Origin of the sequence: Paenibacillus sp. DMB5 (assembly GCF_001517085.1) — a bacterium.
In the GTDB taxonomy this organism is placed as follows: domain Bacteria; phylum Bacillota; class Bacilli; order Paenibacillales; family Paenibacillaceae; genus Paenibacillus_AQ.
Map to the genome: position 1 here is coordinate 1 of NZ_LRAC01000013.1, position 57,671 is coordinate 57,671.

Below are 57,671 nucleotides of genomic sequence, written 5' to 3' on the forward strand. Positions count from 1 at the left end.
GAACCGGGGGCGATCCGGATTGCTGTGCCGCAATAAAGCTGACCAGGGCAAAGCTCTATTGCAGTTCGTTTCAATAGATCAGCCTCAGGCTGGCCGAAATATCAGATCTGCTGCACTTTGTGCAATCGATTTAGCTGACAAGTACTCAATATGGGCAACATGCCTCAATTCTGCTGTATGAAATACAATAGAATGGATTTTGAGCATAGAATGCCGCCAAGCTATTGTATAGAATACAATCATCCTGATATTGTACCTGCAGCAACCATTTTATCTACCTTAAAGGAGGCAATTTAGTATGAGTAACCTTGGAGTATGGGAACCGGCGGAGCCGGGCGTAAAACGCTGTATTTTGAACGCGGCGGCAAGTCTGATGATGATGGAGGTTCATTTTGAAAAAGGAGCCGAGGGCTACGAGCACAGCCATCCGCATGAGCAGATGAGCTACTGCCTGCGCGGCAGCTTTATCTTCCGCATCGACGGCACGGAGCATACCGTATCGGCCGGCCAGAGTATTGCTATCCCGTCGGGCGCGAAGCATGGCGTTACCGCCCTTGAGGATGACTCGGCGCTGCTTGATGCCTTTACACCGATCCGTGAGGATCTGCTGAAGCGTTAAGCTGAGGTGAAGGAAGAAGTAAGGTGAGGAATGGGTGGCGGAATGAGCGGATTTTAGGCGCTGTCCTGCACAGAATCCGGGAAGCGAATATATAGTTAGATTATCGTTAGCCAACGTAGGCGAACCTCCGCTCAATTTGCTCAGCAAGCCCCCGTATAGATACGATAACGCGGCTGTCAACATAGCTATACTTATCTGCACTTATCTGCTCTTAGTTGCTCTTAACTGCTCTTAACTGCTCTTAACTGCTCTTAACTGCTCTTAACTGCTCTTAACTGCTCTTAACTGCTCTTAGTTGCTTTTAGCTATACTTAGCTGCACATTGTACAACTATTCCTAGATTATTTACCCGCACCAGCCGTATAACTGCATTCCGTACAACTAAATCATCCTAAAATGCTCAAAATCTGCTTCCAACGCCAGTATAGCTGCACAAAGTGCAGCTATACTGGAAAAGGATCAAAAAACAGACGTTTTAGTTGTACAAAGTGCAATTAAGTTAAAAAGTGCGGCATCCGCCCAACACAATCGGCACCAGCCATATAAACCAAACAACGCCTGCCCGGATAAACCGGACAGGCGTTGTTTCTATTCAAGGTTCGCATGCTTGCCGAACATCTGGGTCGTGGTCTGGCCGGTCCATTCCATCAGCCGCAGAATGACGGCATCGTAGAACACCAGCAGCGTCTGCTCAAAGAGCGAAGCCATCGGCTGGATGGTGGCCCGCTCCCCGCTGGCCTCCTTCGTTGCACCCGGCAGCTGCACAGTGTAATCGGCCAGCCGGCCAAGCGTGGACTCCGGCGCGATTGTGACCAGCGCGACTGCCGCGCCGATGGCCTTGGCCTTCTCGGCCATGGCGACCAAGCCCTTCGTCTCGCCGGAGCCGGAGCCGAGCACCAGCACATCGCCGGCTTCGATACCCGGAGTCACGGTCTCACCGACGACGTAGGCTGCCCGGCCGGCATGCATCAGCCGCATGGCGAAGGCCCGGCCCATCAGGCCGGAGCGGCCGGCTCCGGCCACAAAAATCTTGCCCGACCGCTGCAGCAGCTCAGCGAACGGCTCCGCTCCGCCGTCATCCAGCTGCGCCGCCGAGCGCTGCAGCTCTCCTATAATCTCCTGTGCGTAGCCCGCAGTATCCATTGGAGAATTAGGCCTGGCTGACGAGGCGCTTCATTTCAGCTGCCGCCGCCTTCTGGTCGCTTTCCCCGGTGATTCCGCCGCCAACGATAACAAGGTCAGGTCCGGCTGCAATGACTTCCGGCAGGGTGCTCAGCTTGATGCCGCCGGCAATGGCTGTTTTGGCCTGTTTAACCACGCCTTTGATCGCCTGCAGGTCAGCAAAGGAGTTCTTACCTTCAGCCTGGTGGTCATAACCGGAGTGAACGCAGACATAATCAACGCCAAGCGCATCTACTTCAGCAGCACGTCCGGCAATATCCTTAACGTTGATCAGGTCAACCAGGATCTCCCGTCCGCTCTTCTTGGCTTCTTCCACTGCGCCTTTAATCGTGGAGTCATCGGATACGCCAAGCACGGTCACGATGTCCGCGCCTGCTTCCGCCGCCTTCATCACTTCATAACCGCCAGCGTCCATAATTTTCAGGTCAGCAAGCACAGTCAGCGCCGGAAAAGCGTCCTTGATCGCTTTTACCGCATGCAGCCCCTCGTTAATAACAATCGGAGTTCCGATTTCAACGACATCAATAAACTCAGCAACCTCCGAGACGATTTCCTTGGCTCCGGCGATATCTACAAGATCAAGCGCTAATTGCAATTTCATATATTGTGGCTCCTTTTTCGATATATTTTTGTAAGTTCTGGACTTAGTGTAAGTTCATGCAGTCAAAAAAGGAAGTAGGCACTTTCCCGTGATGTAGTTACCCGGAGGATACTATTGGTCCCTTCGCGGCTTCAGCTAATCGTACTAATGAAAGAAATTCCACCAATCCTTTCATTATTTTCACGAAAAATACTGCAATTTCATAAAAGCTGTGCTAACATACATTAGATTTGAAAATAATCGACTCCCAGCAATGATCCGAAGAGGTGCATAGATGAAAACGAAAGACCAACAATTTAATCTCTTTAAGCTGACCTGGCCGATTTTCCTGGAATTATTCCTGTTCATGCTCATGGGCAGTGTGGATACCTTTATGATCAGCTCCGTATCCGATGATGCGGTATCCGGGGTCGGGGCGGCCAATCAGATTATTGCCATGGCTATCCTGATTCTCAGTGTGATTGGCAATGGTGCGGCTATCGTCGTCTCACAGTATCTGGGCTCCAAAAAGCCTCTGGAGGCGGCAAATGTCACCGGCAACGCTATTACGCTAAACCTGCTCGTGGGTATTGTTCTCAGTACAATACTGCTTCTATTTGGCGGTAATCTGCTGACTGCACTGAATGTGCAGGGCGATATTCTTGTTCATGCCAAGGTCTACATGAATATTGTCGGCGGCGGGATATTCCTGCAGGCCCTGCTGAATGCGCTGGCTACCACCATCCGTACCTACGGCTTCACCAAGCAGACGATGATGGTTTCGCTGCTGATGAACGTGATTCACGTAGCAGGTAACTATATACTCATCTACGGACATTTCGGACTGCCCGCACTTGGTGTGCAGGGAGCTGCCATCTCAACGGTAGCCAGCCGGCTGATCTGTCTTGTTCTGTTCTTCCTGCTGCTCTATCAGATCATGGAAGTGAAGGTTAAGTGGAGCTACTATATCTCCCTGTCCAGAAAATACGTGATGCAAATCCTCAAAATCGGCATCCCGGCTGCTTTTGAATCCATTACTTATCAGTCCTGCCAGCTTGTGTTCACGCTCTACATCACTTATCTGGGCGCTGAAGCCATGGCTACCCGCCAGTACGCGCTGAACATCTCTAACTACATCTACCTTTTCAGTGTAGCTGTATCAATGGGTACTTCGATTATTGTCGGTCATCTTGTAGGAGCAAAGCAGACACAGTCAGCCTACAGCCGGGTATTCACCAGTGTGAAATGGGCCCTGCTCGTCACCGTCGTGATCGATGTGATTGTCATCGCCTTCCGTGTTCCGCTGTTTGGGCTGTTCACCGATAATGAGACTATCGTGATGATGGGTGCGCAGGTTATTCTGCTCAGCTTCTTTCTGGAGACGGGCCGCACCTGCAATCTGGTCATCATCAACTCCCTGCGCGCTTCCGGCGACGCCAAGTTCCCCGTTTACATGGGCCTGATCTCCATGGTCTGCATGAGCCTGCCGCTCGGCTACGTGCTGGTGTTCCAGATGAATATGGGGCTGGCCGGAGTGTGGATTGCCACTGCTTTTGACGAGTGGGTCAGAGCCGTTATTATGTACTTCCGCTGGAAGAGCAGAGCCTGGGAAAAGCATGGCCTGATCCAGCATGACGCTAATGCACAGCCGGTGGCTCCTGCACCTGCCGCAGCTCACTGATCTGTAAATACAAGGCGGCCCGCCAAGGTATATGTACCTGACGGGCCGCCTTTTTGCGTATATAATAAATTCCATATTCATACATATCTAACGGTAAGGACGGATGATAACCATGCATTCCCATAAAGAAACCGCAGCAGAGCAGTTCGATTCACTCGCAGCAGACTGGAGCAACTCCGGCCTGGATATTGCTCTGGCACAAAAGGTAGTCCGTATGCTTGGCCTGGAATCCGGTAACAGTCTGCTCGATGTAGCCTCCGGCACCGGTGTTGTCCCGGCAGCGCTGCAGTCGCTTGATATCCTTCCGGGCCGTTATCTGGCCGTCGATATCTCCTCTGCGATGCTTGCGGTACTCCGCCGTAACTATCCGGAAGCAGAGACGAGGGTTGCCGATTTCGAGAAGCCTTTTGATGGGGGACAGCCCTTTGATTTTGTTTTGCTCTACAACAGCATCCCCCATTTTACAAGGCTGGATATGCTGTTTGCCAATGCAGCTTCCTGCCTGAAATCCGGAGGAACCTTTATGATTGCCCACTCACGTACAAGGCAAGGTCTGCGGGAGCATCATACCCGGATTGGCTATCGCCCTGCACATGACCCGATTCCTGCAGATTCCGAACTTGTAGAGCTGGCTGTCCGGTACGGTTTTCAGCAGATTATTATACAGGATGAGGAGCTGTTCCAGTTCTCATGCTCTCTCCCAGCCCTTTAACTGAAGGCATGCCAGAAAGCTTAAATAAACGTCAACGCCGTAATCCAGCCCTGGTCAATTGCCGCATACCACACAATCAGGAAGACAGTACCTGCCATATAGGTGAGTACTTTCTTCCTGGTAAAATCATGGTAAAGGTCCAGACAAGCAACCATTATTCCTACCACACAAGTAATGATAAACAGCAGCGGATTCTTATAGCTGAAATTGAAAGCATTTATAACGATCATGATTCCGAGCAGCACTCTAAGCGTAACTTTAATGAACACCAGCTTCGCCCCTTCCTTTTTTCACTTAAGAGAGTGTGCCTGCACACATTCTGAATTTGTATTATTTTCTATTAATGTATTTTTGGTACCATATCCTAATCATGATCTAACCGCCCTGTAATGTCAACGCTCCTAACAAAAAAAGCCCGCTCCTCTGCAGGAACAAGCCCGTACGCATACAGCTTAATTAATTGAAATGCCCTTTTTGATTGCTTTCATGTCATGATTCGTATTCACGAGCATAGGCAGGATCTTCATACTGCGGGACATCGGCGAATTGCACTGCCAGCAGGTCGGCACATATTGAAAAGCAAAGTTGTCACGCATCCAGCCGGTACAGCCCTCTTTCGTACATGACCAGATCGCTGTAGACTCCTGCGGCAAATCTTCCTGTGCTTTTTTGCGAAAATACATAAATAAACCCTCCTCAAGTTCAAATCTCTTATTTGTTAAGCTATACAGAAACTTAAGGCGAATGGCTTATAAAAAAAACTGCCCTCAACAGATGTTAAGGACAGCCTCTTTGCTTGTAGGCGTATTACAGTTTTACAACGTTTTCGGCTTGTGGTCCACGAGCGCCTTGAGTTACGTTGAACTCAACGCGTTGGCCTTCATCCAAAGTCTTGAAGCCTTCACCAGTGATTGCGGAGAAGTGAACGAATACGTCGCTTCCGCCTTCAACCTCGATAAAACCGAAACCTTTGTCTGCGTTGAACCATTTAACTGTACCTGTTTGCATTTGTATTACCTCCAATAGATTATTTAACACATGTCCTTTTATTCTTACGTATTGTACGAATAAATAAAAATTCACACATTGGAAAAGGTTCATACGCACAAATGATAACCTTTTCCAATATGTGAATTAGGGGTTAAATTTATGATTAATCACATCATAGCACACTTGGTTACCAAAAGCAAAATAAACTTTATAATAAATTCCAAAGATTTAAATATGCCATACAAAAGCAGCCAAAGAAAGCTGCTGCCGCTCCGCAATTGGCGTCTCTACAGCAGCCCCATGACCCGGGCAGTACCGCTTAGTCAATATAGCCGGCAAGCCCTTTGTCCATCAGATAATCCATTTCGGCATCAAGGATGGTTTCAACCGTCAGCTCGTCCAGCTTCACATCGCGCTGGGCGGTCACATAGTCCACCAGATCATCATTATCAATATCAACCTCGCCCTTGCTGTTGGCTTTGGCATTGTTGATAAAGGTCTGCTCATGCTTCAGCACCAGCTTGATCAGCTTAGGATCCACCTTGGTCTTGGCAGCCAGCACCTCCAGCAGCTCTTGTTCATTTACTTTATCGCTCATACTATTCAGTCACTCCTTAGCGTTACATCATCTAAAAAAAGCGCAGGCATGCGCCATGAATATCTATTGTAGCATAACGCCGTCCCCGCCGCTCTTGCCTCATCTCCACCAGGTCATGGAAGGGTACCGTTCCTCACCTACTTGAACGGGTTCGCCGATTCTCGGCGTAGCCAGCCGCAGCCCCTGCTGCTGCGCCGCGCGCAGCACCCGCTCTACAGGGTCGGTCCAGTCATGCAAGGCAAGCGTGAAGGCTCCCCAATGAATCGGGATCATCAGCCTGCCCCGCAGATCAAGCTGTGCCTGGACCGTCTGCTCGGGCAGCATATGAATATCCGCCCAGCGCCGGTCATACTGTCCGCATTCCATCAGCGTCAGATCAAACGGGCCGTACCGCTGCCCGATCTCCGCAAAATGCGGCCCGTAGCCGCTGTCTCCGCTGAAGAAAACCTTATCCTGCCCGCCCTGGATCACCCAGGAGCACCACAGTGTAGTATTGCGGTCCAGCAGGCTGCGCCCGGAGAAGTGCCTTGCCGGTGTGCTGGTCAGTGTCAGTCCGGCCAGAGAAGTCTCCTCCCACCAGTCCAGTTCGCGGATACGCTCCGCGCTTATTCCCCACCGTCTAAGATGGGCGCCTACACCTAGCGGCACAATGAACAATGCTGTTTTCTGCTGCAGCGCCCGGATTGTCCCGTAATCCAGATGGTCATAATGATCATGGGACAGTACAACGGCATCCAGCTGAGGCAGGTCGTTCAGCTCAACCGGCAGCTGACTGCTGTAGCGTTTGCCGCCGATGAACGGAAACGGAGACGGCGCGCGCCCCAGCATCGGATCAAGGAAGATGGCGGCCCCTGCAATCTCCAGCAGGACAGCCGAATGGCCGAACCAGGTGGCCCGGGTATCCCTGCTCTGCCGGATAGAGCCGGCCAACAGCGGCACGGGCTGAAGCGGCTGCTTCGGCCTCGAATTGGGGTTACCCTTAAGGAAATCCCTGAGAATCGAGAGGCCGCCCTCCGGCTTGCCCTCGGGCGCGGCCGTCTCAAAGGGATAAACAAACTTGCCCTGCCTGTATTGAAGCGAGCGGCTTGTCCGTTCCCGCTCGGCCTTTGAGGCACGGCCGCCAAAGGCCGGATAGAGGCTCATAACGATATATGCAGCGGCAATCAGTGCCAGAATTAACGCTGCAATGATAATAATAACGGTCATTCTTTTGTCCTTCTCTCCTGCTGGATTAAGATCATGGACATATTATACGGCGCTGCACCTGGCCGGGCAAATGTACAGCCCGCCCTACCCGTTCCAGCCGGGAATCTGCCGCAGATCACCGTTCAGGATCTGAACCGTGCTGTTAACCGGAACGCCGCGCGGCGAGGAGGCGGTCTCTATATAGCAGGAAGCAATGCCCACTGCGTTCGCTCCGGCAATATCGGTGCGGGGATCGTTGCCGATCATGATTGCCGAGCTCAGATCCGCACCGTAATTGTCGGTCAGATAACGGTAGAACAGCGGATCAGGCTTGCTGACCCCCGCCTCTGAGGAGATGGCAATCCCGTCGAACAGATGCAGGATGCCCAGCATCGTCAGCTCTGCTTCGATAAAGGTTTTCTGGCCGTTGGAGAGCAGGAAGACTTTTTTGCCGCTGCTTCTAAGCCGCCCGAGTATTTCCGCCACACCCTCATACAGAGAGATGTGAATCATGGATAAAGTCCGCATCCAGCGTACGGTTTCATGGAGCCAGGCCTGTCCGGGCTCACCGCCCAAATCCCGGGCTATCTCCCGGAAGACCTCCTCCATAACGAAATCAGGGTACTCACAGTGCCGGGCTGCAGCGGCAAGCTGCCGGTCCCGTTCTGCCAGAAACCGCTTATTCAGCTCGTCTCCATTAATATTCAGCCCGTGATAGCTGAAATGCAGCGATAACCGCTCCCATACCTCATTATGCTCCTCATCTGTCTCAATATCGATCAGAGTACCGTACAAATCAAAGATATATGTGTCGTACATACCTGCTCTCCCCTTTCCTTTTCCGCTCTAAATCATCCGGCCTGGTCTGCCGGCATTCCGGACATAAACATCCCTAGTGTACTACAAATAAACAGACAAGCTGAATATATATGCAACAAAATCCAGGCCGCTGCCGTTTAGTACATGACTAACACCTGATAAACATAACCAAACCAAAGGAGCTTACAACGATGAAAACTACCCTGAAAACAAGCGCAGTCCTTTTAACTCTATCCCTGGCCCTGTCTACCGGAGCTGTTTCGGCCGCTCCTGTGGTTACTTCCCTGAATACAGGCAAAACGCCGCAGGCTGCAGGCATAAGCACTATTGCCGCCGCCAAGATATTTACTATTGAATTAAACGGATCAGCCCTCACAGAACAAGGCTTCCAGCCTTCAGCTGCCAAAGAGCCGCTTGTGCCGCTGCGCGCGGTTGCAGAAGCCCTGGGCTTCAACCTTACCTGGAACCAGTCCACTAAATCGGCAGAAGTGACCAAAGGCAATATCTTCACAACCGTTAAGAGCGGTGAAAACCGCTACACCGTAAATAAAATGGCCACTACGCTCGGAGCAGCACCACAGACGCTTGAGAATAAGCTGTTTGTGCCCGCTTCCTTTGTGAGCGAAGTGCTGCACCAGACTGTATCCCTGGAGGGACAAAAGATCGTGATCGCCTCAGCCATAGAGCATATGACGGAGAATGGTGTTATTACTGCCATTAATGCCGATAAAAAGTTTCCGTCCATTCAGATTAAAGGCACCGGCACCTCCGGCCTTGTACTTAACTTAAGTGAAGATACGGTTCTCCTGAAGGCAGACGGAACCAGGCTGACTGTAGCCGACCTGCAAATCGGCATGACTATTGAAGCCGAGCATGCATTGTTCTCTACAAGAAGCCTGCCGCCGCAGACGCCGGCTTATCAGATTACCGTGCTGGATTCCGCACAGCCGGAAGGTCTGCTGGGTACAGAAGGTGCTGTGGAAAGTATAAACACCTCTCAGGACGGGTCGCTGCTGATCCGCATTAACGGTACCGGCCTGACAGAAACCTCACAAAGCGAAATCGTGCTCCGCCTGCCCGCTGACGCTGCTATCGTCAATGAGAGCGGTGAGCCTGCCAAGGCTGATGCTATTGCCCAGGGCGCAAAGGTCATCGGCTTCTATGGCCCGATGCTGACCAGAAGCCTCCCGGCTATCGGGACAGCATGGAAGATTGTCGTTCTGCCTGCACAGCAGCAGTAAAAATAAGCAGCAGCAAGAACCGCTGGCCCTTGTCATCCTGACAGGGTCAGCGGTTTTTTACGTTCGGGCACATGCCGGAAGCATATCCATTCAGCTACAGGCTGCGGGCCTCCCGCAAGGCAGGCTTTCGCCCCAGTGTAACTTTGTTTTTGCCGCCGGTCTTGGATAGGTAGAGCGCCTCGTCCGCTTCACGGTATAACGTTTCAAATGTTGCGCCGCTGTCTTTCGTAAAGGCAATGCCGGCGCTGACCGTAAGACTGATCCGCTGGCCGCCGTCGAGCCTGACAAGATGACGGGACATCTCGCTGCAGAACTTCTCTGCCTCCGATAGTGCAGCTTCTTCATTGTCTGCAAGGAAGCAGACGGCAAACTCCTCGCCTCCGATCCGTCCGGCAATGCCCCTGTTCTGGTACATCCGTAGTATTTTGTCCGAGAAATCAATCAGCGCCTGGTCTCCGGCCATATGGCCATAGGTATCATTAATCAGCTTGAAATCATCAATGTCGAACAGCAGCAGGGCTATTCCCGCTTCATTTTGCAATGCATAATTCTCGATCAGCCGCATAAAATGCCTGCGGTTATACAGACCCGTCAGATCGTCCACCGTAGCCTGATAGAGGAGTTCACGCTCATATCTTTTTTTCTCACTGAGATCACTGAATACAATAAGCATACCCGCTGACATCCCTGGTCCCGGCTCAGTGGTAATCAAAGATAAGCCATAACAGGACCCGTCGGTACCGGGGACATCAATTTCGAACTGGCCCTCCAGCCGCTGGTAATAATGTACCGCCACCTCACCGTAGTGTTCCAGCAGCAGAAAAATATTTTTGCCCAGCCACGATTTCTCAGCTCTCTCAGCCAGCGCGGACAGCATAAGCTCCCCGGCCTCATTGATATCAATGATATTGTTGAAGCGGTCGGTCAGCACAATGCCATCCTTCATATTTTCGATAATCTGCTTCTTTGCCTTGGGGTAGATCGAGAGCTCCGGGTCCCGGAACATGGAGAAGTAACCTATAATCACCGGGGGCAGATAGGTAAAGGCAATAAAACCGGTAATTGTAATCTTGAGCAGCGGCAGCAGAAAGATAGACCCGATGGGAACAAGCAGGCTGAGCAGCATAAGGACATTCCATTTAAAATAATACTTGGACGCGCTCTGCAGGGAAACTGCCAACAGAAAAACTGCGTATATACCAAACAACTGGTCATACGCAATGAGCGCCATATTCAGCACGGTCGGATGTACGACAATCCCGCTCACACCCGCCACGGTATTCATACCGACTCCGGTACGCATCAGATGATGCCACGAATCGGTGAAAATCAGCAGCACGTAAAGAGCTACCGGAATGCAAAAAAGAGCCAGCCGTCTGTTCAGCCCGTCCGAAGAACGTGATATGTATTCTTTGATTACAGCATAAGTAAAGATGGTGCTCAAGAACAGCGGAGCCTGCTGAATATTTCTCCACCACAGCTTGGCCTGAAAAGATTCCGAGAGGATTTCTCCGGCCGTAGCCGCAAAAATCACGCTGACCACCAGCAATAAGATCCATAAATAGCGCCTTCCCGGTGTGTTGCGGTACCGGCTGGAGCTGACGCCCATGTAGAGACTTAGAACACTGCCCATAATTAAATAATAGGGATAACCCTGCATCCACGGCATGTCATATTTCTCCTAATTTAGTAATAGCTTTGCTTTATTATATCCTACTCCTGTTCACAATTGAACCTTCTGCCCAAAATAGACAAAGACCCTGCGGGCAGCCCGCAGGGTCATATTAAAGGTGAGAAGCGAATTTTTAGTTATGCCAGTTTCCAGTTGCTAGGGGACAAATCCTGAAAACAACCGACGAAATCTCGATTTTGTTTTCTGTTTCCCTTTCAGATAGTACATGGGTAATCAACTACCTTTCGGAATACACATTACATGCCGTTCCATCCGTTAATTGATGCCTTCCACTTCCCACCTGCTTATCATTACCCGAAAAAGACACCGTTCAAACAAACCAGGCTGAAGCGCTACAGCGATCTTACCGCCCCTCCGTCAATCAGCAGCGCCTGCCCGGTGATATACGTATTGGCAAAAGAACCGAGGAAGACCGCCGCCTTCCCGAATTCCTCCGGCGTCCCGGCCCGGCCAAGCGGGATATTCTTCAGCGAGGCCTGCTGAATCTCTTCAAGCGCCCGGCCCTCTGCCTCGGCCCGCTTGCTGTCCAGCTGTATCAGCCGGTCTGTGCTGATCCGCCCGGGGGCAAGCGTATTGATCAGAATGCGCTCAGGCGCCAGCTCGGCGGCAAGGCTCTTATTCAGCGCCTGAACGCCGGCGCGGAACACATTGGAGAGTATAAGCCCGTCGATCGGCTGTTTGATGGATGCGGAGCTGATCGTGACAATTCTTCCGCCTCCCGCTGCGCGCAAGAAGGGCAGCGCCTCGCGGATCAGCCGCACCGTGCTCATCAGCGTCAGCTCGAAGCCGCCGGCCCAGTCGCTGTCTGCCATATCGGAGAAGCCCCCGCCAGGAGGCCCGCCGGCATTAGTGACCAGCACATCGATGCCCCCCGCCCATCCGGCTGCAGCAGCAATGGCCTCGCGTACCGCTTCCGGGTCTGTAACATCCATTTCCACCAGCGCCACCTCCGCGCCGGTCTCCGCCTCAATCCGCTGCGCAGCCGCTTCAAGCTGCGCCTGGCTGCGGCTTGCTATCGTCACCTTAGCCCCTTCACGCGCGAACTCCAGCGCAGTAGCCAGTCCCAGCCCTTTGCTCGCAGCCGCTACAAATACCGATTTGCCTGCCAGACCTAGATCCATCTCTTTTCCGCCTCCTGGTTCAAGTTCCGCCGGCTGTCTGCAGCGGGATAAACCAATTGTAAAAGAGAGCGTAACGGATATCCAGTCTGGCTTCCCTTTTACACATCGTATTCCAGCTGCTTCTTGGCCTGGACAATGAAGTCCAGCGGATTCTCGATCGCCGCCGCATCATACTGTACAGCTCCGATCTTGAGTCCAAGATTAACCTTGTATTTGCCGGAGAATTCATTTTCGTTCAATTGCTGAAGCTTGAGCTTGATCCGTTCAATTACAATCCTTGCGCCATCGTGATCCGTAAAGAGCAGCAGTCCCCAGGTCGCATCGTCCTTATCCAGCAGATAGAGTGCATCATTCGTACGGATACTGGACTGGCTTAGCTGGGAGACGTCATAGATCGCCTCGGACAGCTGCTCCTCCGGGATGAGCCGGCGGATCTCGCTCCAGTATTTTACCTTAACGACCAGGAGCGTCAGCGGAATCCCGTAGCGGGTGGAAATCCCCGTAAACAGGCTGGCATCCTTCTGAAAAGCAATGCTGTTGCGCAGATCGGTATTCTCATCCACCGTAGCCAGATTAGCCGCTGCTTTTTTGAGCCGCTCATTCTCCGCCTGCAGCCCGCGGGAGCTTGAGGTGAAGACCCACAGCATCACTGTGATCAGCGGGACCATAACCAGCCAGAAGTAAGTGCTGACTCCGATCGTCTCTCCCCTTGATACCGTCTGATATACAGTAAAGAGGCCGTAGATGAAGATAAAAGCAAGGTTCAGCGTCAGCCCCGCGGTTACCGTGGTAAAATACGTTACCAGCGCCAGCAGGAAGGCGATATTCAGAATGATGATATTCTGCATATAGCCGCTGCCCGAACCGGCGATAAACACAACACAGATGAACATCAGCACCAGAAAGCCGAGGAAGCCAAGGTCTGAAGCCAGGCTGCTGCGGTTACGTCTCACGTCTATCACCACGTTTCTTCATATGTTTGCGGAGCAGCAGAAGAAGTGCTATAAGTACGAGGGCAACTACAAGGACTACAGCAACGACGAAGCTAAGCACATCACTGCGCTGCACAATCTGCTCCAACGCCGAATCCTGCTGTGCCCCTGTATCGGTCTTGAACCGGTAGGCACTGACATTACCATCCTTGTCGGCAACCACACCATCGCCGAATACCTTCCACTTGTCCTTTTCGCTGGCAATCAGCCGGGAAGCAAGATAATAATCCTCGGCATTTACCGCCGTAACCGCCATATAGCCGTTACCGTTCCCGTAAGGGGATGCCATCAGCTGCAGCGTTCCAATCGCTGAGCCGTACTGCTCTTCAATGCTCATTTTTTCATTGGAAACAAAGGTTGTCCCGTCCTTGCTGTACCGGAAAAACAGCTTATCGTTGTTGTCCCGGATAATCCTGTTGTTCTGATAGGAGCCGACGGCCAGAATATTGTTGTTCTTCAGATGATCAGCACTGACCTCGTCAGTGTAATAGTGAACGTCACCTGTATTGCCTTCCGAATACTGTCCCAGCAGATTGAAGACATTTGCCAGGCTTTGATAGGCATAGTCATCCATTTCCTGAGGCAGCACCACCGCTACATGATTATAAATGCCGTCCCGCAGAAACGGATACGGATAGTTATTGAACAGCAGGTCTGTCCGGTCCTTGGTATTCAGATGCAGCAGCGATTCCTTATCAATGTACGCCCACGGCATCTGTTCGGTATTCGGTGTGCAGACGGCATTTTCCATCTCCAGATCGAAGGCTACCGTAACCGAGAAATTGCCGGAGATATTGAGATTCTTAGGCACTGCCAGAGTGAGCGTATCCCCGTTGGCGAGCTCCTTCGCCAGCTTCTTGCTGCCGATCGGTGTACCGTTAATGCTCACGGTAACCAGCGAGCGGGAGAAATCTAGATTGCCGGCATAGCGGAAATCAAGGCTGATCCTTCCGGCGTCGGCAATCGACCGGTTGGACGGCAGGGCGACGAAATAGGTCTGCTCCCGGTGGTTCGGGCCGGACAGCTTGTCACCGGATTCGGTGAGCGTTACATCCGAGCTGATGCTGCCTGCCGGCTCGTCCACCTGCGTGGAGCCGTCGATCACCTTCAGATCACCTGCAAGCTGGCTCATCAGCTCCGTGCTTGCCGCCATTCTACCCGCCTTGATCAGCAGGCTCTCATCCTGCGAGGTTACGACCAGCGTCGGCCGGCTGTCCTTATTCACCAGCTGGATCAGCGCATGCGTGCCCAGCTCCTCCTTTGTACTAAGCTGCTGCTTCAGCTCAGCGGGTACACGGCCGTACATGGCCACCAGAACGACTGCATTCTTGTCTTTCACCGTATCCTCCCGGTAAGGGAGCATACCGATAGTTTTGTCTGTCAGCGCATTCTCTTTGGCGAAGCCCGACAGAGCATAAGTAGCCGCCTCCAGCTCAGGACCGGAAGCCCCCGCCGGTACGGTGATCAGACTCCTGCCGCTCTTCACGTTATCAATGCCCGAGAACCGTTCGCTGAAATCGCTGATGCCGCCGGTAAGCGCCTTGATGCTGTAGGTTACCGCTATGCTTGAGGTATTGAAGAAATGAAGCCAGTTGTCCGGCGAATTGTCCACGTAACATACCTGATTATTGTCTGCCGCCGTTTTCAGATCGCCCTGAAGGGTCAGCGTGTTGCTGTCTTTTTTCAAAAAGCCCTTAGGCGCAGTAATGCTGATAATCTGCTCCCCGTTGTCCGCAGGCGACGGCCGGAATGAGTGGAACGGGATACCGTTCAGTGACAGCGTTATGCTCGACATCTGCTCCCTTGTGATTTGCGAAACCTGAAAGTGCAGGTTGATCTTTACGTCTTCCACATTCCAGTAATCCATCACTGTAAAAAACTGCTGCGATGCTGCTCCGCCGGAAAGCGCGGTGTCCGTGCCGGTGAAGGAGGTTTCATATGTCAGTCTGCCGGCACCCGGAAGCCCTGCGGCTGCAGAAGCCGGGGGCAGCAGAGACAGGAAAAGAGCGAGGCAGAGCGTAAGCAGCATGATCTGTTTTTTTATTGTCATCCGAATCTCCTGTGTCCCTTATTTATCTTCCACAAGCGCCTAGTAGCGCTCGGTTTTGTACCATTTGGCTTCCCGTTTGAAAATAACGTCCTTGAGGTAGTTATACATTCCGTATGCGGCAACGGCCATCCACAGCTGGCAGTAAGAAACATACATCAGCAGAATAATGCCCAGATTGGATAAGCTCATCTCGCCCTTTTCGGTCGTCAGAGTGACAAAAATCCCGACCACGAACAACACTATGGCCAGCAGCCACAGAAAGCTGCTCAGGCCGGCAATGGTGGTATGCACGTATCCCATCGCATGCAGCACCAGCAGCAGGTCAGAGGTGATCAATGAGATCAGCAGCAGAAAATAAATCGACACATAGTACAGAATATCAAAGCGGATTTTGGAGGCAGAGCGGTCGAACAGCAGCGGCAGATTTTTGACAATGACATAGACATTGCCTTTGGCCCAGCGGGTCCGCTGCTTGAACCAGACCTTTACCGTCTGCGGCTCTTGCTCCCAGGTGACCGACTTCGGCTGGAATTTGATCCGGTAGCCCATCATGTAAATGCGGAAGCTGATCTCGGTATCCTCGGCAATCGCTTTGACATCCCAGCCGCCGATCGCCTCTACAATGGACCTGCGCATAATAAAGTTGGTTCCCGGAATGGTGCACAGCTTGAACAGCTTCCACCGACCGGCCTGGGCCATCCACTGAAAAGACAGCGTTTCTATATTAATAAACCGGGTAAGCAGACTGGCATCACGGTTGCGTGTCCGGAACTTGCCGATGACAGCGCCAAGCCGGTGATCGGAAACGATCTCGGCGACCAGATATTTCAGGGCCGTCCGCTCAGGCGTATTGTCAGCATCGTAAATGGCGATCAGCTCCCCTTTGCTGCGGGTAAAGCCGATGTTCAGCGCATTGGACTTTCCTTTGCCTCCGGTAATGGAATCGGTGTTGATGATCAGCAGATTGCGTCCCGGATACCTGTTCTGTATATTTCCCAGCAGCACGGCGCTGTTATCCGAGGAATTGTCGTTAATGACTATGATTTCATAGTGGTCATGCGGGTAATCCAGCGCAAGCAGCGATTCTACAGTCTTACTGATTACTACACCCTCATTGTGGGCAGGGACCATGATCGTCACAAACGGATATTCACCCTTGATCTCAGGAACCTCTTCCCGCTCCGTTTGAATGTAATACAAATACCCGGCAATAATCAGGGCAACATTGACCAGCAGCAGCGACCAGATACAGATCACCGCAATTACCATCAGCACGTCCGAGATCGTCATGTCAGCCTCCTGGTCAGACTTTATTTCAAATATTTTCGGCGGTACAGCCTGTAGCCGACCGTCAGCAATCCCCCGAAGAACAGCAGGGCAATAATAATAACAACGATAAAAAATTGGTTCTGAATACTGAAGAGCCCTCTAAAGCTCTGGTACTGCTCCTCTTTATATTGAAAATCACTGCTTACTGCCTCGGGAACATAATCTACATTGAGCGCTTCACCGTTCACTCTGAGCACTCCGTCAGCGGAGGTAACGGTATAGCTGTCTGTAACCGTCTTATGCGCGGCCTGTTTATAATCGGCAAAGGTAATCCAGTAGCCTTCCACCGTCTGCAGCAGCGCCTCCAGTCCCGCTTCATCCTCCGGAAGATTTAGGGTCACGGCTGTATTCACCGGCAGCTGCGGCATGGTTTTGCCTTCATGCATAAGGTCCGCCAGAAAATCGGATGTCATGCTGTAGAGCGAGGACGTGAAGGCGGCGGAAACATTGGTTTTCTCCATATGAATTACATTTTCATCCGGGAACAGCACCACCGAGTCAAAAAACTTCATGCCGGCCGAGGAATACTCCTTATCATAGGTCCAATAAAGGTCCGCCCCGATGCCCAGCGGCGCTATGCCGTTCTCTGCCAGCAGATTAATAAAGCTGTTCATTTTATCGCCAAGTGTGTGATCACTGCTGTTAATGGAAGGCATCACAACGGGAGCATTGACCAGAATGCTCCCGTTTTTGGACTGCACTACCTTGAGCGCATCCAGATAACGCTGCATGGCCGGAAAGTCCGTATTGCTGAATACCGGCCGTACACTGGCAATGAACGGAATTCCGGCATCGTACAGTCTGCCGGCCAGCTTCTCCAGCAGGGAGAGATCCGAGAACGGATAAATCTCTTTAATAACCAGATAAGGCTCAGCGGCAGCAGCTGCTCCCAGCCAGTCCTTCAGTACATAAGCCATCGCGAGCCGGCCGGCATTACCTGCGTCCAGATACGGCGCATAGGTGTAGCTGCCTGAGCTAATGGCATATGGAACCTTGCCGGGCGCACCCGGAAGCGTAAGGCTGCCGAAAGTCTTCTCCGCTCTGGCCGCCGCAATATATGGAGCCTGCTGCAGCTTGATAACCGGTACCCGAAAAGCGCCAACCGACAGCCCGGCGCTTCCCTCCTCAATCAGACCGGAAGACAGCTGCATAGTCCGCTGCAGTCCGGCGGGCGGATTATACCCGATATGCAGGTATTGCCCCCGGTAACGGTCAATGTCAGACTCATAGGATGTGCCGGCAGACAGTTCAGGGTAATTAATAACGGTAATGACTCTGGCATATGCCTCCATGTCCCCCTGTTCATAATGATCGAGCGAAACCACAGTCACCTGGACAGGATAGGCGGCAAGCAGGCGTTCCAGCTCCCGTACATTCCCTTCACGCGGGGTCCCTGCTGCCAGACTGTCATACAGCAGCAGCACTCCGGGCTGCTTGGCCGCAACCTGCAGCGCAGCCGCTTTTGCCGGGACTGCAGGCTGCAGCAGCAGGACTAGCGTCAGCAGCAATGGCAGAAGCAGTTCCAGTCTGCGGCTGCTCATATGCTGACGCCCTTCTGCACCTTCGGCATGCGGGCTGCCATGCCCGCTGCCGGCTCACGGCTGCCGGAGAATCTGCGGCCGATCACACCGGACAGGGCCAGCACCGATACGAGATCAAAGGACAGGGTGAACAGGAATTCATGCTTCGAGATATCCGCGTCGCCTGCCCCGATAATGGAGACCATAATACCGGACAAGCCTACTGCCATACTGGCTACAATCAGTGCCATCCGCTGCATCCCCCGTGAATCCCGCGCCTTGAGCGCTTTGATGAAGGACGGCATATATAGCCCGGTCACCAGCGCCATCCAGAGCAGGATGAAGCCGAAGGTTTTCGGGGCAAGAATCCCCTTCAGCAGACTGTACAGGGCAAAAAAGTGGCTCTGGGCCCGAAATTCCTTGCCCGCCGATTGCTCGTAGTTACCCATGGCTGCAGGTTTAATGGAAAACGCGCTTTGGGCAGCCACATCCAGAATCGAGCCGAACTGGTCCAGATTCGTAAGATAATATTTCAGGATCGAGACGAATCCGTATTTGCTGTAGAAATTCTCCTCCAGAACCGGTGAATTGACATCAACCGTTCCGTACTGCTCATAGTAAATATTGTTTTTCAGGATAGCGTATTGTTCATTAATCCCGAAGGACTTCAGCGAGGTCTCCGGATTGGCTGAATCCTTCAGCACTCCCCGGGTCATCGCATGATACTGATTGATGTTGACGAACTCCTTGGAAATGTTCAGGTAGGTGCCGATTCCGGCTGCAAACAGCAGAACCAGTGAAATCACCGTCATTACACGGAAGATCCGGTCCTTTCTTACCCACAGGAGCATAATTCCGAGTACAGCCAGAATAATGCCTACCGGGGCATTCTGCTGTTTCGAGGTTGTGAGGAGCAGCCCGCTGATGACAAACAGGACCAGCAGAAAATAATCATTGTACCGCTTCCTGTACAGGAGCAGCCATGCGGCAAACACGTACAGCATCATGATCAATACAATGCTCTCGCTATAAAAAGAATTGAAATAGGCAGTGTAACCCGTATCACCAAAAACAAAAATGGCCAGAAGGGCGCACAGCATCCCCTGTTTGCGGGTCATGCGGCACGTAATGGCTTCCACCAGCAGGTAAACGGCAGCAGCGTAGAGCAGCGTATAAATGGCCGCCTGAAACCGGATATCGAACACCGTGCTGCTGAACAGCAGCTTGTTAAGGCCGATGGCCAGACTGATGAACAGGGACTGGGACGAGTCGAGTGTTGCCCCGTTTTCGTTATAGTACTGATAGATGCCGAACTGCTTCACGAAATAGCCAAAGTACTGGCTGTCATAATCCGGCTGGCTGAAATAAAGTCCGTTGCTGTATATATTCCGGAAAAAGTCGCCGTTATCGGCCATCCCGATATAGGGAGCCGTGAACAGGGCGATCACCGTGATCAGCAGCACCCCGAAGGCGGCAACGAAGGCCGGGGAGGAGCGGAAGCCGGCAAGCATAACGCTCTGCCGCAATGTTGTCTTAACAGTGTTGTAGATCAAGCGGATTCACCTTCGTTATCATTCGTTTTTGGAGGAGTAGGAATAAGCCAGCAGCGCCATCAGATTGTCAAAAGAGTATGCCTGTCCGGTATTCGTGTCCCCAAACCCGCCGTACAGCGGACTTGCCGGGTCTGTAACTCTGAATTCATTCATCCGCTGGATGCTGTCCGCATAAAGTGCATCATCACCGGCGGCTGCACCAATCATCGCTGCCAGCGCATAGATTGCCGTGGAGCGTATATCATTCGCCGGCTCGCCGTCACGCGTATACTGCCCGTACAGCGTACCCGCCGCAACCTGCTCTCGAATATAACGGAGGCTTTCCGGATTCTGCCGGCCGACCTCGGTCAGATTCAGAATGCTGAGCAGCGATTCAACTGTATTAATACCGTCTGAGCTGTAAGCTCCCGATGCATAATCAAATCTCGTCTCATAGAAAGGAAAGGAATCGGACAGATACCCGCCCTCAATGATTTCGCTCATATTGTGCAACAAAATACCTTTAGATTCGCTACTAATCGACAAATTTCGCAAAATACTTAGATTAATATAACACAAAGTTATAAACCCGTTGTTGTTGTGGTAATAACTGTCATATATATCAAACATATAGCCATCTTTAACATTATTGTTATAAAATTTCTTGGAATGCTCTGCGGCTTCGTCTTTATATTCCTGATTATTAAAAACCTCTCCGGCCTCATATAAGGCCCCGATCATCCGCAGATCATCCACAGCGGCATTAACCGTATACTGCTTATCCTTTTCGGGGCTGTAACGGTAGCTGAACCCGCCTTCCATGGCGAAGACCCGTTTGGCGAGCTCCCACTCTCCGGCAAACCGCCCGGCATCCCTGTTGCGTACGGCACTAAGCATCATCAGCGAGGCGGATTCACTAAGGATCTCATGGCCGGTTGCCACCTCTGCTGACTGGTCTGTTTCCAGCAGATTCGTATACACCCCATAGGGACCGGTAAGATGCTTGTCGATAAAGCTATACAGCTTCTGTATGTCTGCAGTATTCCCTTCAGGCGGCCGGACCGGGGTCTGTGACGGGGAAGAAGAAGCCGCTGTACTCGCTGAAGGTGCAGGCTGTGCCTTGTTGCTGCAGCCAGCCAGTAAGACCATAAACATTAGACAGACCAGAAGGGTGCTGCGTCCTCTATCCAAACCATCACTCCTCTACATAAAGGGATTTTTTTGTCGATAATTATATTACGGTAATATAAGTCACAAAGTTGAACTCTTTTCCCATCATTTTGTGCCAAAATAATAAAATGATTCCTTTTTCCTAGTTTTTAACGGGGCTATGATCAAGTCCAGACACAAAAAAACTGCCTGCAGGTTATGCCTAACCCGGGCAGCTCTATTAAATGAGAACATTATCCTTTAATCCTGCGGTACGTTTCTTCATCTGACACGACATACAGTCTGGCATCCGGCGGGATCAGCTGGTCCAGCTTGCGGTTGATTCCGAGATCGCCGCGGTCTGACAGCAGGGTGGCCCCCTGAAGCAGCAGCGCCTGAAAGGCCTCTCCATACGTCCGCCAGCCTGCATTCACCGGAACCTCATAGATGTCGTCCCCATGCCCGCGGCTGAGCAGCTGGCTGATCACCTCTGAATTTCCTTCCTGCAGCGCCGATCTTACAGCAAGCCTTGAAACTGCATCATGCGACAGCACAAATTCATTCACCTGGACATGCCGGAAATTCTGAATATGCTTCTCCTGCATAATCTCTACTGTCGTATGTACCTGCGGAGCAATCCGCTCAATACTGGAAATGATCAGCAGCGATTTGCCGTCAACCAGTGAAGCCTCGTCAATACGGATGTCACTGAATACAATGGCCGCTCTCGCCCCGCGGATGCCGGCCTTGAGCAGAATCTCATCGCTAGAGGGATCCCCGCTAATGAAATGCACCTGCTCCATCTGCTCCAGCGGATGCTTGCCGGTCTCGTCAATTATGACAATCTGGCATTTCGGCGCATAGCACAGAATTTCATCTACGGCTGCCTGCGTTTTCCGGCTCCAGTTAATCAGCACCACATGGTCTGTCCCGTGAAAGCTCAAGGTTCCCGCCCCTCTCCTTCTCTGTATCTCTCCCATTGCCTCGACAACCTTACCGATCACCAGACTTAGAAGGCCGATGCCGAAGATGTACAGAAATATCGTAAATACCTTGCCTGAAGGCGTAGCGGCAAAATAATCACCATAGCCTACAGTAGACATTGTCGTCATGACCCAATAGAACGCATTGAACCAGCTGTTAAACGTATCAGGCTCCAGTGCATACGCAATCGTGGCGCTTAGCACAACAAAGCACAGAATCATGACAGCAATGGTCTTTTTCTTCAATGCAATCAGCTTGCCGGATAATTTGAGGAGAAAATGCACCTGCCCGCCCCTCTTCCCTAGTTAATGTGGCTGCCGCCGGTTTATGGACGGCGGACAGCCGCAGATTAATGCAAAGCTATCAGATAATCAGGCTGCTTACCGCAAAGGACGTTCCGATAAATACCAGACAAAGCATCGTTCCCACAGCTGTATTACCGTTCTTCAGCTGCTCGGAAATCCTGAAGCCCGGAGTGAACAGTTCAAAGATCCAGTACGCTGCAATCAGGCAGACATACCCTACAGCGAACCACAGCATCATATGCCAGATCGACGTATTCGTATACGCCGCCACACCAAGAATAATCGCTGTGGCCAGGAACTTGCCGCCGAGCGCCAGCGCTACTGCGACATTGCCTTTCTTGATTTCATCCATGTCCTTGAATGGCGTCATCAGCGTAAAGACGACCATGCCAAGCACCTGCAGCAGAATAATCGTTAAGACACTGACCACCAGATTAATTACTATCGTCAATTCGCCCACCCCCGAAATTTCGCATAAGCCGAATCATAATCGGCAAAATCATGCACTTCCTCCAGCACCACTGAAGCTGTTTTTGCCTTCTCCAGTGCCTTATAGCGCTCGTCATCTATCGGCTGCTTGATCCGGTTGCCGGAGGGCAGCTCGAGCACCGCAAAGTTTCTTGTCTTCTCCTGGTATTTCGTTTTGTATACCCCGACAAGGTCGACGTCCGTTGTAATCGATACCTTCAGATTCTTCAGATCCTCTGCCGCGGTGTTCTGGTCAGGATACGATTTAAGCGTCATCCATTCAGACAGCCGGACCTCATTCTTCTGATCGGCAGTGGTCGTCATCTCGGCATCCATGAACTGCAGTGTCCAGATCTTGTCACCCGTAGCATAGTTCCCGTCGTTGGGCAGCAGCTCATTATCCGGCAAAACGGTCATGTCACTGCCGATCAGATCGCCCACCGTGCTCTCTACCACCCGGTAATCCCAGGGCACACGCGACACACTGTCCGTGGTCTCCGCTGGAGTACCGGTATGAAATACACTGTCCTCATTGCTGGAGCAGGCGCCGAGCAGCAGCACGGCAATCATCAGCATGCCAAGCATCGCAGCCAGCCGGGCTCCTGCTGTTCCTGCAGCCCGCCCCATATTCCCTTTATTCCTATTCAAGCTCACTCACTCCTAACGCAATAAAATGACTGGCATTGCCTGTAATCGGTCCGCCAGCCCGCCCGAGCAGCCCGCAGGGCTTCCCGTTAATCACGAACATGCCGGTCAGCAGGTGAAGCTCACCCTCGGAAGTATTGATCCGGGCAAGCTCTGCTCTTTTCTGGTATACGGTCGGGAATAAGACACTGCTGTCAAAGCCCTCCTCGTCCGCAAGCTCCAGCTCGCCGCTGTCATTGAACAGGCGTACAGATCCCCCCTCGCGGCCGAATACCGATTTGGACACGAAGCTTCCCGAGAATACCGGCTTGTTGTACGTCGGCAGAACATAGCGGGAGATTACCTGCCGCTCCTCCTCCGTAAACAGCAGCCCCAGCTCATACATGCCCCATACGGCGGCAACCAGGCCCTTGGATTGCAGCAGGATGCTGTGCGGCCCGTTAAACAGCTGCAGCCGCCCTGTCTCTACGGCGTAGGCAAGCGCATCGCCGCCTTCATCTACTGCCATCCATTCCTTGGGATACAGGGCAAACATCCGCTCAATACGCCGGTTCTGCCCGTCATACACGTTGCCGTTATCAATCCACAGCTCGAGGCAGTCCACACACTTTATATCCAGGCCGCTGTGGCGTACAAGCGCCTCTATGGTCCCTGAATCCTCCTGGTGGGTGCCGTAAGCAACACAGGCAGCGGTGTCCGGGCGCTCATGGCTCCAAGCCGTAGCCAGCAGCTCTTTCATTCCTGCGTTCGGACTTCCGATACCGGCCTGTTCACAGATCCACGGCGTCGCGATGGACGCTTCCACATATCCTGTTGGCGTGTCTGCGTTCAGCTCCAGCAGCTTGATCGTCCCGTCATCCGCTACGGCAAAATCAAACCGGGCATACCGGCTGATCAGCCCCGGTTCGGGCAGCGGCGTATCATCCAGCATCTGCCACAATACCGGCGGAATGCCGAGCAGCTCATATAAATCCTGTCTGCGGTGGACATAGCGCACCGCCTTATCCAGAATTCCCCACAGCTTCTCCGAAGCATCGGCCAGCTCCCTGTAAGTCTCTGCGGACATTACAGCAATAGCGTCCAGCCAGTACTCCTCTTCCTCAAGATCAGCCCACGTGAATCCCAGCTCATGCAGCCGTTCTACCCGCGGCGCACGCTCCAGGCCCGACTGGTCCAGCAGCTGAAAAACGCTGTTCTCCGGACTCATCCGCCGAAACCGCTGCTTCTGCCTGAGCTTTTGGAGGATGAGCTCTTCGAGGACCCCGATTTAACCGATGAGCTTGACTTGCTGCCTGAGCCTGTCGAGGAGCCCAGTCCGCTTGATTTTCCGCCTACGCCGCCGGCCGAGGAGGAGCCTCTGCGGGTGATCGAGCCGGTCGAGGATGTAGAGGTCTTCGGTTTAACGACTGAGCCAGTGACCTGTTTGTTCTGAAAGCTTCCGCTGTTATACGTCGGCGGCTTATAGGTGGTCCGGGTGCCTCCGTAATAAGTGGGCCGGTCATTATACCAGCCTCTGGAGGAGTAGTTTGAGCCGCTGTTAAACAGCATGTGGTACAGCAGCAGGTCATCCCAGCCGAAGCCGTTACTGTATCCCCCGTAATTGTTGATTACCGTCGTTCCGCCGGAAGAAACAACACCGGTTCCCTCCTGTACGGTCTCCTCGGTATCCTCCTCCGGATAAGGAATGTTCCAGTCCACATTTGCGTCAAAATAGGCCTTGACCTCTTCAGTCGACCACGACACCAGCTGCGGCTCGCTGCCTGTGCTCCCGCCGGTGGCGTGAACGCCCCCGGGAACGAACATCGCGTTCGCCAGCAGGGCGATGCCCAGAGAGGTTGACAGAACACGCAGCGGTTTGCCTTCCGAGTTCAGCAATCTGGGCCCGCCGCTGTCCCTGGCAGGCTCCTTTGCCTTTTTCTCATCATTATCCACAATCATTGCCTCCTTTCTCTAGCGCTCTCTTAACCCTCGGTGCGCATCGGAACAAGCAGAAGCTCCAGCTTCCCCTGATCCACATTCAGTCTTCCTTCCACCGTCTCGTATTCCTTGCCGCCGACCACAAGGTAATTCACATGCTCCAGGGCGGTAATCATGTTCATGCTCCATACCCGCTCCTCAATGACACGCAGGTCACCTTCAGGCAGCTTTTCAAACAAAATAACACTCATTCCATTATCCACTAAATTACACTTCCTTCCTGTTAACTATTACGCTTCTGATACGCAAATATCCTCTTTTCGTTTCATCTTCCAGGATCTGCGCACAGCTTTCGGCCGGAAGAAAAATAGCCGAACCGCAGCGCATATGGCAATGCGGGCAACTCAGCTACATAAAGCACCAGACCATGAAATTTAGCTAAAAGGCATTCTGAACCCAGCTGTCCATTATACTGCCCGGACCGATGCCCAGATCATTCTGCAGAAGCATTTTATAATGGTCATAATGGCTCCGGAATCCGGGAAAATCGCCTAGTGCGGCATAACTCCGCAAGGCCAGACGGCAGATATCCTCCGAATAGGGGTCCACCTCCTGCAGTGCGGACAACCGGGCAAGCGCCTGCCGCGGACGATCCGTATCCAGTTCATATTCAGCCGACCGCAGCGACATCTGAATATAATTGGCCTGCAGCTCCTTGCGCTTTGCCTCTGCCCAGCCGTAGTGATGCTCGGCCAGATAATCCCCGCGGTATAATGACAGCACGGCCTCCCGGCGCTCCCAGTCCTGCTCGTCCTTAACGGCACCGCCCTGCCAGCCCTGAACGAACCGCTCCACATCGAGCGGAGCATTACCGGTGACCAGACGGTAGCGTTCCTGTGAAAATTCCACCGTGACCTCCATCCCCCACGTCTTGAGCAGCTTGCGAATGTGGTACACCGTTGTATGCAGATTGGTTACCGCCTTTTCCGGCTTGAAATCCGGCCAGACAAGATCCACAATCATGTCCTTCAGCACCCATTGCCCGCGGTAGTGAAGCATCAGCGCCAGCACCTCCTGCGCTTTGCTGGTCCGCCAAAGCGTTTTTCTGCCGGCATCGTTCCTGTCCATGAATTCCAGCCGCTTGAAGCAGAGAATCCACGGGTTATCGGCCTGTTCCGCGGCGGCCGGCTGAGGAGCGGCCTGCTCCTCACGGCTGACCAGCCGCTCCAGTGTTTTGTTCAGCCGCTGTGCCGTGACCGGCTTCAGCAGATAATCCGCCGCATTCAGCTCAAAGGCATCAATCGCATAGTCACTGTATGCTGTGATATAGACAATCCGGATATTGCGGTCCACCTTCATAATATGCTCGGCCGCCTCCAGGCCGTTCATTTCCGGCATTCCGATATCCAGGAAGATGATATCGGCCTTCTCCTGCTCCAGATGCTGCAGCCCCAGCCTTGCCGAGGTATATTTGCCGGCAACCTGCAGCCGTCCGTCTTTCGCAAGGAGCCGTTCAAGATGCTGCAGCGCGGGTTTTTCGTCATCTATTAATATTGCCCTCATAAGCCAGGTTCACCTCTTGTCAGGTCATTCGAGCACCGGTCCGGTCCGAGGAATAGCATAGGAAATCCGGGTTCCGGTGCCAGGCTCGCTTTCTATTATCAGTCCGGTACCATAAATCTTGAGCAGCCGCCGCTGGATATTTCTCAGGCCGATTCCGCCTTCAGTGCGTTCTTCAGACAGAACCTCGCCGATCCGCTCCGGGGACATGCCGATACCGTTATCCGTTACGGCTACCACCAGCTGGCGCGGCAGCAGACGGATCGACAGCGTGACAGTTCCGCCGGCTTCCTTCTTCATCAGCCCATGGTTCACGGCATTTTCCACAATCGGCTGAATGCTCAGCGGAGGAACCAGTTCCCGGATCGGGTCCGGAAGATCAAATTCGATATTCAGCCTGTCATCGAATCTCGCCTTCTCCAGGGCCAGATAGGAACGGACCAGCTCAAGCTCCTTTTCAATCGGCACGGTCTGCCCGCGGTTCTGAAAATCAAAGCTGCTGCGCAGATACATGCTGAGATCCAGCAGCAGATCCGTGGCCTTGTCCGGATCATCAGGGCATACGGAGATAATGGCATTAAGCGCGTTATACAAAAAATGCGGCTTGATCTGCGCCTGCAAAAAAGCGATTTCCGTCTCCACGGACTTGCGGATCAGCTTGCGCATATCGAGCAGCGTCTGCACCCGGGCCCGGAATTCCCTCAGCTCCACCGGCTGGATCAGGTAGTCGTTGGCCCCTGCTTCAAAGATAGCCTGAATATCCTCCGCACGGGTTCCTGCAGCCAGAACGAGAATCGGCAGCTCGGACAGGATGAACCGCTCCCGGATGGCCTGGCACAGAACCAGTCCCGGCATTTCCGGTATCGCCCAGTCCATAATAACAAGGTCGATTTCCGGCTGCTCCTGCATCAGCAGCAGCGCCTCCGGACCGCTGACTGCCGTAATAACCAGATGACCCTCCAGCCGCAGGGCATTGGAGAGCACCTGGAGGTTAACCGGATCATTATCAACGACCAGGATGGTGCAGCATTCCGCGTCCTGCAGCAGCGCCGGTTCATCCGCCTTCTGCTCGGAGGATGCGGCGGTTTCCCAGCCGGTAACCTCCAGATAATCGTCATTGAAGAGCACTGCCCGCTCCTCCATCACCGGCAGGGTGAAGCGGAATACAGTCCCCTGGCCAAGGGTAGACTCTCCTTCAATCGTCCCGCCGTTAAGCTCTACAAGCTTTTGGGTAATGCTGAGGCCCAGCCCGTTTTCACGGTACAGCTTCTGGGCTGAGGCCCCTTGCGGATCATAGGCGTCAAAGATCGTCCGCAGCCGCTCCGGCGGCAGTCCCGATCCGTTATCAGCCACCTGAATAACCACATATTTCTTTTTAACCTCAGCGGATACAGTAATCACACCCTGCTGGGTATAATTCACAGCATTTGCCAGCAAATTGAACAGGATCTGCGCCAGCCGCTGTTCATCCGTCTCAAGCAGCGGCAGCGACTCCGGCAGCTCCAGGCGGAAGCTGAGCTTGGGATTGCCCGTAACATGACGGGTGACCTCCATTACAGAGGATGCGACACTGCGCAGGTCAACTGCCTGCCGCTGCAGAAACAGATCTCCGTGGTTCAGCTTGGCAAAATCAGCCATATCATTGATCAGGGCGGACAGCCTTTTCCCGGCCGATACAATTATCGACAGCTGTCCAGTCTGCTGGGCAGTCAATGTGCCTGCCGCCCCCTCTGCCATCGTCTGGGCAATATTGACGATCCCCTGCAGAGGATTTCGCAGCTCGCGTGAGGTGTCAGCCATGAAATCATCCTTCAGCCCGTCCAGTGTCTGCAGCCTGCGGGACAGCTGTTCCACTTCAAGGAAGGAAGCAGCGTATTGGCGGGTCATCAGAATAGCCTGAAAGAAGCCGAACAGGATAATTTCATAGGACAGCACATAGTAATGAAAAGGCATGCTGCTGAAGCTGACCAGATAAAAGATGATAACTACGCTTAGGCTCTCTATGCTGACCATCATCATAAACCTGTCTTTTCGGTTTTGCAGTGTACCTACAATCATAGAGTAAAGCACAAAGCTTATGGCAACAACGCCCCAGGTTAGCAGCAGCCCTTCCAGATAACTGAAATACTGTGCAGGAACGAACACGGCAATCAGCAGCAGCACTGCCGTAATCGCCCTTGATGCCCTCATAACCGCCTGAGGCATTGGATAATTGATTGAATTAGCCACATAACGGAGCAGGTAATAATAAACCAGTGTGGAGGATGCCAGCTGTAGCTTTAGTACAATTTCATAAGAAAGTCCGGGAAGTACGGTGGCAATGAGCTTTTCACCGTGCGTCAGAATATACACCAGGGCTGCGATGCTGAACAGGCCCAGGTACAGGGTAATCCCCCGGCTGGCCTTTACCTTGGAGAACATCAGCAGAAACAGGGCCAGGACAAAAAATCCGAATATGGTTGCCCCGTCGACAAACAAGGCGAACTCCCGGTGCTTCAGGATCGATACCTGGTCACCGATAATAATCGGCTGGATGATGCCCCCGGAAGAATAGTTATAGTTCGCCACCTGTACAATAATCTCCAGCCTGCTGCCGTCTACAGCGGCAAATCCCATATAAGGAATATTGTTGGCCTTGCTCTCGGAAGGAGAGGGTGCCGGCAACCCGCTGCCTCCAATCTCCTGGCCGTTCAGAAAAATCTTGCTGGCCATCCGGATATTAAGCGAACGCAAGCCGTATACGACTGACTTCCCGTCAGGAATCATGGCCTTCAGGCGGTATGTGGCATAGCCCTTAGCCTTACTGGTACCGTCATCTGCCAGATAGTCGTTCCATTTCTCCGGCACATTGATCATTGCGGATACTTCCGGAGCAGACCTCCCTGTACGGGCAGGCTGGAAATCGTCCGGCGCAAGCAGTTTGCCGCGGTAAAACTCCCACTCCCCGTTCAGCTCCAGAGCCCCGTCCTGCCGGAAATCCCAGTCCCGCAGATCGATTACGCCCTGCTTCGACACAGGCAGCACCTGGGAATCCGTTAAATTCTGAAGGATGGAGAACAGCGGCACGATGCAGACCAGCAGCAGGCTGGCCAGCACGCTCAGCCAGTACTTCCTCATACTCAGGGCTCCCTCCTACAATTCAAGCTTATAAAAATTTAATATTTTCCAAAAAATTATACATTGGAATTCTGTTATAAAAAAGAAAAAAACCGATCCCTTATATTTCGGAATCGGCGGCTAATCTTGTTATACTTCAAAACTGGTAACTTTTATTTCAATTCGGGCGCTGCAGCCGGTGCTGCCGCGCCGGCGTGATCCTGCGATCTGGAGAGGAAAATATTCAGGACAATCGCTGTCAGGGAACCGGAAACGATCCCGTTCTGCAGGAGCATTCTGGCAAACTCCGGCAGCTGGTCGAACATGGATGGCAGGACAGCCGAGCCGAGGCCGACGGCAATACTGCAGGCGGCAATCAGCAGATTCCCGTCCTTGCGCAGATCCACCTCGGACAGAATCGACATCCCTGAGGCGGCAACGGAACCGAACATAACAATCATTGCACCGCCCAGCACGGCATTGGGCACGACGGTTGTCAGCGCAGCCAGCTTGGGAAGAAGACCCAGCACCACCATAATCCCGCCCGCAGCAAAAATGACATTACGGGTCTTGACACGGGTCAGAGACAACAATCCGACATTCTGTGAAAATGCCGTATAAGGGAATGCATTGAAAAGTCCGCCCAGCATGATGGCCAGCCCTTCCGAGCGCAGGCCGTTTACAATCTGCCGGTCTTCTACTTTCTGGTCAGTAGCCTTGCCGACTGCAAAATATACGCCTGTCGATTCAACCATGGATACAATATTGACGATAATCATCGTGAAGATTGCCGTTACGCTGAACTGCGGCCAGCCGAAGTAGAAAGGCTGGGCAATGCTTACATAAGATGCGGTGCCGACAGAAGAGAAATCAACAATTCCCATAAAATATCCGATGGCTGTTCCAACGACAAGACCCACCAGTACGGAAACAGAACGCAGGAAGCCGGTTGCCAGACGGTTCACGGCAAGGATAACCAGCAGCGTAATCAAAGCTAGCAGCAGATTGCGCGGCTGTCCGAAGTCAGGGCTGCCCTGTCCGCCGGCCACATTGTTCATGGCAACAGGAATAAGTGAGAGTCCGATGATAGTCACCACAGATCCGGTAACGACTGTAGGAAAGAATTTCAGCAGTCTGCCATAGATAGGGGCCGCCAGTACAACGAACAGGCCGGATATAATGATTGCGCCATAGGCGGTCGCAAGATTTGAGCCTGAAGCAATGGCAATAATCGGGCTGACGGCAGTAAAGGTACAGCCCAGCACGACCGGTAGCCCGCTGCCGAAATACTTGCTGCCCATTACCTGAAGCAGTGTGGCCAGTCCGCAGGTAAACAGATCAGCCGCGATCAGATAGGCCATCTGCGCCGGGCTCAAATTCAGTGCGCCTCCGACGACCAGCGGTACAATAACAGCTCCGGCGTACATGGCCAGCACATGCTGCAGCCCCAGAGCGAAAATCTTTTGCTTGCTTAACATCCTGCACTCTCCTTAATCATCTCTTCATTTGCAATAAAATGAACTTCTCCCGGAGCCATGGACGAGATTCTTGCCAGCGCATGCACCGCAATGCCCCTCTTCTCCAGCAGGCTCCGCCCTTCCTGAAAGCTCTTTTCGATCACACAGCCGACACCCAGCAGCTGTGCGCCGGATTGCTCCACAATATCTGCCAGCCCTACCAGCGCTGCGCCGGTGGCAAGGAAATCATCGATAATCAGTACCCTGTCATCAGGTCCCAGATACTTCTGTGAGATGCTGATCCGGTAGTCCTCCTGGCGGGTGAAGGAGTGGACCGGAGCCGAATAGACGCTTTCGGACAAGGTTACAGCCTTCTTTTTCTTGGCATAAATAAAGGGGACCTTGTATGCAATCCCTGCAGCCATTGCGAACTGGATACCACTGGCTTCAACCGTCAATATTTTGGTAACCGGCAAATCACCGAACACTTCCCTGAACTCCTGTCCGATCTGCAGGGCAAGCCCCGTATCCACCTGATGATTCAGAAACGAATCCACCTTCAGCACGGTATCCGAGAGAATCAGGCCCTCTTCTCTAATGCGTTCCTCCAACACTTTCATAACGGCAGCTTCTCTCCTTCAATAGTTGTGGCAGCTGAGTGGACGGCAGAAACAAAAAAAGGACAGATTGACTTGAGCGTTTCTCTCAAGTGAATCTGTCCTTCTGGGTTTTTGTCCCTAAGCGGTGTAACACATCAGCAGTGTCCGCATCGCTTGGACCAGCCTTCTGTCAGCCGGACGGCAGACAGAAGCGGAACCCTAGATGCGCTATTTCACTCATAGTCGGATATTTACAGTGGTTATCCGGTAGAAACTTATGGGCCATATTCCCAAGATTATATGAGTTGTTATATGAATATCCGTAATTAAACCTTCGTATATCTTACACGCTCTGTACGATCCTTACAAGCCCCCATTTTTGAAAATCAGTCATTAATTTTGACAATTTTTCATGTAATTCATCCATTTTCATCCAAGCAGTAGGCAGCCGTTGATTTAGCGCTCCGCCCAGCCCGTATTGCTCACTCATTTTACGCCAGCGCATTAATGATATAGAAGTCCAAACGGGAAGGAACGATGCAGATGGCTAAGCAGAAAGACAGGATTGTAGTCATCATTCAAAAGGGAAAACGGCGCATTGTTACCCGCACGCCGCTTGCAGGAGTCGGCCGCCTGGTGTTTGTCATCAATAACCAGTATACTAATGCCGCGAATACTACACAGATTGCCAGCGGCGCAGGGCGCAGCAGCGCGGGCGGGAGCAACGCCGCCATCGCCTCCCCCTATACCCGCCAGCAGCAGAGCGTCGGCGCCGGAGGAGATGCTGTTAACCGGGGCAGCAAAGGAAAGGAATACCGGGGCCCCCATAATACTTCGCTCCCGCTGATTGCCGGGGGCAAGGAAATTGTCATCGTGGTTAACAACCAGACAGTGAAGCTGCCCAGAGGCAGCCGGAGCTCCTCTGCAACCCAGGTGGGCAGCGGAGGCGGCACGTACAGCACGGGCGGCACCAACTCAGCTATCGAGAGCCCGTATACAAGACAGCAGCAGGCGGTGGGCGGCGGTGCAGGCGGCCACGCCGTAAACCGGGGAGCTCCCGGCCGGAAACGGGCCGGCAGACGCTTCCGGTAAAGGGCACAAAAGCAGTTGTCATAAAAACGCCAGATAATCCGGCGAATTTTTGGTTAAACTGGCGTTTTCCCTGTGTTTCCTCTATCATCGCTTCTCTATTAAAAGTATAATTAATAAAACTAGCTAGATAAAGGCGGGCGAGCATGAAAATAAAACAACAGATTTGGTTAGCCACTGTTACTTCTATACTGCTGCTCAGCAGTATGATCACTATAGCAATGATCTATCTTGAAGGAGCACCTCTATACCTGGCCTTGGGGGCAGGTGTAGCAGGTGTTCTGCTCTGTGCCTACTTCATGGCACAGATTCACCGCAATGTAACGCAGGGCATTGAACAAATCAGGACAATATCCGAAGATATAGCCGGCGGCACACTCGATGCCTCGGGAATGAACACCCGCAGTGATGAATTCGGGCAGCTGGCCCAGTCCTTTTACCGCCTGGGTGTTGACCTGCATCATAAGACTGCCGAGGAACGCATTCTGCGCCTGAAGGCCGAGGATCAGGCCTGGATTAACACAGAGGTCTCGGAGATGGCACTGCGTCTTCAAGGCTCCGTACATCTGCAGACTGCAGCGCGCATCTTCATCTCACGGCTGGCCACAGCTGTCGGCGGAAGCTATGGCGCCATGTACATGCTGCAGCACGGCCGGCTGCAGTTCACAGCCGGCTATGCTTTTGATGAGGCCTCTGTAAGCCGTGAACCGTTCGCGCTCGGCAGCGGGCTGGTGGGCCAATGCGCGGTTGACAAGCAGATGATCATCCTGAACGATCTGCCGGAGCATTATGTAAGAGTGCACTCCGGACTGGGGGAAGCCCCTCCGTCGACACTGATTGTGCTTCCGGTTCTTTATGAGAATGACGTTGTCGCTGTAGTTGAACTGGCCACCTTGAAGGAGCTCGGCGACAAGGAGCGGCAGTTAATCGAGCGGACCGGCCAGAACATGGGGGTACTGATTAATACCCTGGCTGATGTTGCGCAGATTGAGGAGCTGCTTAACCACACCCAGCTGCAAAAAGAAGAGCTGGAAGCCCAGACGGAAGAGCTCCAGGCACAGACCCAGGAGCTTGAGGCACAGACTGAGGAGTTAATCGCCCAGACCGCGGAATTAGCCACCTCCAATCAGAATCTGCAGCACCAGATGGAGCTGACGGCACGCCAGAAAGAAGAGATTCAGGACCAGGCGGATGAGCTGCTGGCCCAAACCGAGGAGCTGGCGGCATCCAACAGCAGTCTGCAGGATCAGATGAAGCTGACCGCACAGCAGAAAGAGGAGATTCAGGCGCAGGCCGATGAACTCCTTGCACAGACCGAGGAACTGCAGGACCAGAAGGAAGAGCTCCAGGCCCAGGCACAGGAGCTGCTGGCCCAGACTGAGGAATTGGCTGCCTCCAATCAGAATCTGCAGCACCAGATGGAGCTGACTGCACGGCAGAAGTCGGAAATTGAAGCTCAGGCTGCCGAGCTGCGCGAGCAGATGGAAATCACCGCACGGCAGAAGGAAGAGATTCAGGAGCAGGCCGATGAGCTCCTTGCACAGACCAGAGAGCTGCAGGATCAGAAGGAGCAGCTCCAGGCGCAGGCACAGGAGCTTGAAGCGCAAACAGAGGAGCTGCAGGTCCAGACCGAAGAGCTCGCTGTCTCCAATAGCAGCCTGCTGCAGCAGATGGAGCTGACAGAGCAGCAGAAGGAAGAAATCAAGGTGCAGGCGGAAGAAATCTTCATGGCTGCACAGTATAAGTCTGAATTCCTGGCCAATGTATCCCATGAGCTGCGTACGCCGCTGAACAGCCTGCTGATTCTGTCACAGATTCTGGCCGAGAACAAAGAGGGCAATCTGGACGTCAAGCAGCTGGAATATGTGCACACCATCTTCTCGGCAGGTAAAGATCTGCTGCAGCTGATCGATGAAATTCTTGATTTGGCCAAGCTTGAAGTCGGTAAAATGACGCCTGTGCTGGAGCCGGTGCCGCTGCAGGATATCAGCAGCCATCTGTACCGCCGGTTTGACCAGCAGGCGAAGACCAAGCATCTGCGCTTTGACGTGCATTGCGACAGCAGACTGCCTGAGCATCTGCTGACCGACGGACACAGGCTGCAGCAGATTCTGAACAACCTGCTGTCCAATGCCCTTAAGTTTACGCCGGAGCATGGTTCCGTCTCCCTGTCGATCCGGACAAGCGGCAACGAGATCGTCTTCGCTGTCAGCGATACCGGCATTGGCATTCCCGCCTCCAAGCTGGAGAGTATCTTTGAGGCCTTCCAGCAGGCGGACGGAACCACCAGCCGCAAATACGGCGGCACAGGCCTCGGCCTGACCATCTGCCGCGAGCTGGCCGGCCTGCTGGGCGGAAGAATCGAAGTCGATTCCATCGAAGACAAGGGAAGTACCTTCTCGCTGATTCTGCCTGCAGAGCTGCCTGATGAGCTTGCCCTGTCCCAGGCTGCCTCCACCTTTGCTGCAGCAGCCAGCCAGGTGTATGAGCCGGATTCGGCTCCTGACGCCAAAGAGCATCCTTCATTCCGCGAATCCTTTGTTCCGGACATTTCGATTTCCAATCCGAAGCTTCTTCAGTATGCGGAGATGGATGATGACCGGAATAATCTTGAGAGCGGTGATACCCTGCTCCTGATCATTGAGGAGGATGCCGAGTTCGCCTCGATCCTGCTTGATCTTGCGCGGAGCAGAGGCTTCAAGGCCATTGTGGCTTTCCAGGGCGACCAGGGCCTTGCCCTCGCCCATGCCTACAAGCCGGATGCCATCCTGCTCGATCTGCATCTGCCGGTACTCGACGGCTGGGCCATTATCAGCCGGCTGAAGAGCCGTCCGGAGCTGCGCCATATTCCGGTCCATGTTATTTCCACTGCAGAAGAGAACCAGCAGAGCCTGGCGATGGGCGCCCTTTCCTTCTGGAAGAAGCCGAGTGACCAGGCAGAGCTGGAGACAGCTTTCCTGCAGATAGAGACCTATATCCGCCGTCCGGTGAAGAGCCTGCTAATCGTGGAGGACAACCAGGTGCTGCGCAGCAGTCTGGTGGAATTCATTGCCCATCCTGACGTGAGGGTGGTCGCCGTCGGCACCGGCCGCGAAGCCCTCGAGCAGCTGAGCAGCCATCATTTTGATTGCATGGTGCTTGATCTTGGATTGTCGGATATCAGCGGTTTCGATCTGATGGAGCAGATCAAGACCAACCGCAAGCTGCAGACACTGCCGGTCATCATCTATACAGGCAAGGATCTCAGCAAAACGGATGAGCAGCGCTTGAAGCATTATGCCGAGAGCATCGTAATCAAGAATGTGCGTTCGATGGAACGGCTTTATGATGAAACGGCATTGTACCTCCACCGCAGACATGCCGACCTGCCGCCGGATAAGCAGCAGCTGATCGAGAAGCTGCATAATCCGGAAGCGGCCTTTGCCGGCAAACAGATTCTGCTGGTCGACGATGACATGCGTAATATTTTTGCGTTATCCAGTGTGCTTGAGGGTTATAATATGGAGATAAGCTTTGCCCAGAACGGCCTGGAGGCGCTGGCGCACCTGGAGCAGCATCCGGAGACCCAGCTTGTGTTCATGGACATTATGATGCCGGAAATGGATGGATATGAGACGATGAAGCGGATCCGCGAGAACCCGGCTTATGATCATATCGTTATCATTGCCCTGACTGCCCGTGCGCTGGAGGAGGACCGGACCAAATGCCTGCAGGCCGGAGCCTCGGATTATATCTCCAAACCAATCAACACTACCCAGTTGGTTACTGTATTAAAGGTATGGTTAATCCAATAGCTCTAACTATTACTATCTGTCATTTTCATTCTAACTTGTCCGGGAGGAACTATGGATTATCCTGTTAATATTTTGATTGTAGATGATCGTCCCGATGAGTTTCTCTCTGTTCAAGCCCTGCTTGCGGATAAACCGTACCGGCTCGTTCATGCCACCTCGGGGATGGATGCCCTGAAGCACCTGCTGGAGCAGGAATTTGCCCTGATCATTATGGATGTCCTGATGCCCGATATGAATGGTTTTGAGACAGCCAAACGGATCAAGATGCGCAAAAAATCAAAAGATATTCCGATCATTTTTCTGACCTCGCTCACCTCGGAGCTGGAGAATTATATGATGGCCTACACGGCCGGAGCTATAGATTTCCTGACCAAGCCGTTTCATCCATTGGTGCTGAAGAGCAAGATAGACGGCTTTGTCCGCATGTTCCAGACCCGCAAGGAGCTGCAGCTCAAAACACAGGAGCTCGAGTCGGCCAATATCGTGCTCACCGAGCTGAAGGATACGGCCGAGGTAGCACTGCGGATCAAAAGCGGCTTTCTCGCCATGATGAGCCATGAGATCAGAACCCCGCTCAACGGGATTATCGCCATGTCTGATGTGCTGCGGACCTCGGATCTGTCATCAGATGATCTGGAGATGGCCGAAATTATCCATACCAGCGGTCATGCCCTGCTGTCGGTAATCAACCATATCCTGGACTTCACCAAGATTGAATCCGGCAAAATGGAGCTGGACTACGAGCTGTTCAACCTCCATTCCTGCCTAAAGGAAACGCTTGACCTGTTCAGGGCGCTGGCGATGGAACGCAGCCTGGCACTGGAGATGCTGATTGACCCCAACATTCCCGCCTTGCTGGTAGGAGACTCCAACCGCTTGAGACAGGTGCTTAACAACCTGATCGGGAATGCCATTAAATTTACCTCCAGCGGCAGTGTAAAGGTACATGCCCGTCTCAGACAGGCGATGGACGGCGTACTGCAGCTGGAATTCGTGGTTGAAGATACCGGTGTAGGGATTCCGGACGATAAAATGAAATATCTGTTCCAGCCGTTTACCCAGGTTGATGCAACCATTAACCGGAAATTCGGCGGGACCGGCCTTGGCTTGTCCATCTGTAAAATGCTCGTCGAGCTGATGGGAGGCACCATCTATGCCAGAACAGGCATGGAGCAGGGAGCAGCCTTTGTGTTCACCATTCAGGTCACGGAAGGCAGTCCGGATTAAGATCCTTTTTTCTCCCTTACAAATAAAACCGCAAGTCTCCGGGAAGGAGCACTTACGGTTTTTTTGATGTCATGATTCAGCTTATCCGCGGAATAACTACAGCTGTTCTATACCGGCCGGCTGGTCTTCCAGTTTCTTATGATTCAGCACATTGTCCTCCAGCACAGCGAATTTATCACCATACTCCCTGATAATATGCCGTTCACCCCAAGCGCACAGCGAATCGAGAATGGTGCGCAGCGACTGTCCGTATTCACTCAGCTCATATTCCACCTTGGGCGGCACCTGATTGTAGCTGATCCGGTTAACAATGCCGTCCTCCTCCAGCTCGCGGAGCTGCTGAGTGAGCATCTTTTGCGTAATGTTCGGCATATGCGCTTTAAATCGCTGGTCCGCAGCTTACCGTGGGTCAGATGGCAGAGAATCACGCATTTCCATTTGCCGCCGATCACCTCCAGCGTAGCTTCAACGGAAATATTATATTTTTTGGACATGGGGCCCTCCTGAAAGTTTTGTTAGCATAGCATCCTTGGGTAATTATCGGCAAAACTTGCTTCGGAAGCATATACTTCTTTTTATGTTATAGGTACTTTTTAGTACCTATAGTACTTTTAAGTACGTACTATCCACTTCTGCCTACGTGGTTCATAATAGCATTTACCGGCCGGTGATTACCATACTACAGGAGTGGAAAACATGTCCCTGAATCAAAAAAGAAGCACGCTCGCGCTGCTGGCGCTTGCAGTCAGCGCTTTTGCTATCGGAACAACCGAGTTTATCAGTGTCGGGCTGCTGCCGCTGATAGCTGATGATCTGCATATATCCGTAACGGCGGCCGGACTGACGGTCACCCTTTATGCTCTCGGTGTTACCTTCGGGGCGCCTGTCCTGACTTCCCTGACAACGGCGGTGTCCCGCAAAACACTGCTGCTGGCGCTTATGGTGCTGTTCATCCTCGGCAACAGCCTTGCAGCCGCTTCAGGCGGCATTGCCCTGCTGCTGACGGCCCGGGTCATCTCTGCCTTGTCTCACGGCCTGTTCATGTCCATCGCTTCAACGATCGCTGCAGATCTTGTGCCGGAGAACCGCAAGGCCAGTGCCATCTCAATTATGTTCACCGGCCTGACCGTCGCTACCGTAACAGGTGTACCGCTCGGCACGCTGCTGGGCCAGCACCTGGGCTGGCGGGCAGCCTTTATCGCTATCGCCGCCGTAGGCGTTGCCGCTCTGGCCGCTAATCTGCTCCTCATTCCTTCAGGACTGCGCAAAGGTCAGCGTACACCTCTTAATGAGCAGGTTAAGCTGGTGACTAACGGACGGCTGCTGCTGGCTTTTGCCATAACAGCCCTCGGATATGGCGGCACCTTTGCCGTCTTCACCTATCTGTCCCCGCTGCTGCATGAGATCAGCGGCTTTAAGGAGCAGACAGTTGCCGTAATACTGCTCGTTTATGGCTTAGCGATAGCCGCCGGCAATATTATCGGCGGCAAAGCCGCCAATCACAAGCCGATGAATGCCCTGTTCTATATGTTCGCCCTGCAGGCGGCCATACTGCTGGTCCTGACCTTTACAGCTCCGTTCAAAACCGCCGCCCTCATCAGCATCATCTTCATGGGACTGCTCGCCTTCATGAATGTACCCGGGCTGCAATCCTATGTTGTAATGCTGGCTGACCGGTACGCACCTGGAGCCAGAGATATTGCCTCTGCGGTAAACATCGCCGCCTTCAATGCCGGCATCGCCATCGGTGCCTATCTTGGTGGAATCGTCACAGAGCATCTGGGCCTGATTCATACAGCCTGGGTCGGGTCGGTCATGGTGCTTGGAGCGGTAGTACTTACCGCGCGGAGCCGTTCGCTCGAGCGCAGAGATGAACAGCTGACGCATCGTACAACAGCCTGACCCGGGAAGTATCCATTCGTTACACTGCAAGATCAACAAAATCCGGATTACACTAATCCATCTCGGAGGTTATTTATAATGACACAACATACAGCACAGCATTTACAGGATACAACAGAACTACAAGGAGGCGTGAAGATGCCTTGGCTCGGCCTGGGTGTATTCCAGGTGGCCGATGGCGAAGAACTCGTGCAGGCGGTAAAGTCGGCCATTGCCCACGGCTACCGGAGCATTGATACTGCAGCCATTTATCAGAATGAGCGGGGAGTAGGACAGGCTATTGCCGAGGCGCTGGCGGAGAACGGACTGCGGCGTGAAGAGCTCTTCATCACCTCTAAAGTGTGGAATGCTGATCTTGGCTATGAAGAAACACTGGCCGCCTATGAGGCCAGCCTGGAAAAACTCGGCCTGGACTATCTGGATCTGTACCTGATCCACTGGCCGGTAAAGGAAAAATACAAAGAAGCCTGGAGAGCGCTTGAAACGCTCTACAAAGCAGGCCGGGTTAAAGCGGTCGGAGTCAGCAATTTTCAGATTCATCATCTGGAGGATCTGCTGAAGGATGCGGAAATCCGCCCGGCGGTCAATCAGGTCGAGCTCCATCCCTACCTGTCCCAGCAGGAGCTCAAAAGCTACTGCCGTGAACAGGGCATCCAGATCGAGGCCTGGTCGCCGCTGATGCAGGGCGGGCTGCTTGATCAGCCTGACCTGCAGAGAATCGCTGCCAGAGCCGGAAAGTCAGTCGCCCAGGTTATCCTGCGCTGGGACCTGCAGCACGGCATTGTTACGATTCCGAAGTCAACGAAGGAGCTGCGGATTAAAGAGAATGCCGCTCTGTTTGATTTCGAGCTGAGCGCTGAAGAAATGGCTGTCATTGACGGCTTAAACCGCGATCAGAGAGTCGGTCCGGACCCCGACAACTTTGATTTCTAAGGCTGGACACTGCCCACCGCCGTAATCAGCACCGGCAGCACCAGGAAAGAGGCCAGCGTGGTCCAGACGATGCAGCGCGATACCAGTGAAGGCGAGCTGCCGAACCGCTCGGCCAGCACGACCGAGTTGACGGCGACCGGCATGGATGCCAGAACCAGCAGCACCGAGAACAGGGTCCCGGAAATATTCAGCAGCAGCAGGACCAGCAGGGCGATCAGCGGTGACAGCAGCAGGCGGACAGACAGGCCAGTCCAGAAGGCCAGCTGCACATTGCGTTCGGTGTGGCCGGCCTGGACCCTGACCATCTGGGCACCGAGAATCGCCAGGACTACAGGCGAATATGCACCTGCTACCATCGAGACGCCTGAGGCCAGCTCCTGCGGCAGCTGCAGGCCAAGCCCTCTCAGCAGCAGAGCGAGCAAAGCGGCATAGACGGCGGGAAGGGCAAAGACGGATTTCACTGCGCTCTTCACATTGAACTGTGACCGGGCGGCAAAATAGACGCCGATCGTATTCACGATCACCATCTGGACGATCACATAGACCGAGGCCTTGTCGAGTCCAAGCTGGCCAAAGGCCAGCAGGACAAGCGGCAGCCCGTAGTTAACGCTGTTCGTAAAAGTGGAGATCAGGGTCAGTCCCGCCGCTTCGGGCGGAGCCAGGGTCAGCAGCTTGCCGAGCACTACCGATACAAGCCACAGGAGCAGCAGATTCAAAAGGGCAAAGGCAATCGTCTGGTACACGTCGCCGAAGGAAATCTCGGCATTTGCCAGCGTATCAAGAATGATGGCCGGGGTCAGAAAGTACAGATAAAGTGTAAGTAACGGCTTGGTGTCCAAATTTTTGTAGCGGGCCAGCAGCGCCCCGGCGGTAACGGGGATGGCCAGCGGCACGATAACCTCCACTAAGGTCGATAATACCTGCTGAATCACGGTCCAGGACTCCTCTATGCTATAGTTATTCCCTACTATACCCCCGGAAGCAGGCAACGTCCAAGATTTGGAGACAATATGCTTAATAGACAACGCCTATGGAGAGACTGAATACTATAGGCAGGCACACCAAAAATCCCTGTCCCCGGAATACCGGGAGACAGGGATTTCTGTTCTTAATCTGCTTTGATCTCCAGTAGCTCATATTTAATGACACCCATTGGAGCATTGACTGCTATGACATCGCCGACCTTTTTGCCGATCAGCTCTTTGCCCAGGGGGCTTTCATACGAAATCTTGTTGTTCAGCACATCGGCCTCAGCCGGACCGACCACTCTGTATTCAATCTTTTCGGCGAACTCCACATCGTTAAGGATGACAACGGTCCCTACACTCACGGTGCTCAGATCCATGCTGCTGGAGTCGACGATCTGCGCCTTGGTCAGCATCTTCTCCAGGATCATGATGCGGGTCTCCATGAAGGACTGGTCTTCCTTGGCCGAGTGATACTCGCTGTTCTCCTTCAGGTCGCCATAGCTGATCGCCAGCTTAAGCCGGGCTGCAAGCTCCTTGCGCCCTACTTCCTTAAGCTCTCTAAGCTCATCCTCAAGCTTGGCCAAACCTTCTTTGGTCAAGAATACTTCTTCATTAGACATGATCACAACTCCTATTTTTGCCTGCTTTATTGTATTCTACCCTATATTTGTGTTCTGTAAAAGGATTGACGAAAAGCAGTGCAGCTGGTAGATTAGATTAAATTAATCACACGAATTGACTCGGAATTACACTTTAGCCAAAGGGGCTGGTCACCATTAACTTTGTTTTCTTCTCCCCTCATTTCCCCAGAAACAGTGCTGATTTCTGTATCCAGCTGCAGCGCCAGGGGGTGTTCGTGCTCGGGATCGGCGATGCCGAATATGATCATCTGGAGGATCGGCTGCAGCTTGCACTGACGGAATACTATAAGGTATCCGACCTCGAAAATTACGAAGAAATTCTGCGGGCTGTCGGCTATTTCACCCACAAATACGGCAAGATCGACCGGTTTGAGTCGCTGAATGAATACTGGCTGGAGCAGGATGCCGCGATCCGGACCGATTTTAACATCTACGGCACTAAAAATGATTTCGTCCAGAACCTGAAGCAGAAGTCTAAGATGAAGGAATTTTTCCGCAAAAGCGGGGTAAGCACCGTCCAGTTCTCGACCGGAACCACCCGGGAAAGTGTGGATGATTTCATTCAAAGCGCCGGATTCCCGCTGGTGGTGAAGCCTGACCTCGGCTCAGGGGCCAGCAACACCTTCAAGATCAGCAACGAGGCTGAGCTGCAGCATTTTTTTGACCACAAGCCTGCGGACGTTTCGTTTATTATTGAGGAATTCATCGACGGGGTGATTCTCACCTATGACGGTCTGGTTGATCGAAATGGAGAGGTACGCTTCGCCGTCAGCCATCTGTTCGAGAACAGCGTCATGGACGTCGTGAATACGGACAACCATCTCTATTATTTCTGCCTGAAGGACATTAGTCCGGAGGTTGAGGAAGCCGGAAGAAGCATCCTGAAAGCTTTTGACATCAGGGAACGGTTCTTCCATATCGAGCTGTTCAAATCGAAAAAGGACGGACGGATCATCGCGCTCGAAGTGAATATGCGGCCGCCCGGTGCCTGGATGACGGATGCCATTAACTTCTCCTATGATGTTGACGTGTATAAGGAATGGGCAGGGATGGTGGCCAGGAATGAGGTCGGCGGCCCGTATGAAGGCAAATACTACACCGGCTATGCCAGCCGCAAGCGGCACAAGCATTATACCCACAGTCATGAAGACATTTACCGTACCTACGGGGACAAAATCGTCAATTACGCCGAGATCGAGGAAGTGTTCAGCAGGGCGATGGGCAACAGCGCTTATCAGTTCCGCTCCCCGGACCTTGAGACCGTCAGAGAAATCGTGAAGTATATACAACAAGAAGAAGGATAGGATGTGCTACGGATGAAGACAAGCTACCGCAAGGAATACAGCCGTCACCTGAACAGGGACATGGAGTATAAAGTATACGGCCACGCCGGCAAACCGATGCTTGTCTTCCCCACCTCGCTTGGCCGTTTTTATCAATATGAGGACTCCGGGATGATTGCGACCCTCTCCAGTTTCATCGAAGCGGGCAAGCTGCAGATCTGGGCCTGCGACAGCATTGATGAGGAGACGTTCTTTTCCTCCCACTGGAACCATGAAGATAAGGCGGTCCGGCATGAGCAGTATGACAAATACATCACGCAGGAGCTTATCCCCGGTATCCTCCATGAGAGCAAATGGAATAACGGCGGGGATGACCAAAAAATCCTGATTTCCGGCTGCTCAATGGGCGCCTATTACAGCGGCAGCTTCTTTTTCCGTTATCCGCACTACTTCGATACGCTGATCGCCCTGAGCGGTGTGTATTCGACTTATTACTTCTTCGGCGATTATATGAGTGAAAATGTCTATTACAACTCTCCGCTCCATTACCTGCCGAACCTTGCGGACGAGGACTATCTGAACCGGTACCGCAGCAGCAGGATTATCCTCTGTGTCGGTCAGGGTGCTTATGAGGACGAAATGCTGCATGAAACCCGGCTGATCGAGGAGCTACTGCAGCGTAAGGACATTCCGGCGCAGGTCGATTACTGGGGGTATGATGTGGATCACGACTGGTACTGGTGGAACAGGCAGATTTATTATTATATAAACGGCGTTTTGTAAAAATGTTAACTGGAGCAAAAAGCCCCGGAGCACTTGGCTCCGGGGCTGCTTTGTTATTAATGTGATATGGGGCTACTCCGGCAGATGCTCCTTGCAGAACTGTGCCAGCTCGGCTTCCTCTTCATCCTCCAGGTCGAACTCAAGCAGCCTGCCGGTGGTTGTCTCCAGCAGATCATAGGTGACCAGCACCGCTTCACCCGCTTCTGCCTTAACTACAGCACGTACAGATACCCCGTTCTCCTCGTACAGCTCATCTTCCTCCGGAATATCCAGATTAATCATGAACTCATACCGCTTGCCGCTCAGAATGCCGAACGGATCTCTAACATCCTCGACCGTATAACTTGTAAATGTCAGCACACACGAACCTTCTTTCTTTAGATAGCTTCCTGGGTCTTCTTGATCTGTTTGCTGCGCAGCTGTCCGCAGGCCGCATCGATATCCACTCCATGCTCCAGCCTTGTGCTGACGCTGACTCCCTGCTTCTTCAGCGTGTCGAAGAAGGCACGAACAACTTCCCTGTCCGTCCGCTGGTACTGGCTGTGCTCATCGACCGGATTGTACGGAATCAGGTTGACATTAACCAGCTGCCGGCGGTGCTCGCCGATCAGCTCGGCCAGCTCAAGCGCATGCTCCTGCTGGTCATTGATATCCTTCAGCAGAATATATTCCAGCGTAATCCGCCGGTTCGTCTTCTCCAGATAGTAATCAATCGCCGGCATCAATTTCTCCAAAGGAATGGCGCGGTTAATCTTCATGATCGAGGTCCGCAGCTCGTTATTCGGCGCATGCAGCGAGATGGCAAGATTCACCTGGGTGTTGGCATCAGCAAATTCTCTGATTTTGCCGGCCAGGCCGCTTGTCGATACGGTGATGCCCTTGCCGGCGATCGCAAGTCCCTTATGATCCTTAACGGTTGTCAGGAATTTCAGCAGGTTCGTGAAGTTATCGAACGGCTCACCGATCCCCATGACTACAACATGGCTGACCCGCTGGCCCAGGCCGGCCTGATCCAGATGCAGCTGGACCTTCATGATCTGCTCGACAATCTCTCCGCTCGACAGGTCACGGCTCTTTGCCAGCAGCCCGCTCGCGCAGAAGCTGCAGCCGATGTTGCAGCCGACCTGGGTGGTCACGCAGACGGACAGGCCGTATTTTTGCCGCATCAGTACGGTTTCAATCAAATTGCCATCATACAGGCGGAACAGGAACTTGACGGTACCGTCAGCGGACTCCTGCTTCACATGCTCCTCCATCGTCTGAAATACAAAATGCTCGGACAGCAGCCGGACGCATTCCTTGTTGGCCTCTGTCATCTCTTCAAAATCAGTAACCCGTTTGCGGTACACATATTCCCAGACCTTGGCAGCGCGGGACTTCTTATGCCCGTGCTCCATCAGCCATGACGTCAACTCTTCTAAAGTTAATCCATAAATGGATTGTTTATTCATGGTATACCTCTTTTCAAAACATTAAAGTTAAATCTGTTCCAACTTTCTATTGTAGCTTTCACAGCCCAATATGCCAACAACAATATCTTCTCATTCTCTCAAATTTTACTTATTAAAACAAGAGCAATCCGCGCTCCGGCAGGCGTAATTGCAATATTACACAAAGCTTTCACAGGCATGCAGATGCAGCACGCGGCTATGCGTATAAAAAAAGCAGCGCCTCTGCTTCTTCCGCAGGTTGCGCTGCTTGTACAATTGATTATTAGGGGCAGGATTATTCAAAGACAGCAAACTTCAGTCCCTGCCCTTTCAGATAGGCAATGATTTCGGGAAGCGCCTGCAGGGTTTTCTGCTTCTCGTGCAGCAGATAAATGCCGCCCGACGGCTCAGATTTCTTGAAGTAGTCAAGAATATCCTTCGGGCCTGACGCTTTCCAGTCCTCCGGGTCACGGTTCCAGAGCAGAATGTTTAACTGCTGTCTGTCCGCCACTTCAGCGAGCCCGCTGTTCACCGCTCCATAGGGCGGCCTGAAGATTGTCACCGGGGCGGCTGTAAGCTGCTCCAGCGACCGGCTTGCCCGTTCCAGGTTAATCCGGTTCTCCTCCGCCGAATTGGCTGTCATATCGCTGTGATCCCAGGAATGGCTCCCGACCGGCATGCCATGCTCATCGGCATAGCGGACCGCCCCGGGATTCCGGCTGGCATTCACGCCGATGAACAGGAAATTGGCGGCAATCCCCTCCTTCACCAGAATATCTACCAGCTGCTCGGTGTAGGATGAAGGACCGTCATCAAAGGTGAGGGATACGTAGCCCTCCGGCAGGCTATAGGTATAGCTGTCTCCGGAAAGCTCAATCGTCTCATAAAGAGCCCGGGGCTGCGCGGGCAGCCCGCTTGTACCGTAGCAGCCTGGGCCGTTCCGCCCGAAAGCGGGACCAGCCGTAACCCGTCGGGGCTGATTGCTTCAGGTGCCTCTGATACGTTATGTACGCGATCTTGGTCTGGATCCGCAGCCGCAATGGCTGTACCTGCCGCCCTCTCCGTGTCCGCTGCTGATGCAGCTGATGAAGCCGTGTCTGCATTTGTATGATCCTGTCTGGCTTCAACGCTGTTTGCAAACAGCCATGTCTCTCCCGTGCCCATACGCAGCAGGAGCAGAACCAGCAGAAAACCGAACATCAGGCCGCGCAGCAGCACAGTCCGTTTATATCTAGTCCCTGGCATTGCAGCCTGCTTATACTCTGATATTACAGGCATGGTGCGGGCATCCGCCGCAGCCTCCTGCCGATCCGCTTGCAGGGAGGGAGCATATTCCTGTTCCTTCAGCTCAAACAGCTGCCGCCCGTAGCTCTCTGAGCAGTTAAAGTACAGGGTTTCGCTGAAGTTGTCTCTTATCCTGATCAGACTGCTGAAATATGTACGGCGGAAAGGATCCCATTTCATGTATAACGATAGCCGCACCTTATACCCGCTTAGGGGGCCGAGGGCAGCGATTTGCAGATATGTATGTTCATCAATGCTGAGTATATGTCTTCTGCAGCTGTTCCGGCAGGTTATTCTAAGCTCCAATTGACAGCTTCCGTCCCGGTTGCCAAGCGCCAGCAGTTCGGCCAACAGGCCGGTGTTATCATCATGTGCAGCCATACCCGTTATGTATCCCCGTATTCTTCATTACGCTCTGCGGCAGGACTGCCGGCACTGAAGGGAACAGTCATCCGGCTCGTAAAATCACTGATCATTCCGGCGAGGTAGGCTTTTTCCTGCCGGACTGTTTCGTATTTCTGCCGTAAATGCCCGTTTTCTGTTTCCAGCCGGCTAATCCGGTCCTCCAGCTCAATAATCCGCTTGTGCTTATCCACATGGGCTTCATGATGCTTCTGCATCAGCTTGGCGTACTTCTGCTGCTCCAGATCAATCGTGCTTTTGAGCTCATCGGCCTTAGCCGACATTGTGTCCTGAAGCTCGCGGTGATCCTCCAGCACCTGGTCCATTTTCAGATTCTTCTCGGACAGGCGCTGTTCCAGCTCCAGGATATCCTTCTCCCGGTCTTCAATAACCTTGTTCAGATTCCTCAGATCCTTGCCGAGCCGCTCAATATGGCTGTTAGAGTGGTTCAGGCGGTCCTGAAGCTCATAATTACTTGATTCGGCATGTGCCCTGGCCTGAATCATCTGTTCCACCGCAAAAATCAGATCCAGCGATTTCTTATCCAGCTGGGTTTTGCCTGCGGAGATCAGGCCGGCTGTGCTGTCATTGTGCCCGCTGCTGTCCGGCTCCCCTGCAGGTACTTCCTCCGCCTGCGGCACCGGTGCTGCTCCGGGATTCAGCGTCCGTTCTGCCGCATCCTTTTTCCTAAAAAAAGAACCTGCCATCTATCCATCACCTCGAGATAAAATGTCAAAAAATGTCGAGCATTTACGAGATTATTATAGATGATTTACCTGGTCCGGAAGTGAGCCGAATTGTCTAACTTTCCGTCGTATATCCAAAGGACCATTTTACTGCGAAAGGGATAATTACCCAAGCCTTTAGACCGACAACCGGCTGCCGGCACAGCAAAAAGCGCAGCCCGAAAGGACTACGCTCATCTGCACCAGGGCAGTTTATTTATAGAGTACCTTTTCTACATTGTATTTTGCTCTGAGCTTGTTCACAATGTAGGTTTCGTATATTTCCCGGTCCACCGGATCTTCAACGACGCAGACCTCAATCTTGGTCACTTCATCCCGGTGAGGCTTCATTACAGAGACGTTGTCCTCGAAGTGCTTTTTGATCCGCGGTCTAAGCTTTCTGGCTTTGCCTACGAACAGCAGCTCGTCCTTATCGTTATAGAACATAAAGATGCCGCCCGCCTCCCGCGTAAACAGGTGAAAGTCGGTAAATCCGTAAATATGGCTCAGCACCGGGTTCTCTTGCTTGGTGATCGTAACATCCGGCGCAGGAATCGTAATATTAATCATTCGTGCTCACTTCCCTTTTTTTACTGGACTAAGCTTACATAGTATCACAGATCAAACGGCCTGACTATTGATGAAAAGGGCATTTCAGCTCCTGGGCAGGCATTGCAGATGCCTCTTGTCCTGCCGGTTCCTCACAGTCCGGATTACTGTCCCGTCCGGCATAAGCCGGCTTCTGATATATCAGGCGCGGACTGAGGTTAAGCTCCCTCAGCTTGTTGTCTTCCCAGATTGGTGTCGAAGAAGGTGACATCGGCGGGATCAGCCAGTGCCATTTGCCGGACACCTCCCGGCCCTTCTGCCTCTCCTGCTCCTGAAAACGGACGAACTGGTCAGCGGCCGTATGATGATCCACAATGCTGACTCCCGCCTGCTTGAAGGAATACAGTACAGCGCGGTTCAGCTCCAGCAGCGCCCGGTCCTTCCACAGGGAGGTATTCGTCGAACGGTCCAGGCCCAGCAGGTCGGCTACCGCCCCCAGCCGGTTATACCGCCCGGCATCCCCCAGATTGCGCGAGCCGATCTCCGTCTCCATATACCATCCGTTAAAGGGGGCTGCCGGATAGCGGATCCCGCCTATCTCCAGCAGCATGTCGGACACCACCGGAACAGCGTACCAGCGCAGCCCCAGCTCGCCGAAGCGTTCAATCTCCGGATGGCTGAGCGGAACCTCCTGCACCAGCGCATCGGGTATGGTGAACCAGCGCGGCGGCTCTTCCCCGATGCTGATGACCAGCGGCAGCACGTCGAAGTCGCCGCCGCTGCCCTGCCAGCCGAGCCTCCGGCAGACTGCCGTAAAGGCATCCGAGGCCGGGTCGCCGCGGCGGGGCTGCCCGTCTGCTGCCGGGTATCCGGCATAGCGGATCAGCTGGTGGTTCCAGATCCGGATGGCCTTGCCCGGCTCCCTACCGCTGCGGAACACGGTCATTACCGGACGGATACGGCCGCCGTTGCCTGCCCGCTCCAGATGCCTAAGCAGCGCTTCCGCCACTTGAGAGGCGGTCTTAGCCTCGCGGGCATCGTTAACCTCCAGCGTATGCCAGAATAAGCGGCCAATACAGCGGCTGTTGTGCCGCCAGGCCATTCTGGCACCGTGCGTGAGCTCTTCCGCTGTATGATGATAGGTTCCCGTCTGTCTGATTTCTTTATGTACTGCCTCTATGCGTCCGTTCAGCTCAGCGGATGATTTCTCTAATTCACTGTAACACTGCCGGAGGAACGACGCGGCCTGTTCAATTCGTTCTTCCATGCTTGTGGTTTCGCGGGTCTGCATTTCCATATGGTCCTCTTCCTACGTATAGTGTAAATCATCCGGGAATCGTATATTATTATTGAACAGTTAATTACTGGATATAAGTGATATAAGAGGAGCTGCAATATGCCTGGAATTAAAATCAATCGTCAAGGTGAAAACCTCATCATCCGCTGGCAGTTAACAAAAATTGAAATTCCGGTTACGGAAGTAACAGGAGTAACGCTGGATGACACTTATGGAGGCACAGACAAGGAAGCCATCCGTATCGGCACACCTTATGGAACCACCGGCAGGATTGTTATCCGGACAAAACAACGGTCTTATCTATTATTCACCTCTAATGCAGACGTTATCAAGGAAAAGACAGAGCATCTGTTGAAAATGGAAAGCTGACAGTTATCAAAATCCATAGTGATGGAGGCAAAAAAATGAGCAAATTCGGTATGTATGCCAAGTTTACCGCCAAGCCTGGTGAACGTGATGCACTCGCGGCCATTTTGCTGGAAAGTGCTGCAGCGGCTGAAGCGGTGGCAGAATGTGAGCTGTACATCATCAATCATGCTGAGACAGAGCCTGATGTTCTCTGGGTAACAGAGGTCTGGAGCAGCGAGGAGGCCCATGCAGCCTCGCTTGCCCTTGAAGCTACAAGAGCTGCAATCGGGCGGGCGATGCCGCTGATTGCAGGTGTGGAGTCAACAAAAATCCGGCCGGTCGGCGGAAAAGGGCTGAACTTCAGCAATGGCATTTAGACCGTTATAGTCTATAGCGGAGCCTATTCATTCCTGCGTCCAGCTGACTAATACGCAGGCTGCCCCCTGCATCAGAGGCCGCAGGGGGCAGCATTAACTACTCCCCATCCAATTCGGCCAGCCGGGCCATAATTCTCCGCTTGCGGTAGAGCATCTGCGCCGCCTCCGCCACATCCTCAAGCGCCTTGCGGTTGGTATACGCTCCGAAGAACATTCCCGCCACCGGAACCGTCTGCAGCAGCTTCTTCCAGCCCCAGTTATCGCGGTATACGGTGATGACTTCCTTCCAGCCCTGGATTTTGGAGACAGCGGCATTAGCGCCGGCTGTAATATCGCCGCTGCCGCCGGCCTGCAGATTCAGCTCCTGAAGTATTGTCCGCTTGCCGACCACATCGGAGGAGGCGAACTGCATCACTTTTACCGTGAAGATCCGCTCCGTCTTATCTGTAGGATCATAACCGTAGCACAGGCAGATCTCCTGAATCACCTTCAGCGACAGCCCCAGAATGGCCGGAATATCCGCAGCCAGCGTAAATACACCGCCGAAGCCCGTTGTCGCGCCCTGCACGGTGGCGACGTTCCGGCTGCTTCCGCTAAGCTTCTCCGCAGCGGCATCCATAACCGCCAGAGGATAGGGCCCATGCTCCGGAGCCCCAGCAGCTTTGCCTGCAGCCTCAACAAGCTGTCCTACCTTGCGTCCGGCTACCAGATAATTGCCGCCGTTCTGAATATAGCTGCCCAGCTCGTCCAGCAGCTTGCCTATTTTTTCATGAATGACCTTTGGGGTGACCTTGTCGAGCAGCTTGAACGGGAGACGGGTAATCCGGTCCCAGATCATCAGCTTATTCTGTTCCTTTTCCCACGCAGCAATCGCGGAAAGTGCGCTGAGCAGTTCCTCCCGCGTCTCCAATGATTCAGCCTTCCCTGTGTTGTCCGGCATTCAATCGCCTCCATATAGTTAAATATCAGCCCGGCTCTGCAGGCTGCGCTGTTTCTGAAGTTCTACGCTGGCCTGTAAAGGGCGGTTTCATCATCTCTAAGAGAATTAACCTCAAATCGCATACTTGAATGCCGGGATGCCGGATATTCTGCCTCCCTGTTCCCGCTACAGAAAAAAAGCATTCCCGGACAATGCCGGAAATGCCGGAGATACTCTGCACCGCGATAGCCTAGTCCTCAAATCCGCCCAGCTGCTGCTTCAGGCCGGCCAGCCGTTCCTGTTCATCGGCAAGCCGCTCTTCTACCAGCTCTACGCCATGGCCGTCCACCGAGCCTTCCGGTGCATGACTGACGGCTTCCTCTGCATGTGCCAGGCTGTTCTCCGCCTGGGCAATCGTCTGCTCATCAGGATGGCTTAATGCCTGTGAGACGGCATTATGCAGCTTAGTGACCGAATCATGGGCCTGATCCACGGTGCTGTTGGTCCGCAGGCTGGATTCGTAATGTGGTTTCATGCTGGATACTCCCCCTTTTCTCACACACTGTCTTTCTTCTTTAGGATGGATAGGGGGAGGCGTTCTTATGCACCTGCCTGCCGGGCAGGGCGGCCTAGACTCGGTTGATTGCCTGCTGCGCCGTGCAGCCTAAATTAGAAAGATGGCGGTGACCGTCATTGCCGCCAGCCCCAGCAGGACCGGCTTCAGATTGCGCCGGGCCAGCTCGAACGGGCTGACGCCGCAGATGGCGGCAGCGGGAATGAGCGCCCACGGGATCAGGGTGCCGCCGCCGACCCAGATGGCGGCCACCTGCCCAAGGGCGGTCAGCGTTGCGGCGCCGGAGTGGATCGCCGCCGCGAACATCTGGGCAATCGAGCCGGCCAGCGAGATGCCGGAGAAGCCGGAGCCGTCGAGACCGGTGATCGCGCCGATCACCGTCAGCGTTACGGCTCCTACTGCGCCGTTAAGCGGCACATGCTCCGCCAGGGCAACGCCGAGGTCGTTGACGATGCCGTGCGAGCCGTCCGGCAGCGCATTGCCGTACAGTGCGGTAAAAGCAGAGTCGCCGAGATAGAAGAAGGCGGCGATCGGGATAACCGGGCCAAACACCTTGAAGCCGAAGACGAAGCCTTCGATCAGGTAGCTGGTCGTCTTCTCCAGCCCCTGATTGCGGTGTGCCAGCAGCGTCGTCACGATCAGAATAAGCACGGCTGTGCCGCCGACAAGGGCTGTCGCATCCCCTCCCTGCAGGTTCAGGACGAACATGCAGATGACATCCAGCAGGAACAGCAGCGGGATGGCGATGGCCAGCCCTTTGCGCAGCCCTGCACTCATATAGACCGGCGCTGCCCCATCCGCTCCGGATGCCGCGAGGTCTGCCGGCACTTTTCCCGTAACCAGCCCGTCTCTCCATGTTCCGTTCTTTTGGTCCCGGCGCATCATCCAGAAGGCTGTAACCGTAGTTACAAACCCCATAACAATAACCAGCGGTACGCTGGCCTGCATCACGCTGGAGACCGGAAGGCCGGCGGCATCCGCAGTCAGCTTGGGCGCACCCTGAATAATGTAATCGCCGGACAAGGCAATGCCATGGCCGAACAGGTTCATCGCCATCGCCGCACCGAGAGCCGGCAGGCCAACCCTTACAGCCACCGGCAGCAGCACAGCACCGACCAGCGCAACTGCCGGTGAAGGCCAGAAGAAGAACGAGGTTACCATCATAATCAGCCCGATCCCCCAGTAAGCCATTGCCGGCGTCCGCAGGAAACGGGTTAGCGGAGCGACCATCATTTCATTAATGCCTGTAATGATCAGAATCCTGCTCATTGCCACAATAATGGAGATAATCATAATGGTCCCCATCAGTTCCTTGGTCGCATAAATGAATGAATTAAATATTCCGGATACGGAACCTGTGACAGTCGTTGTAGCCAGCAGTCCCAAGGCAAAGATTCCGGCCACACAGATCATCGTCGTGTCACGCCGCCGGATCAGCAGCGCCAGAATGAACACGATAAAGACCAGATATACATAGTGGATTGCACTTAAATGGATACCCATCGAGAAGCGCGCCCCCTTTCCTCTATAGCAGAATGGTGCTATATGCTATGCAGAAGACCGGGCGTATGTTCGCAGGTTCCGGGCTGAAGCGACAATATTCGCCGGTCCTGTAGAGAGGACATCAAAAAGACCGCCCCGGAGCCGGAGCGGCCTGAATCTTGCCTATATCTTCACTGCAACGATCATAAAACGGTGTTCCATGCTTGCTATATAGCCGTCACGCTCAAGCTGCTGCTGAAGCAGAACAAGCCGGTCATAACATTTCTCAACCGAAAAGCCCGGGAATTCCCATTCTATAATTTTTGCAAAATACACCAGCGCCCCTATATCCCTGAACCGCAGCAGCGGGAACATCTCAGCGGCCTCTATAACCTTGAACCCGCTGCGCTGCAGTTCACTGCAGACCGGCTCCACGCTGAATTGATGATCGGCGGGAGCTGCTTCTTCACCAAGCAGATACTCCGATAAAGCCCGGTTGTTCCGGCCTCCGACCTGCTGGGTAATAAAGACCCCGCCCAGCTGCAAAATCCGGTACACCTCCCGGGACGAATAAGCCTCATGCCGGTTCATAACCAGCTCAAACAATCCGTCCGCAAACGGCAGTTCATCATCCGAATACACCTGCCTCAGCTCAATCCCGTGAGGCGGAAGCAGCTTACTGCAAATCTCCACATTAGGCGGATAAGCCTCTGTAGCGTAGGTCCGCCCCGGCGGAGGCGACAGTGACAGCAGGAACTCTCCGCCGCCTGTGCCCATGTCCAGCAGGTTGCCTGCTGCAGCATTCATATATGTTCTAACGGCTGCTTCGTAATCCCAGGGCAGCGCTTCCTCATCCATCCGTCCGGCCAGCGCGGAGAAATCCCAGCCCCGGAAGGATCGCTGCTCCTCCTGCAGCCAGCTTTTCTTCCAATAATCCATATCGATTTTGTGTGTTCCCATCATAATGCCCCTCTCGCATATGTGTATTAAGTACCTCTGCGGATAAGGTGCAGCCTGGGACCAAACTGATAACAAGTTATATTCCTTCTATAGCCCGGTGCGATCCTGTTATCAGATCAGTCTGGCTGCACCGGGCAGTTACCTCGTTTAATCACCATCATGGTTGCCTCACCTTCCAATGAGTAAGCTGGTGTTACCCCTTCATAGTAGCATGCAGACATAGCAAGGGGAAGCCTGACGGCTCCCCCCTTCTTGCATACTTTAGTGTTCTGCTAAAAAGCTATTTCCCCAGTGCAGCCGCAGCCGCATCTTCGCCGCCGAGACGTCCGGAGGTGAAGGAGTAGCCAAGGCCCACGCCGTTGCCGACATAGGTGTCATTATACAGCACACCTTCGGACTCCAAACCGACGGCATACAGTCCCTTAACCGGCACCCGTTTGTCATTCAGCACCTGGAACTTTGTGTTTACGAGCAGGCCGCCGACCGAACCGAGATTGTTGATCTCTGCAATTACGGCATAGTAGGGGCCGCTTTCGCCCATCGGCAGCAGATATTCCTTCGCTTTGCCGAATTCGCTATCCACCCCGCTCTTGGCGGCCGCCTCGTATTTGGTGAAGGCCTCCTTGAACACAGCGGCATCCATGCCTGCGCTTGCAGCCAGCTCTTCGATGGTATTGCCTTTAAATCCGTCACCGTTTGCAGCCATGGCATCAAATACCTTGTCCGCGTCCTGCCAAGGATTGTCCAGAGTGAACTTGTCTGTGAAGGCCGCGTAGAATTCCGGCGGCATTCCCGGCAGGGCTGGTGCTTTTACCCCGTTCATCCCCTTTGTCTTCAGCGCGTCAAGCTGTGCCTTTGAGACGATAACCAGGTGATAGGCTCCGTTAAAAGCACTGGTATTCGCCGCCGCTACGGCGGTAAGCGTCGCCGCCTCGTCTCTGAATCTCGCTCCCGAAGGGCCAACGTTCATAAAATTAGGCAGATAGGTTGTCATCAGCGGATAACTGGCCTGGAACGGCTCATACTGGGCCTTCAGCTTCTCTGTTGCTCTGGCCAGCGTCTGGTGCAGCATCTGTCCGCCGAAATTATCCGGCACCTTGGCTCCGGCTTCCCAGGCCATCTTCAGGCCTTCCCCGATATTCTGGCCCAGCCCGCCGTTAACGCCTTCAAACCCGAAGGCCTCCTTGACCATTTCCTTATTGGCCGCGTAACCGCCGGTTGCCATTACAACACTTTTGCCGGTAATTTCAAGGGTCGTGCCGTCAGCTTTTTCGGCTACTACTCCGGTTACTTCACCGCCTGCGCCAGTAAGAAGCTTCTTGGCAGTCGTTTCGGTGAGGACCTGGCCGCCGCCTTTTTCCACTGATTCAGCCAGCATGGCCCGCAGCAGATCCTGGCGTGTCTCATAAGCCGGAAGCATATGCAGCTGTTCGCCGCCAAAATTGATAAAGGTCGTCTGGTATCCCTTCCCGGTCAGCCAGTCGTAGGTTTCACCGGACTTGGTTACATATTGACGGACCGCTGCCGCATCCACCCGCCAGTGATTGTTAACGATCCAGTCGGAAATTTCCTTCTCAAGGCTGACTTTCAGTCCGCTGCTGACTGCAGCTGAAGAGTTATAGAATTTCCCCGCCCAGGACAGATTGCTCGCCCCGCCGATGGTCGCTGTTTTTTCGATAAGGATCACCTTGGCGCCTTTATCCGCAGCCGATACTGCCGCCGACACGCCGGATGCTCCTGCACCCACAACGACTACGTCAGCCGCAAGCTGCTCTGTTTTGCCTGCGCCTGCTTTGGCGACTTCCCGGGATTTGAAGGCGGCAACGTCGCCGCCGGCCTGATTAAGGGCATCTTCAACGGCAGCCAGAATAGCATTGCTGGACTCGGAAGCCCCGCTGACGGCATCCACCTTCAGGGTCTGGCCGGTGATAATCTGCTCCTTGATCTTGTCGATCGCCTCTACGCCGATTCCGGCGGTTTCGCTCTGGCTGACAACCTTGATGTCCGTAATGGTCTGTTTGTCGTCCAATGTGACTTCCACCTGAATTTTGCCGTCCTTACCGTCTGCCTCTGCTGTGTAGGTTCCCGCCTTAAAAGAGGCCGGTATCCCGCTGCTGTCTGCCGCCTGCTGCGTAGCCTCGGGCGATGCTGTCGGCTGTCCGGTTGCCGCCGGCTCCGCGGAATTTCCGCTGCAGCCGCCGATGACGGCCAGGATCATGATCAGACTGATGGACACATTGAACATTCTGGTTAAGCTTGGCTTTCTCACTTTCTTGTTCCCCCTGTCAGATGTGCTGCTTACTTAATGCTAATGCCACTGAGTGTAAACCTTGGTGCAGCACCAAGGTCAATGAAGGAGTTGTGAATATTTTCTCAAAGTAAGAGGTGCGGAAAGGAACGGATGATCAGGTACGGATAGGAATGTTGATTTCCAGATACGTCCGGTTCTCGTCCTGCAGCCGTTCTGTTAACAGGATTTTGCCGTAAATATCGCCATTCACGGTATGGCCCAGCTCCCCGGCGTAATCGAGCATAAACTGGAAATCCTTCAGCTCAAGGTCATCTTCATAAGAGGTAATGATGACGGATGAGACGCATACCCCGGGCGGAATGAACTGCATACTGTCATTGATGCATACGCCCAGCCTCTGCTGATCCTCTTCGAGGAGCGCCAGCCCCC

Annotated in this window: 55 protein-coding genes, 1 pseudogene and 1 riboswitch (1 of these 57 running past the window's edge); of the genes and pseudogenes, 13 read left to right on the forward strand and 43 right to left on the reverse strand. The window is 53.4% G+C overall.

Features of this window, described 5'->3' with window-relative positions; genetic code table 11:
* Positions 1–298: 298 nt before the first annotated feature.
* Positions 299–619 carry a cupin domain-containing protein gene (locus AWJ19_RS03025; protein ID WP_068721427.1) on the forward strand — a complete coding sequence of 107 codons (321 nt, stop codon included), beginning with the start codon at positions 299–301 and terminating at the stop codon, positions 617–619.
* A gap of 588 nt (positions 620–1,207) precedes the next feature.
* On the opposite strand, the gene hxlB is transcribed toward AWJ19_RS03025, so the two are convergent.
* Positions 1,208–1,762: a 6-phospho-3-hexuloisomerase gene (hxlB, locus tag AWJ19_RS03030; protein WP_068721430.1), complete on the reverse strand. Its 555-nt coding sequence runs from the start codon at positions 1,760–1,762 to the stop codon at positions 1,208–1,210.
* Between the two features lie 7 nt (positions 1,763–1,769).
* Entirely contained in the window at positions 1,770–2,402 is a 633-nt protein-coding gene (gene hxlA / locus AWJ19_RS03035; RefSeq protein ID WP_068721432.1) for a 3-hexulose-6-phosphate synthase, read from the reverse strand.
* A 274-nt stretch (positions 2,403–2,676) separates the two neighbouring features.
* On the opposite strand from hxlA, the gene AWJ19_RS03040 reads away from it, so the two are divergent.
* Positions 2,677–4,062 (forward strand): MATE family efflux transporter, encoded by a 1,386-nt coding sequence (locus AWJ19_RS03040; RefSeq protein ID WP_068721434.1) that lies wholly within the window; start codon positions 2,677–2,679, stop codon positions 4,060–4,062.
* A gap of 112 nt (positions 4,063–4,174) precedes the next feature.
* Positions 4,175–4,774 carry a class I SAM-dependent methyltransferase gene (locus AWJ19_RS03045; protein ID WP_068721436.1) on the forward strand — a complete coding sequence of 200 codons (600 nt, stop codon included), beginning with the start codon at positions 4,175–4,177 and terminating at the stop codon, positions 4,772–4,774.
* Between the two features lie 20 nt (positions 4,775–4,794).
* On the opposite strand, the gene AWJ19_RS03050 is transcribed toward AWJ19_RS03045, so the two are convergent.
* The 6 genes from AWJ19_RS03050 to AWJ19_RS03075 form a co-directional block, all read right to left on the reverse strand.
* Positions 4,795–5,043 (reverse strand): hypothetical protein, encoded by a 249-nt coding sequence (locus AWJ19_RS03050; protein WP_068721438.1) that lies wholly within the window; start codon positions 5,041–5,043, stop codon positions 4,795–4,797.
* Positions 5,044–5,226: 183 nt separating this feature from the next.
* A complete protein-coding gene (locus AWJ19_RS03055; RefSeq protein WP_068721440.1) occupies positions 5,227–5,457 on the reverse strand; it encodes a cold-shock protein in 231 nt (76 codons plus the stop codon).
* A gap of 124 nt (positions 5,458–5,581) precedes the next feature.
* Entirely contained in the window at positions 5,582–5,782 is a 201-nt protein-coding gene (locus tag AWJ19_RS03060) for a cold-shock protein (RefSeq protein ID WP_068721443.1), read from the reverse strand.
* Positions 5,783–6,083: 301 nt separating this feature from the next.
* Positions 6,084–6,362 (reverse strand): hypothetical protein, encoded by a 279-nt coding sequence (locus AWJ19_RS03065; protein ID WP_068721445.1) that lies wholly within the window; start codon positions 6,360–6,362, stop codon positions 6,084–6,086.
* A gap of 99 nt (positions 6,363–6,461) precedes the next feature.
* A complete protein-coding gene (locus AWJ19_RS03070) occupies positions 6,462–7,568 on the reverse strand; it encodes an MBL fold metallo-hydrolase (RefSeq protein ID WP_068721447.1) in 1,107 nt (368 codons plus the stop codon).
* A gap of 84 nt (positions 7,569–7,652) precedes the next feature.
* On the reverse strand, positions 7,653–8,366 hold the full coding sequence (locus AWJ19_RS03075) for an HAD family hydrolase (RefSeq protein WP_068721450.1): 714 nt from the start codon (positions 8,364–8,366) through the stop codon (positions 7,653–7,655).
* A gap of 191 nt (positions 8,367–8,557) precedes the next feature.
* Between AWJ19_RS03075 and AWJ19_RS03080 the strand changes: the two genes are divergently transcribed.
* Positions 8,558–9,607, forward strand: a complete 1,050-nt coding sequence (locus AWJ19_RS03080) for a copper amine oxidase N-terminal domain-containing protein (protein WP_068721452.1) — start codon at positions 8,558–8,560, stop codon at positions 9,605–9,607.
* A 94-nt stretch (positions 9,608–9,701) separates the two neighbouring features.
* On the opposite strand, the gene AWJ19_RS03085 is transcribed toward AWJ19_RS03080, so the two are convergent.
* The 18 genes from AWJ19_RS03085 to AWJ19_RS03170 form a co-directional block, all read right to left on the reverse strand.
* Positions 9,702–11,276, reverse strand: a complete 1,575-nt coding sequence (locus AWJ19_RS03085) for a diguanylate cyclase (protein WP_068721453.1) — start codon at positions 11,274–11,276, stop codon at positions 9,702–9,704.
* Positions 11,277–11,632: 356 nt separating this feature from the next.
* Complete coding sequence (locus AWJ19_RS03090) at positions 11,633–12,421, reverse strand: SDR family oxidoreductase (RefSeq protein ID WP_068721454.1); 789 nt, start codon at positions 12,419–12,421, stop codon at positions 11,633–11,635.
* A 98-nt stretch (positions 12,422–12,519) separates the two neighbouring features.
* Positions 12,520–13,374 carry a diguanylate cyclase gene (locus AWJ19_RS03095; protein ID WP_068721456.1) on the reverse strand — a complete coding sequence of 285 codons (855 nt, stop codon included), beginning with the start codon at positions 13,372–13,374 and terminating at the stop codon, positions 12,520–12,522.
* Complete coding sequence (locus AWJ19_RS03100) at positions 13,364–15,463, reverse strand: cellulose biosynthesis cyclic di-GMP-binding regulatory protein BcsB (protein ID WP_082707674.1); 2,100 nt, start codon at positions 15,461–15,463, stop codon at positions 13,364–13,366. Before AWJ19_RS03100 ends, AWJ19_RS03095 begins: the two co-directional genes overlap by 11 nt.
* Before the next feature lie 39 nt (positions 15,464–15,502).
* A complete protein-coding gene (locus AWJ19_RS03105; protein ID WP_068721458.1) occupies positions 15,503–16,753 on the reverse strand; it encodes a glycosyltransferase in 1,251 nt (416 codons plus the stop codon).
* A 20-nt stretch (positions 16,754–16,773) separates the two neighbouring features.
* On the reverse strand, positions 16,774–18,333 hold the full coding sequence (locus AWJ19_RS03110; protein WP_068721460.1) for a hypothetical protein: 1,560 nt from the start codon (positions 18,331–18,333) through the stop codon (positions 16,774–16,776).
* Positions 18,330–19,865 (reverse strand): hypothetical protein, encoded by a 1,536-nt coding sequence (locus tag AWJ19_RS03115; RefSeq protein WP_241781573.1) that lies wholly within the window; start codon positions 19,863–19,865, stop codon positions 18,330–18,332. The genes AWJ19_RS03110 and AWJ19_RS03115 overlap by 4 nt, the downstream gene beginning before the upstream one ends.
* A gap of 18 nt (positions 19,866–19,883) precedes the next feature.
* Positions 19,884–21,035 (reverse strand): glycosyl hydrolase family 8, encoded by a 1,152-nt coding sequence (locus AWJ19_RS03120; protein WP_068721461.1) that lies wholly within the window; start codon positions 21,033–21,035, stop codon positions 19,884–19,886.
* 212 nt (positions 21,036–21,247) lie between these two features.
* The gene (locus AWJ19_RS03125) at positions 21,248–22,261 is read right to left on the reverse strand and encodes a potassium channel family protein (protein WP_068721462.1); all 1,014 of its coding nucleotides are present in this window, start codon (positions 22,259–22,261) and stop codon (positions 21,248–21,250) included.
* A 79-nt stretch (positions 22,262–22,340) separates the two neighbouring features.
* Positions 22,341–22,733 (reverse strand): DUF350 domain-containing protein, encoded by a 393-nt coding sequence (locus AWJ19_RS03130; RefSeq protein WP_068721463.1) that lies wholly within the window; start codon positions 22,731–22,733, stop codon positions 22,341–22,343.
* Positions 22,730–23,335 carry a hypothetical protein gene (locus AWJ19_RS03135; RefSeq protein ID WP_241781579.1) on the reverse strand — a complete coding sequence of 202 codons (606 nt, stop codon included), beginning with the start codon at positions 23,333–23,335 and terminating at the stop codon, positions 22,730–22,732. The genes AWJ19_RS03130 and AWJ19_RS03135 overlap by 4 nt, the downstream gene beginning before the upstream one ends.
* 55 nt (positions 23,336–23,390) lie before the next feature.
* On the reverse strand, positions 23,391–24,602 hold the full coding sequence (locus AWJ19_RS03140; RefSeq protein WP_068721467.1) for a glutathionylspermidine synthase family protein: 1,212 nt from the start codon (positions 24,600–24,602) through the stop codon (positions 23,391–23,393).
* Positions 24,599–25,270 carry a hypothetical protein gene (locus AWJ19_RS03145; protein WP_128083485.1) on the reverse strand — a complete coding sequence of 224 codons (672 nt, stop codon included), beginning with the start codon at positions 25,268–25,270 and terminating at the stop codon, positions 24,599–24,601. Before AWJ19_RS03145 ends, AWJ19_RS03140 begins: the two co-directional genes overlap by 4 nt.
* Before the next feature lie 86 nt (positions 25,271–25,356).
* A complete protein-coding gene (locus AWJ19_RS03150) occupies positions 25,357–25,575 on the reverse strand; it encodes a hypothetical protein (RefSeq protein ID WP_198536456.1) in 219 nt (72 codons plus the stop codon).
* A 175-nt stretch (positions 25,576–25,750) separates the two neighbouring features.
* The gene (locus AWJ19_RS03155) at positions 25,751–26,875 is read right to left on the reverse strand and encodes a response regulator (RefSeq protein ID WP_068721468.1); all 1,125 of its coding nucleotides are present in this window, start codon (positions 26,873–26,875) and stop codon (positions 25,751–25,753) included.
* Positions 26,876–26,899: 24 nt separating this feature from the next.
* Positions 26,900–29,989, reverse strand: coding sequence for an ATP-binding protein (locus AWJ19_RS03160; protein ID WP_068721469.1), 3,090 nt, complete (start codon positions 29,987–29,989; stop codon positions 26,900–26,902).
* A 152-nt stretch (positions 29,990–30,141) separates the two neighbouring features.
* On the reverse strand, positions 30,142–31,446 hold the full coding sequence (locus AWJ19_RS03165; RefSeq protein WP_068721470.1) for a nucleobase:cation symporter-2 family protein: 1,305 nt from the start codon (positions 31,444–31,446) through the stop codon (positions 30,142–30,144).
* Complete coding sequence (locus AWJ19_RS03170) at positions 31,440–32,045, reverse strand: xanthine phosphoribosyltransferase (RefSeq protein WP_068721472.1); 606 nt, start codon at positions 32,043–32,045, stop codon at positions 31,440–31,442. The genes AWJ19_RS03165 and AWJ19_RS03170 overlap by 7 nt, the downstream gene beginning before the upstream one ends.
* A 199-nt stretch (positions 32,046–32,244) precedes the next feature.
* A riboswitch (purine riboswitch) is annotated at positions 32,245–32,348 on the reverse strand.
* A gap of 219 nt (positions 32,349–32,567) precedes the next feature.
* Between AWJ19_RS03170 and AWJ19_RS03175 the strand changes: the two genes are divergently transcribed.
* From AWJ19_RS03175 to AWJ19_RS03185, 3 genes are all read left to right on the forward strand, one after another.
* Positions 32,568–33,116 (forward strand): hypothetical protein, encoded by a 549-nt coding sequence (locus AWJ19_RS03175; RefSeq protein ID WP_241781574.1) that lies wholly within the window; start codon positions 32,568–32,570, stop codon positions 33,114–33,116.
* 143 nt (positions 33,117–33,259) lie between these two features.
* Entirely contained in the window at positions 33,260–36,907 is a 3,648-nt protein-coding gene (locus tag AWJ19_RS03180) for a response regulator (RefSeq protein ID WP_241781575.1), read from the forward strand.
* 51 nt (positions 36,908–36,958) lie between these two features.
* Positions 36,959–38,134, forward strand: coding sequence for an ATP-binding protein (locus tag AWJ19_RS03185; RefSeq protein WP_068721476.1), 1,176 nt, complete (start codon positions 36,959–36,961; stop codon positions 38,132–38,134).
* Between the two features lie 96 nt (positions 38,135–38,230).
* Here the strand turns inward: AWJ19_RS03185 and AWJ19_RS03190 are convergent.
* Positions 38,231–38,628 (reverse strand): annotated as a pseudogene (locus AWJ19_RS03190) (winged helix-turn-helix transcriptional regulator).
* Between the two features lie 202 nt (positions 38,629–38,830).
* Between AWJ19_RS03190 and AWJ19_RS03195 the strand changes: the two are divergent.
* Together AWJ19_RS03195 and AWJ19_RS03200 are read left to right on the forward strand one after the other, a co-directional pair.
* Positions 38,831–40,036, forward strand: a complete 1,206-nt coding sequence (locus AWJ19_RS03195; protein WP_068721478.1) for an MFS transporter — start codon at positions 38,831–38,833, stop codon at positions 40,034–40,036.
* A 78-nt stretch (positions 40,037–40,114) separates the two neighbouring features.
* Positions 40,115–40,969, forward strand: a complete 855-nt coding sequence (locus AWJ19_RS03200) for an aldo/keto reductase (protein ID WP_068721480.1) — start codon at positions 40,115–40,117, stop codon at positions 40,967–40,969.
* Here AWJ19_RS03200 and AWJ19_RS03205 read toward each other — a convergent pair.
* Positions 40,966–41,901, reverse strand: coding sequence for an AEC family transporter (locus AWJ19_RS03205; RefSeq protein WP_068721482.1), 936 nt, complete (start codon positions 41,899–41,901; stop codon positions 40,966–40,968). The genes AWJ19_RS03200 and AWJ19_RS03205 overlap by 4 nt on opposite strands.
* 176 nt (positions 41,902–42,077) lie before the next feature.
* Positions 42,078–42,557 carry a transcription elongation factor GreA gene (gene greA, locus AWJ19_RS03210; RefSeq protein ID WP_068721484.1) on the reverse strand — a complete coding sequence of 160 codons (480 nt, stop codon included), beginning with the start codon at positions 42,555–42,557 and terminating at the stop codon, positions 42,078–42,080.
* 236 nt (positions 42,558–42,793) lie between these two features.
* On the opposite strand from greA, the gene AWJ19_RS03215 reads away from it, so the two are divergent.
* Together AWJ19_RS03215 and AWJ19_RS03220 are read left to right on the forward strand one after the other, a co-directional pair.
* The gene (locus tag AWJ19_RS03215; RefSeq protein WP_241781576.1) at positions 42,794–43,882 is read left to right on the forward strand and encodes an ATP-grasp domain-containing protein; all 1,089 of its coding nucleotides are present in this window, start codon (positions 42,794–42,796) and stop codon (positions 43,880–43,882) included.
* Positions 43,883–43,894: 12 nt separating this feature from the next.
* Complete coding sequence (locus AWJ19_RS03220) at positions 43,895–44,644, forward strand: alpha/beta hydrolase-fold protein (RefSeq protein WP_068721488.1); 750 nt, start codon at positions 43,895–43,897, stop codon at positions 44,642–44,644.
* Between the two features lie 72 nt (positions 44,645–44,716).
* Here AWJ19_RS03220 and AWJ19_RS03225 read toward each other — a convergent pair whose 3' ends face one another.
* From AWJ19_RS03225 to AWJ19_RS03255, 7 genes are all read right to left on the reverse strand, one after another.
* Positions 44,717–45,004, reverse strand: coding sequence for a DUF6509 family protein (locus AWJ19_RS03225; protein ID WP_068721490.1), 288 nt, complete (start codon positions 45,002–45,004; stop codon positions 44,717–44,719).
* 17 nt (positions 45,005–45,021) lie between these two features.
* Positions 45,022–46,095 (reverse strand): 23S rRNA (adenine(2503)-C(2))-methyltransferase RlmN, encoded by a 1,074-nt coding sequence (gene rlmN / locus AWJ19_RS03230; protein WP_068721492.1) that lies wholly within the window; start codon positions 46,093–46,095, stop codon positions 45,022–45,024.
* 274 nt (positions 46,096–46,369) lie between these two features.
* Positions 46,370–46,951 carry a polysaccharide deacetylase family protein gene (locus AWJ19_RS03235; RefSeq protein WP_347231080.1) on the reverse strand — a complete coding sequence of 194 codons (582 nt, stop codon included), beginning with the start codon at positions 46,949–46,951 and terminating at the stop codon, positions 46,370–46,372.
* Positions 46,852–47,739, reverse strand: coding sequence for a hypothetical protein (locus AWJ19_RS36195; RefSeq protein WP_068721496.1), 888 nt, complete (start codon positions 47,737–47,739; stop codon positions 46,852–46,854). Before AWJ19_RS36195 ends, AWJ19_RS03235 begins: the two co-directional genes overlap by 100 nt.
* 5 nt (positions 47,740–47,744) lie before the next feature.
* Positions 47,745–48,467, reverse strand: coding sequence for a hypothetical protein (locus AWJ19_RS03245; RefSeq protein WP_068721497.1), 723 nt, complete (start codon positions 48,465–48,467; stop codon positions 47,745–47,747).
* Between the two features lie 231 nt (positions 48,468–48,698).
* Positions 48,699–49,055 carry a nucleotide excision repair endonuclease gene (locus tag AWJ19_RS03250; RefSeq protein WP_068721498.1) on the reverse strand — a complete coding sequence of 119 codons (357 nt, stop codon included), beginning with the start codon at positions 49,053–49,055 and terminating at the stop codon, positions 48,699–48,701.
* Positions 49,056–49,119: 64 nt separating this feature from the next.
* A complete protein-coding gene (locus AWJ19_RS03255) occupies positions 49,120–50,331 on the reverse strand; it encodes a nitric oxide synthase oxygenase (RefSeq protein WP_068721500.1) in 1,212 nt (403 codons plus the stop codon).
* A 99-nt stretch (positions 50,332–50,430) separates the two neighbouring features.
* Between AWJ19_RS03255 and AWJ19_RS03260 the strand changes: the two genes are divergently transcribed.
* Both AWJ19_RS03260 and AWJ19_RS03265 read left to right on the forward strand, forming a co-directional pair.
* Complete coding sequence (locus AWJ19_RS03260; protein WP_068721503.1) at positions 50,431–50,700, forward strand: PH domain-containing protein; 270 nt, start codon at positions 50,431–50,433, stop codon at positions 50,698–50,700.
* Between the two features lie 35 nt (positions 50,701–50,735).
* A complete protein-coding gene (locus AWJ19_RS03265) occupies positions 50,736–51,056 on the forward strand; it encodes an antibiotic biosynthesis monooxygenase (protein WP_068721511.1) in 321 nt (106 codons plus the stop codon).
* A gap of 97 nt (positions 51,057–51,153) precedes the next feature.
* On the opposite strand, the gene AWJ19_RS03270 is transcribed toward AWJ19_RS03265, so the two are convergent.
* The 7 genes from AWJ19_RS03270 to AWJ19_RS03295 all read right to left on the reverse strand — a co-directional run.
* Complete coding sequence (locus AWJ19_RS03270) at positions 51,154–51,996, reverse strand: EcsC family protein (RefSeq protein WP_068721513.1); 843 nt, start codon at positions 51,994–51,996, stop codon at positions 51,154–51,156.
* Between the two features lie 229 nt (positions 51,997–52,225).
* A complete protein-coding gene (locus tag AWJ19_RS03275) occupies positions 52,226–52,510 on the reverse strand; it encodes a hypothetical protein (RefSeq protein ID WP_068721515.1) in 285 nt (94 codons plus the stop codon).
* 129 nt (positions 52,511–52,639) lie between these two features.
* Complete coding sequence (locus tag AWJ19_RS03280; RefSeq protein WP_068721517.1) at positions 52,640–54,052, reverse strand: hypothetical protein; 1,413 nt, start codon at positions 54,050–54,052, stop codon at positions 52,640–52,642.
* Between the two features lie 162 nt (positions 54,053–54,214).
* Entirely contained in the window at positions 54,215–54,994 is a 780-nt protein-coding gene (locus tag AWJ19_RS03285; RefSeq protein WP_241781577.1) for a methyltransferase domain-containing protein, read from the reverse strand.
* A 277-nt stretch (positions 54,995–55,271) separates the two neighbouring features.
* Complete coding sequence (locus AWJ19_RS03290) at positions 55,272–57,260, reverse strand: FAD-dependent oxidoreductase (protein WP_068721519.1); 1,989 nt, start codon at positions 57,258–57,260, stop codon at positions 55,272–55,274.
* A gap of 136 nt (positions 57,261–57,396) precedes the next feature.
* Positions 57,397–57,525 (reverse strand): hypothetical protein, encoded by a 129-nt coding sequence (locus AWJ19_RS37160; protein WP_277815777.1) that lies wholly within the window; start codon positions 57,523–57,525, stop codon positions 57,397–57,399.
* A 14-nt stretch (positions 57,526–57,539) separates the two neighbouring features.
* Positions 57,540–57,671: the 3' portion of a MerR family transcriptional regulator gene (locus tag AWJ19_RS03295; RefSeq protein ID WP_241781578.1), read on the reverse strand. It continues 537 nt past the right edge of the window; 132 of the gene's 669 nt are visible here — the last part of the coding sequence; its start codon lies beyond the right edge, outside the window; it ends in the stop codon at positions 57,540–57,542.

Coding starts and splice junctions, on each gene's coding strand:
- AWJ19_RS03025 (WP_068721427.1), top strand. CDS start 299: ATGAGTAACCTTGGAGTATGGGAACCGGCGGAGCCGGGCGTAAAACGC.
- hxlB (WP_068721430.1), bottom strand. CDS start 1,762: ATGGATACTGCGGGCTACGCACAGGAGATTATAGGAGAGCTGCAGCGC.
- hxlA (WP_068721432.1), bottom strand. CDS start 2,402: ATGAAATTGCAATTAGCGCTTGATCTTGTAGATATCGCCGGAGCCAAG.
- AWJ19_RS03040 (WP_068721434.1), top strand. CDS start 2,677: ATGAAAACGAAAGACCAACAATTTAATCTCTTTAAGCTGACCTGGCCG.
- AWJ19_RS03045 (WP_068721436.1), top strand. CDS start 4,175: ATGCATTCCCATAAAGAAACCGCAGCAGAGCAGTTCGATTCACTCGCA.
- AWJ19_RS03055 (WP_068721440.1), bottom strand. CDS start 5,457: ATGTATTTTCGCAAAAAAGCACAGGAAGATTTGCCGCAGGAGTCTACA.
- AWJ19_RS03060 (WP_068721443.1), bottom strand. CDS start 5,782: ATGCAAACAGGTACAGTTAAATGGTTCAACGCAGACAAAGGTTTCGGT.
- AWJ19_RS03065 (WP_068721445.1), bottom strand. CDS start 6,362: ATGAGCGATAAAGTAAATGAACAAGAGCTGCTGGAGGTGCTGGCTGCC.
- AWJ19_RS03070 (WP_068721447.1), bottom strand. CDS start 7,568: ATGACCGTTATTATTATCATTGCAGCGTTAATTCTGGCACTGATTGCC.
- AWJ19_RS03075 (WP_068721450.1), bottom strand. CDS start 8,366: ATGTACGACACATATATCTTTGATTTGTACGGTACTCTGATCGATATT.
- AWJ19_RS03080 (WP_068721452.1), top strand. CDS start 8,558: ATGAAAACTACCCTGAAAACAAGCGCAGTCCTTTTAACTCTATCCCTG.
- AWJ19_RS03085 (WP_068721453.1), bottom strand. CDS start 11,276: ATGCCGTGGATGCAGGGTTATCCCTATTATTTAATTATGGGCAGTGTT.
- AWJ19_RS03090 (WP_068721454.1), bottom strand. CDS start 12,421: ATGGATCTAGGTCTGGCAGGCAAATCGGTATTTGTAGCGGCTGCGAGC.
- AWJ19_RS03100 (WP_082707674.1), bottom strand. CDS start 15,463: ATGACAATAAAAAAACAGATCATGCTGCTTACGCTCTGCCTCGCTCTT.
- AWJ19_RS03105 (WP_068721458.1), bottom strand. CDS start 16,753: ATGACGATCTCGGACGTGCTGATGGTAATTGCGGTGATCTGTATCTGG.
- AWJ19_RS03110 (WP_068721460.1), bottom strand. CDS start 18,333: ATGAGCAGCCGCAGACTGGAACTGCTTCTGCCATTGCTGCTGACGCTA.
- AWJ19_RS03135 (WP_241781579.1), bottom strand. CDS start 23,335: ATGCTTGGCATGCTGATGATTGCCGTGCTGCTGCTCGGCGCCTGCTCC.
- AWJ19_RS03140 (WP_068721467.1), bottom strand. CDS start 24,602: ATGAGTCCGGAGAACAGCGTTTTTCAGCTGCTGGACCAGTCGGGCCTG.
- AWJ19_RS03155 (WP_068721468.1), bottom strand. CDS start 26,875: ATGAGGGCAATATTAATAGATGACGAAAAACCCGCGCTGCAGCATCTT.
- AWJ19_RS03160 (WP_068721469.1), bottom strand. CDS start 29,989: ATGAGGAAGTACTGGCTGAGCGTGCTGGCCAGCCTGCTGCTGGTCTGC.
- AWJ19_RS03165 (WP_068721470.1), bottom strand. CDS start 31,446: ATGTTAAGCAAGCAAAAGATTTTCGCTCTGGGGCTGCAGCATGTGCTG.
- AWJ19_RS03170 (WP_068721472.1), bottom strand. CDS start 32,045: ATGAAAGTGTTGGAGGAACGCATTAGAGAAGAGGGCCTGATTCTCTCG.
- AWJ19_RS03175 (WP_241781574.1), top strand. CDS start 32,568: ATGGCTAAGCAGAAAGACAGGATTGTAGTCATCATTCAAAAGGGAAAA.
- AWJ19_RS03180 (WP_241781575.1), top strand. CDS start 33,260: ATGAAAATAAAACAACAGATTTGGTTAGCCACTGTTACTTCTATACTG.
- AWJ19_RS03185 (WP_068721476.1), top strand. CDS start 36,959: ATGGATTATCCTGTTAATATTTTGATTGTAGATGATCGTCCCGATGAG.
- AWJ19_RS03195 (WP_068721478.1), top strand. CDS start 38,831: ATGTCCCTGAATCAAAAAAGAAGCACGCTCGCGCTGCTGGCGCTTGCA.
- AWJ19_RS03200 (WP_068721480.1), top strand. CDS start 40,115: ATGACACAACATACAGCACAGCATTTACAGGATACAACAGAACTACAA.
- greA (WP_068721484.1), bottom strand. CDS start 42,557: ATGTCTAATGAAGAAGTATTCTTGACCAAAGAAGGTTTGGCCAAGCTT.
- AWJ19_RS03220 (WP_068721488.1), top strand. CDS start 43,895: ATGAAGACAAGCTACCGCAAGGAATACAGCCGTCACCTGAACAGGGAC.
- rlmN (WP_068721492.1), bottom strand. CDS start 46,095: ATGAATAAACAATCCATTTATGGATTAACTTTAGAAGAGTTGACGTCA.
- AWJ19_RS36195 (WP_068721496.1), bottom strand. CDS start 47,739: ATGGCTGCACATGATGATAACACCGGCCTGTTGGCCGAACTGCTGGCG.
- AWJ19_RS03245 (WP_068721497.1), bottom strand. CDS start 48,467: ATGGCAGGTTCTTTTTTTAGGAAAAAGGATGCGGCAGAACGGACGCTG.
- AWJ19_RS03250 (WP_068721498.1), bottom strand. CDS start 49,055: ATGATTAATATTACGATTCCTGCGCCGGATGTTACGATCACCAAGCAA.
- AWJ19_RS03255 (WP_068721500.1), bottom strand. CDS start 50,331: ATGGAAATGCAGACCCGCGAAACCACAAGCATGGAAGAACGAATTGAA.
- AWJ19_RS03260 (WP_068721503.1), top strand. CDS start 50,431: ATGCCTGGAATTAAAATCAATCGTCAAGGTGAAAACCTCATCATCCGC.
- AWJ19_RS03265 (WP_068721511.1), top strand. CDS start 50,736: ATGAGCAAATTCGGTATGTATGCCAAGTTTACCGCCAAGCCTGGTGAA.
- AWJ19_RS03270 (WP_068721513.1), bottom strand. CDS start 51,996: ATGCCGGACAACACAGGGAAGGCTGAATCATTGGAGACGCGGGAGGAA.
- AWJ19_RS03275 (WP_068721515.1), bottom strand. CDS start 52,510: ATGAAACCACATTACGAATCCAGCCTGCGGACCAACAGCACCGTGGAT.
- AWJ19_RS03280 (WP_068721517.1), bottom strand. CDS start 54,052: ATGGGTATCCATTTAAGTGCAATCCACTATGTATATCTGGTCTTTATC.
- AWJ19_RS03285 (WP_241781577.1), bottom strand. CDS start 54,994: ATGATGGGAACACACAAAATCGATATGGATTATTGGAAGAAAAGCTGG.
- AWJ19_RS37160 (WP_277815777.1), bottom strand. CDS start 57,525: ATGCTCGATTACGCCGGGGAGCTGGGCCATACCGTGAATGGCGATATT.